The organism is Nostoc sp., assembly GCF_036919555.1.
Taxonomy (GTDB): domain Bacteria; phylum Cyanobacteriota; class Cyanobacteriia; order Cyanobacteriales; family Nostocaceae; genus Nostoc.
Genome location: NZ_JBALCS010000012.1, coordinates 115,344 through 172,756 on the forward strand (window position 1 = coordinate 115,344; position 57,413 = coordinate 172,756).

The window sequence follows — 57,413 nt, forward strand, 5'->3', positions numbered from 1 at the left end:
ACGCTATCTCCTCTAGACTTTTTTCTACCAGAAATCTGTGAGGAACTGAGGTTGCCCCTAATTGCCACTTTTCACACACCCTTTGCTGGCAAGGGGGCAAAGCTGATATCGGGAACACAACTTTTGGCTTATCAGCTCTACGCACCTTTTTTAGTTAACTACGATCGCGTGATTGTATTTTCCCAAATTCAGCGAGAATTATTGGCAGGGATGGGTGTGAGGAAAGAAAATATTGCCGTAATTCCCAACGGTGTTGATACCGCTAAGTATTCTCCAGGACTTTCTAAAATTAAAGCAGAATTTAAAGCCGAACGCTTGTTTGTCTATCAAGGTCGCATAGCTCCAGAGAAAAATGTTGAAGCTCTCCTCCGGGCTTGGAAGCAGTCTGCAATGGAACCTGGTACTAAGTTATTGATTGTTGGTGATGGCCCTTTGAAATCTTCTTTAGAGCCGTTTTTTGGTTCAGAATACGGCATTATCTGGTTGGGATTTGTCGCTGATGAAGACCGACGCATCGAAATTTTGCGGGGCGCAGATGTATTTGTTTTACCTTCATTGGTAGAGGGTTTGTCCTTATCTCTGTTAGAAGCAATGTCATGTGGGCTAGCTTGTTTGGCAACAGATGTGGGTGCAGATGGAGAAGTATTGGAAAAGGGCGCAGGTGTAGTTATTAATACCAAAACAGCGCGATCGCAATTAAGAACCCTCTTGCCAGTGTTCCAAGACCATCCAGAGTTAACAACCCTACTGGGGCAAAAAGCCAGACAGCGTGTATTAGACCGCTATACCCTTAGTAAAAATATTACTCTGCTCGAAGAACTTTATAAAGAAGTTTTAGCACAGCGACCTCTACCGCTAAGTCGTAGAGCGTAGCAAAAGAGAAGAAGTACAATGAAAATCGTATCCTTCAAATCCTTGAGGAAAATACTAGCTTCTCTCAAATCAACCCTGCTAAAGTGCTGTTCCCCAGCATCATATCTTTGGAATAACTCTTCACCATCCATAATTTAACTCTCGCATCAAGCAACACATAAAATATTATTTTACCAAGGAAAATATACCTCAGTTAGTAACTTTTGATTACCAACTTTTATTCGTATATCCTTGAGAAAATTGTTTCGGAAACCAATGAGAATAATTCTTTTTCTATCTGGGGTACACCTCCGTTATCATACCCTGATTCTGGCAATGGTAGATTGATAACCTGCCGTCAATAGCGGTATGCAGCCTGGCCATGAATGACGAAAAAATTTCATTAACATAAACAATATTAAAACCACTGGTTTCAAAACCTAAATCTAGGAATCCTGAACCAGCAAAAAAGGAGAAAATACAAAAGTGATCGCTCATTCAAGAACTACTATTGTCAAACAGTCTTAATTAATATCGCAAGACTTAGGGTTTTTACTTACGTACCAATCAGAAATGTACACTTGAAATACTGCTTAAATAGTCAAAAAAATTCACAGTTTATCTAAGTATTTAATATCAAAGTTTACTCAATCTTTAAGGAAAATACCTGACATAAAAACAGTCTGAAGCGACAATTAGATATAGGGGTTTCCAAGCTCCAAATAATGTTTAAGACAAATATTTGTCATTAAATAAAAACCGGGGTACTTCGGACTAATTTTTTATGCGAATTTTAATTTACTCCTACAACTACTATCCAGAGCCAATTGGTATTGCCCCACTGATGACTGAACTAGCAGAGGGACTAGTGAAGCGTGGGCATGAAGTGCGCGTAGTCACTGCTATGCCCAACTACCCTGAGCGTCAAATTTACCAGGAATATCGGGGCAAGTGGTATCTCAACGTATACAAAAATGGCGTTCAAATTCAACGCAGTTATGTTTGGATTCGTCCACAACCTAACCTATTAGATCGGGTATTACTTGATGCTAGTTTCGTTGTCACTAGTTTTTTGCCCGCCCTCATCGGTTGGCGTCCAGATGTGATTCTCTCAACATCGCCATCCTTACCAAGTTGTATACCAGTTGCTCTTTTAGGATGGTTACGTGCTTGTCCTGTGATCTTAAATCTACAAGATATATTACCAGAAGCAGCCGTGCATGTCGGTCTACTGAAAAATAAATTGCTGATCCAGTTGTTTACATTATTGGAAAAATTTGCCTACCATACTGCCAGCAAAATTAGCGTCATCGCCGATGGGTTTGTAGATAATTTGCGATCTAAGGGCGTAGAAGCTGACAAAATTGTGCAAATTCCCAACTGGGTTGACGTAAATTTTATCCGCCCTTTGCCTAAAGAAGATAACCCTTTTCGCGTAGCACATAATCTGAATGGGAAATTTGTAGTACTTTATTCTGGTAACATTGCTCTAACCCAAGGCTTAGAAAGCGTCGTTAAAGCTGCTTCTGTGTTGCGCCATATCCCAGATATTGTTTTCGTCATCGTTGGAGAGGCAAAAGGTTTACAGCGATTGCAACAGGAATGTCTAGACTGCGGCGCAGATAATGTTTTACTACTGCCATTTCAACCGCGCAAATCTTTGCCACAAATGTTGGCAGCTGCCGATGTTGGCTTGGTGGTGCAAAAGAAAAATATTGTATCCTTTAATATGCCGTCAAAAATTCAAGTGCTACTTGCCAGTGGTCGGGCTTTGGTTGCCTCTGTCCCTGACAATGGTACAGCAGCAAAAGCCATCAGACAAAGTGGCGGCGGAGTTATCGTTCCTCCAGAAGATCCTCAAGCTTTAGCAATGGCAATTTTAGATTTGTACCAAAACCCCGAAAAAGTCAAAACTCTAGGTTATAAAAGTCGTCAATATGCCGTTGAAAACTATGCTTTTGAGCAAGCTTTAAATCAGTATGAGTCGTTGTGTTACTCATTAACCGCAAATAGTGGAGCAATTCAGTCTGCAAGAGTTACAAAACAAGAGGTTTAATCTCCGGCAGTAGAGTTAGATTACATACCCCCGCCTTCAGTGTGATTATACTTATGAAAGTCGCAATTCTAGCCTCAGTATCTAAATAGCAACAGACTTTGAGGGTACTTAATTATACTTATAAATATACAGGAATAAATCAGCCTATGTTACATTACGTAACATAGGCTGATTTATTCTTGCCCACTGACTTACCTGCAAATTATTAGTACAGCATGGCGGAAATAACTATCCAGTTGAAAAAGGTAACAAAAACTTAATTTAAATGCCTTCTTTCCTTCTGCCTCATGCCTTCTTGCACTAGCTTTACAATATTAGGCTGTTTGATTAGTCTGCGATTATTTTTGCCAGAAATTCTTGCTGGAAAGCTATTGGTTGATTTATTGCTGGACAATAACCGTTCGCAACTGCTGATTGCTGATGTCGAAATCTAAACAGCCAATTATCAAACTAGCCACATAGACACCTGTTTTTTTGTTAGTATTCAAAAAAACCTATTGACACATTTTCAGATCAATTGTTTGTTGTTTGTCAGTAAATGTAAACAATTGTTTCAAAAGAAAGCACCTGAGGTTTAATGACTGATTATTTCCAAGGAAATTTCCCATTACAATCTGTCCCACTGACGAAGAGTGTGGTAAAGAGCCACGTCCAAACCGAAGAAGCTAGCGGAGTATTAGCTGCAACGATCGCTGCTGCGGCATCAGATCGCAAAGCAGGTGAGATTGTATTGCTCAAAGTAGTAGAGGTATCTTACCTGGCTGATTACTTTGTGATGATGACGGGCTATTCTAGGGTACAAGTAAGGGCGATCGCTCAAGCAATTGAAGGAAAAGTCGAAACTGAGTTGCAACGGCGTCCCTTAAGGACAGAAGGAAAAGCCGAGGGGAGTTGGGTACTACAAGACTACGGTGATGTGATCGTTCACATCATGACGCCCAAGGAACGGGAGTTTTATAATTTAGAAGCGTTCTGGATTCATGCAGAGCGTATTTCGCTTCCAGAATCTGATGAGGGTGAAGGTAAGCCAACATGATTAGGTCTTCGGTTTCAAATTGCCCAGTTCCTACAGACCAACAACCGCTCAATGAATACGAAGAGTTAAAAACTTCCTGGCTATTTCGTGATAGCACTCTAGATTGGCGCGAGTATATCACGAAAATTGTTTGGATTTGGGGTTTATCTTGGCTCTTAGCAGGGCCTATAGCTGCGGCAAGTTTTCCTCCTCACAAGTATATTGCACATTTTATCCTCTGTGGTGGAGCCGGAGCGAGTGTCGGGGTAGTACTAGCACTGGTAAGGTTATACTTAGGCTGGTTCTACGTGTGCGATCGCCTTTGCAGTCCCACAGTATTTTATGAAGAGTCAGGCTGGTATGACGGTCAAACTTGGACGAAGCCACAGGAACTCCTGAATCGCGATCGCTTAATTGTTGCATACGAAATCAAACCCATTCTGCGGCGGTTACAATTTACCTTTGCTGCCTTGGCGGGAATGTACGTTACTGGTACTATAGTTTGGCATTTGTTTTAAAGAGTCATTTGTCATTAGTCATTGGTCATTAGTCATTAGCTAAGGACTAATGACCAATGACTAATGACCAATTAATTAAAAAAGGTAATAAATATTAACCCATGACAATGGGAAAACGAACTCAAGCCACAGCACTGGAAGTCCGGCTGCTGCGGGAAGGTATTATTGAATCCAGGCATATAGTCCAAGCTGTTGTATGCGACGAACGAGGACGGGTTCTAACCGTTGCCGGAAATTCTGAAACTGCTGCTTTTATCCGTTCAGCCCTCAAACCATTTCAGGCACTCGCAGTCACCACCACAGGTACACTGGAACGCTATGACCTCAGCGATCGCGACTTAGCAATTATCACGAGTTCCCACAAAGGAACAATAGAGCAAGTCCGACAAGTATTTAACATCCTTTGGCGGGCTGATCTTGACCCAACTGTACTCCAATGTCCAATTCCTGAAGGCAAGCGGAGTCCTCTGGAATACAATTGCTCTGGAAAACATGCAGGGATGTTAGCCGTTTGTCAGCAACGTCATTGGCCCTTGAATAACTACTTGGAACGCAAGCACCCAATACAGCAATTAATTTTGGGCAAAGTAGCAGAGTTGCTGCGAATGCCAGCTGAGGAGTTTATCAGCGCTCATGATGATTGTGGCGCACCAACTTATCTGATGCAACTCGGTCATATGGCATCTTTGTATGCGCTGTTAGCCTCTAGCACCAACTTGGATCTGGAGCGCATTGTCCGTGCTATGACTCATCACCCCGCTATGGTAGCAGGAGATGGAGAATTTGATACCGAACTGATGCGTTTAGCTCCAGGAGAACTGGTGAGCAAAGCTGGTGCAGAAGGAGTGCAGTGTATCGGTAGACTCGGTGAAGGTATGGGATTGGCAATCAAAGTCATGGATGGGGCAAAACGGGCAAAACACGCCGTTGCTATTCACTTACTCCAGCAAATGGGTTGGATTAGTCCCAGTGCCGCACAAAGCCTCTCAGAAAAGTTTGTCACCTTGGGAAAATACAAGCGTTTAGAAGTAATTGGAGAATTATCATTTTTGTAGTTGCCAAACTTTTGACTATAGGTTATGCTATAAAAGTCAAGAGCGACGCGGGATAGAGCAGCCTGGTAGCTCGTCGGGCTCATAACCCGAAGGTCAGTGGTTCAAATCCACTTCCCGCCACCAAATGAAAGATAAAACAAAAACCCTACAATCAGTAAAGATTGAGGGTTTTGTTTTATTTTGATCTATTCTGGAAGAAATAGCCATCTAAAAGGCGCGGAGAATCATGGTTGTGAAGTTGCAGCGACCAATTTTAGTAGGAGGATTGGGACTGTCCTTTTCTCTGTGGATGTTGGACAGTTGGCACGATTCTATAGTGCAGGTGGGTGAGTTTGGTTTATTGAGTGCCTTAGCTGTAGGTGGAGGCTTGTGGTTATTCCAACAAAATCGCCCGAAAGACAGTTTAGAGCAGCTAGATGGTATGCTCGTGGATCGGGCGACTGTGGAAAGTGCGATCGCTAAAAGTGAAACTGTAATTAACCAACTGGCACAAGAAGCAGAAAACCATCCAGCATTAGAGACACTCAGAGAACAAGTTGCCCAATTGTTGTTGGAATTAGACAGGCAAAAAATTAAAGTGGCTGTGACTGGCGGAAAATCCGTGGGTAAAAGCACTTTAATTCAAGTATTAAAGCAAAATGTAGAGACACGAGATTTTGTGTCTTTAGAAGAGACAGCACCTTTGTTTAGAGAAGCGAGTCACAATTCAGATGCAGCTGTTTTAGCAGAAGTAGCAAAATCTGATTTTGTTCTATTCCTGACAAACGGTGATTTGACAGACTCAGAATTTCAAACCTTACAGCAGCTAAAAGCAGCAAATCAGCCCACAATGCTGGTTTTCAACAAACAAGACCAGTATTTAGCTGATGAAAGCGCCAGCATCTTGCTGTCATTAAAACAGCGAATGCAGGGAAATGTAGTTGCAACTGCTGCCTCTCCCATTGCCATCAAAGTCCGAAAGCATGAGGCTGATGGTTCTGTGCAAGAGTGGATGGAACAACCAGCACCGGATATCCAGCAGTTGACGCAGCAGTTGGATGAAGTTTTGGTACAGCAAGGACAACGGCTGGTTTGGGTAACTACCATGAGGAAAGCTGGGTTGTTGAAAGCTGAGGCGAAAAACTGGCTGAATGGAACTAGACGCGATCGCGCCACCCCAATTATTGAACAATATCAGTGGATAGCTGCTGCTGCTGCCTTTGCTAACCCAGTACCAGCCCTTGATATTCTGGCGACTGCGGCAATTAATGCTCAAATGGTAATGGATTTGGGTAATATCTATCAGCAGAAGTTTTCCCTGGAACAGGCACAAACCGTAGCTGGAACAATGGGAAGTTTGATGTTGAAATTGGGTTTAGTTGAACTTTCTACAAAGGCGATTAGTACTGTTCTGAAAAGTAATGCCGTTACCTTTGTTGCTGGTGGCGTAGTGCAGGGAGTAAGTGCAGCTTATCTAACTAGGGTGGCAGGGTTAAGTCTAGTTGAATATTTCCAACAGCAGGAAATAGCAATAGATTCTGGGACTAGTTTGAATTTAGAGAATTTGCGGCAAACGTTGCAAAAGGTGTTTGGGCAAAATCAGCAAATGGCTTTTCTGCAAGGGTTTGTTAAGCAAGGTATGAAGCGTTTGTTACCAGAGGTGCAGCAGGTTGAAGTTGTGGGATAGTTTCCTGCAAATTACCTAGCTCTGGCAATTAGAAATCGCAGCTATACACATGAACCCGATCTACAGAAGGGAGTTACAGAAATTCACTTTCTTTAAACCCTCGTAGGCTGGTTTTGTCTGTGTATCTGCGATTTCCAGTTGTTAGGTAGAATATACTATGGTTATAATGACTCTAAATGTTATTTTTCAGATAACTAGTTAGTATTACAATTAATAAGATTTACAAAAGAAAATATAAATGCTACCAAATTTTATTAAATTATTATCATGTCAATTATTAAAGTCTAAATTTTAGGATGAACAAAATAAATGTATATAACCCAATACGCTTGGGTTAGCGCCAAAACCTTAAACTGCGTAGGTTCGGTTGAGGAACGAAACCCAACATTTCCGGGGCTTTGTTGGGTTGCGCTTTGCTTAACCCAAGCGTATTGGTACATAACCTATCAAAATTTTGTAAATAATTTACCATCTATTACGCGGGGATTCACTTTTTGCTTTTTACTTGTTAAGCAGAAGATAACATTTGCGTGGTGCTACAGATAAAACTAAAATTTACCCAAGCCCATTTTAGGCTTGGGTGTATTTAAGAATTATCGTGAGAGTTGCGAGTTATCAAAAAATTGTGAATAAGGGTAGTTAGCTAAACAGCACCACTGTTTCTATTAAACACAATAGCTATAGTTTTGAAAATTAACTTTAAATCGTACACCAAACTCCAATTTTTTTGATACTGCAAATCCAGGCGAATTACATCTTCAAAACTACGGACTGTAGAACGCCCATTTACTTGCCATTCGCCAGTCATGCCGGGTTTTACATCGAAACGTTGCCACTCCGGTACTTCGTAGCGTTCCACTTCATCAGGTGTGGGTGGTCGAGTGCCTACTAAACTCATCTCTCCTTTGAGGACGTTCCAAAATTGGGGTAGTTCATCAAAACTCGTTCGCCGTAAAAAGCGCCCGATCTTAGTAATTCTGGGGTCATTCTCATTCTTGAAAAAAGCACCTTGCACTTGGTTTTTAACTTCGGATTTCTTCGCTTCCGCATCCACACACATCGAGCGGAATTTCCAAATCTTAAACCGCTTCCCCATCCAACCACAACGATTTTGACTAAAGAAAATTGGACCAGGATCATTAATTTGAATAGCGATCGCAATCGGAATAAACAAAACTCCTGTAATTAATAAACCAATTACTGACCCTACAATGTCTAATAACCGTTTCATCCAAGATGCCACAGAAGGGTGAGTAGTGGGTAACTGCTTTACTTTACGGGAAGTTGTCTTCCGATTATCTACTAAGTCTTCTTGTTCTATTAGCGACCCATCGTCCACAGACTCAAGGGGAAAAACTTGATTCAATCCGGTGAGTTTTAGGACTGCCATTACTTGAGGTGTTACATTCCGCAGTGTGAATATAATCTCTCTCGCCTGGGCGTATTTAAAATTACTGACCAGGGCACCTAAACCACTACTATCGATAAAAGTAGTTTGGTGAAAGTCAATGATGATTTGTTTAGGATGTGAATTCGGCTGGATTAAGCCTTGGCAGGTTTGCTTAAAGCCTAAAGCCTCCAGCACGCTTAACCGCGTCGGCATCTGCACTATAGCCGTGTCGTTTAGGGAATTAACTGGAAAATCGACCTCTGTCGGTTGGCTAGTCATGAAGCTCTGCACTTTCGTTGCCATGTATAATGTAATCTGCCAAACATTATTTTGTCCTAGAAAATTACTTAACCTAATATCGGAATCAGTAGTAATAAGGACTAATTGCTATTTACCGGGGCTGAGATTGGAGATCGCTAGCGACGATTCACAATAGAACAAGAAGCCAAAAAACATCCTTGCTGTTGTGCCGACGCAGCGCGATCGCCCTGCTCTGATCAAATGATTGCTAAAACTACGGTTACACCTACTGCACGCCTGATTGAGGTCTTTTCTGCCATTCAAGGAGAAGGACTGAATGTAGGGACACGTCAGATTTTTATTCGTTTTGCTTTGTGTGATTTGCGCTGTCACTTTTGTGATAGTGCCCAGACTTGGAATACACCTGCGACTTGTCGGATAGAGCGCTCGCCTGGATTGCGCGACTTTGAAATCCACTCTAACCCTGTCCCATTACCAATATTAATGGAATGGGTGGAACGACAAAATCTACCTTGTCTACACGATAGCATTAGCTTAACGGGAGGTGAACCACTTCTTCATGCCCCATTTTTAACGCAGTTTCTACCCCAAGTGAGAGCCATAACTGGTCTACCTATATACTTAGAAACTGGCGGACATCGCCCAGAACAACTAGCGATGATTCTCCCCTACTTAGACTCTGTTGGTATGGATTTCAAATTGCCCAGTGTTAGCGGGGAAAGTCATTGGGAAGAACATGCTAAATTTCTCCAATTATGTCATGACTCATATTTAAATGTTTTTGTCAAGATAATTGTGTCTCAAAACACAGATCCCGCCGAGTTAGAACGTTCAGCTTTGCTGGTGGCAGAGGTTAATCCAGATATCTCAGTATTTTTACAACCTGTTACGCCTTTGGCAGTATCTGAACAATTTTCCCCAATACCTGTGCTTGCGCCTTCGAGCGATCAAGTTTTGACATGGCAAGCTTTAATGAAGCGGTTTATCAAGCATGTGCGTGTGATCCCCCAGACGCATAAAATGCTGAACCAGCTGTAAAATTTGAGTTTTACAAAGATGTAGTCAAGAAAAAAGTAAGATTTTATGAAATCGTCATTAGGCTGCTGCTAATCTGGGAGGCAGCAGCCCCCTCAGTAGGCATTCCCAGTCGGAGACTGGGAACGAGGAAAAGGTTTCATGTCAAAGTCTGAAGGGATTTGTGCTACCAAAAAAAGTACCAGAATCAACGGCAAAGGCTGGACTAATTAATACTTTTTGGTTTGGGTATGTTCTAGTTAAAGCGGCGTTTCAAGTCTGTTTAAAACTAATTTAGGTATTTTGTGGGGTGGGCAATACCCACCCAACCTAATTTCTGGTTTTTACAGTGAGTCCTCATCTGTCGTTTTGGATTTAGCTTTTGCCTTATTGGCACTGCGTTTGAGGGCAGAGAGCCTTGCTTCGTATTTCGACCGTTGGCGCTTACTAGGAGTGTTGTCAATCAGGGTTTTCAAGGCGCTACCGAGACTCTTGTAGGCATTGGGGAGGCTATAACCAAAACGAGTTGCCAAAGCGATCGCTTTCTCATCAGCATTGAGCAATTCTTTTAGTTGCTTTTCCCCACTATTCTTTTGGTACAGTCGCCAGCCTGACACGCCACATAGCGACAAAGCTAACACCAGTAGCAATCCATCTTGTACCCACAATTCGCCTACAGCACCACCTAAACCGATGGCTAGTGCTGCCATTTCCCAACCATCTTTAGGAATTGTGTCATTTTGAACGCGGGCAACTTCATGCCAGAACAGCAGATTACGCTGGTCCATTGCGAGGGCGTCCCATTTCACCAAATCAATTTGAATTTCTACCTGGTCTTTACCAATTTCTTCGCAGCGAACTAGGGGTGGATTGACGTCAGTTGTGCCTTCAACCGTGACCCAGCTCTGTAATTCTGGCGGTAGTAAGCCTTTCAACCGCCGAAGTTCACTCATTTCCGCTTTGGCAGAGGAGGTTGCATAGGATGTCATAATATCCAGCCCCAGAAAATTTCAGTATATAGTGAGGGTATCACTTTGGAGTATAGCGATTTAAGTGATGATCCGTCTCACTCGCTCTTAAAACTTCCTCGCTTTTTTCGCGCTTCCATTGCTTTTTCCAGTAAATCTAGCAATCCTGGGGCTTCTTCTTGGATACTGAGTAACAATCTTTCCCCAAGCTCTATATTCCCTGGATCAATACCTGTTGCCATCACTTCTTTTAGACGAGGTATGGCTATGCCATCCACAATCTGAATTAACCCACTCAGACAACGGTGAAATTGCCTTTCTGTAAGAATCGAGTCTTCTAAGGGGAACTCAATAATGGCACGGATTTCGCCATCGGATGGGTCATACTCCCATTGCAACATTTTGGTTTCCCAGGAAATGGCAAGCATTGTCTGTAGGATAGCTCCCTTGTGGGGATGGTCTTGACTTATTGCCAGAACTTGAGGGGCAAATACCCGAAAAAATTTTCCCTCTTCATCCAGTTGGACAACTATTAGGAAATCTTCTAGGTTATCAGCCTCCACACCTGTTATTATTCGGTCTTCTTGATCATCAAAACGGTAGTCCCAACCAAGGTTGTCTAAATAGTTGGCAATCTGTTTGAGGTTAGCTCCGATAAAAGCCTCATAAGGAACGCGGAGCAGCTGTTACCAGCCTAGTTTAACCTGCTAATGACAGTTGTTTGGGTTGGTGTACATACTTCTCATGACATAGAAGTATGCAATTAGGGCATTGGGCATTGGAGATAGGAAAAATAGATGATCATCCGGCGTTGTGAATGATATTTTCTGAAAGACTCTTGCTCATTATAAAAGAAGCGCACTTCAGATTGTTGTTTCGCTAGGTTGTCAATGTATTATTGAAATGGAAATGTTTATCTGTGATGCGCCTTGACCAGTAACCTTGTAATTCATATTTTAATGGTTCTGGCTTCCCTATCCCTGCAAAAGGATCTCTTTGTATATCTCTAACCAGTTGCAATATTTTTTTAATTATTTTTTTTGTCTTCTGTTGCCCACTGACCTAATTCTTCAAAAGCTTCTGGTTCAAAGACAACTTTTTTCATACTCATCTAAATCGACATAAATAAAGTTTCCTTTTTGTACATTCTCCAAAGCTTTGAGCAGATGTTTTTTATTAGTATCTGATTTCAAAAGATAAGTAGTTTCATCTTCTTCATCTGATTGTTCAACTAGCACAATAACTTCTACGACTGTTCCTTCTGGTAGTTCTGTTGCTGACAGTTCAATCTTGCCATCTTTTCCAACAACAGCTTTTTGTTTAATTCCACTAAGCATAATTCCTATTTACTCCCATCTTTACCACCCTATTGTAACTGTGTTTGACTGAGATGAGATTTGAGCGATCGCTCATCTGCGGTTCGTTCAATCCTCTGGAGGATGCCAACCCGCAAGTACCCAATAACTGCGAACTTCCAGCGCATCTGCGTCATCACTCAAATGTAGAACTGCAACAGTTGCTCTACCAGTTGGTGTTTTACCAACAATCCGCAGACCATCTTCAGTCCAGCCAAAATGCTCAAGCCAGACTTGGGTACGAGGGTTAAATAGCTTTACAATTTCGCTTGTCTGTGGATCTAATCCTATAGTTTTATCACTTTTGTAGCGATTACACAGGGGACAAGCTAGCCACAAGTTTGATTCATCATTAGTACCATCTTTAGATATGGGAATAATATGTTCAATTTCCAAACGTGCCATCACTAAACGCTGAGGACTCAAGCAATAACCACAGCGGTTTCTAGCAGCAGTGCGGACACGACGTTCTATTTCAACAGAAATGTAAAAGCGAGCCATTGTTATTAATTGAGGGCGGGTTTCAAGCCGCGTTCAACAGCTACTTTCAAAGCTCTTGCTTTACTTACCAAGCCACGTCGGTAGACCTGCATGAGTTCATCTAGTTGACGAACTTCTACATCATTCAGCTGTCCCTCTTGGTGACGAGCTAACAATTCACTGAAAACTTCTTGTTGCTGACTTTCCATCTGTATATCGCACATAGCTAAAACCTGATCATCCGGTAAAGACTCCATAGGTAGTTCGGTAATAGCGCGGTCAATGCATTCTAGTAATACATCTTCAAGTCGCCGATGTGTGAAAGCAGCGATTTCCTTTGCTCTTTGTGCCAGGGTTTCAGGGAGTTGAAGGGTGATAATTTCAGCCATTTTCTACCAGCTTGCCTTTTATTAATGATTGTATCTGCGATCGCACTGCATCTTCTGGTTAAAAAGAGCGATCGCTATTAGAGAGAATAGAACTCAAATTGGGAATACTGAGTAGAGCGCAGGTATTTGCTGTGCAGAATCGAAGCGACTGGCTACCACACATCACACTGTTGAAATTTTAGCAACTAGGAGAAAATTATGAGTTTACCAGTGACAGCAACCTTTATGCTTGCTGATTGGATTGCCAAAGGAATTGCAGATGGAACTTTTGAACGAGTTGGGGGTGTAATTAGAGATGTAAACACAAAACAAATCGTTAGTTGGTTACGGGAGCAGGGAGCAAATAATTCTACTGGAAAACAGTTAGAGGAACTTGGGCGAAATCTGCAAGTCACTCAAGGAATTTTGCAGGTAACTAGTGCAGTCAGTATACTTAACCTGGGTGTCTCAGTTATAGGCTTTGTTGTAATAGCACAACGGCTTAAGGAATTAGAAAAACGCTTACAACAAGCACAAATACTGTTAAATAAGATTAACCGAAAAATCGACCTTAGTTTCTATGCCAATTTTCGTGCTGCAATCGAATTAGCAACTAATGCCTTTACGATGACCAAAACTGAAAATCGTAGAAGCAGCGCCCTACAAGCTATTAACCGCTTTTTAGAAGCAGAGCATATTTATACAGAATACACCGATATCGAAATTGAGCAAAAAAGCCAAATTGCTGATGAATATCTGCTGACTTTATCTTTAGCCTACCTAGCTGAAGCACGTTGTTATTTAGAATTAGAAGAACACGATACAGCACTTCGCCGCTTTCAAGAAGGGTCAATAGTTATTCGTTCTCGTATTCAGAGATATGTTAAGCTTCTGCTAACTTCTAACCCAGCAGCATACTTACATCCTCAGTTCAGAGGTCAGATTAATTTGCGTAGATTAACCAGAATTTACCAATGGCTCGACCCAACTTTGGATGAAAATGCAGTCTTCGATATGCAACGGATGAATCTATTCATGTTGGCTCAAGACCCTAATAATTGGATAGAATCGATACCAGCCGCAATTTGGGATTCCAAGATAGATTGGGTAGGAAAAGCAATTTGGGATGATCCTAAACCGCAGATTTACGCACGTCTTCCTAAAACTTTGGAAGTAGTGGAATCAATGATTGAAACCGATCGCCGCTTTGAATCTTACCAAACAGAAGTACAAGCAATATCCCAATTAGGAGTCAGCTTTCATGACTGGCTTAAATTAACTCCAACGACAGAAATTAAACCAGATGGCGCAGGATTGATATATATCATTCCATCTAAACCTTTAGATTTACAACTTTCCATCTGAATTAAGTTCTCTTGATTGGCGGTTCGTTAAAAAGAGTGATCGCTATTAGACACAATAGAACTCAAATTGGAAATACTAAGTAAAGCGGGAATATTTGTTGCCTAGATGTAAAGTTGCTTATCACCAAATATCCGGCGACGGAAGTTTTATTAACTAGGAGAAAATTATGAGTTTACCACTTCAAATTACCTTTGCACTTGCACCACATATCGCTAAAGGTTTAGCGAAGGGAATATATGTACTATGTGGCAGTGTAATCCGAGATACTGCAACAAATAATGTCCTTGGATTTTTAAGAGGAACAACCTCAACGCCTGCAAGTTCGCCTAATAACGTTCTAAACCTGATTATTTCTGGTGCAAATTTGCTAACTTCAGGAGCAAATATAGCTGTGTCAGCTAAGGGATTTAGCAATGTTAACCAGCGATTAGATAAGGGATTTGATGATGTTAACCAACAACTAGATAATATTGAAAATCAAATCCAAGCAATTGGAAAACCTATGCAAATCAGTTCACAACTTTTGCAGATAACTACTGCTGCTAGTATACTTAATCTTGGGGTATCTGTGATGGGTTTTGCTGTTATATCGCAGCGTCTCAATGAGATAGAAAACCAATTAAAACAAGTAGCAGAATTGTTAAATAAAATTAATCACAAAATTGACCTCAGTTTCTATGCTAACTTTCATGCTGGAATAGAATTAGCAATTAATGCCTTTACAATGACTAGAATTGAGAACCGGAGAAGCAGTGCCTTACAAGCCATCAGTCGCTTCTTAGAGGCAGAACATATTTACAAAGATTACACAATTAATGAACTTTCCCAAAAAAGCCCAATTATTGACAAATATATACTTACATTATCTCTAGCCTATATTGCAGAAGCACGTTGTCATTTAGAACTAGAAGAACATGAAACAGCACTTCGTCGTTTTCAAGAAGGGGCAAAATTTATCAGGTTGCTGCTTAATAAATATATTGAACTCATGCTTACTTCTAATCCAGCAGCATACTTACATCCTCAGTTTAAAGACCAGATTAATTTGCATAAACTAACCCAAATTTACCAATGGATTGACCCGAATTTTGATGAAAATAGAGTTTTTGAGATGCAACGCGAGAATATGTTTAAACTGTCTCAAAGTCATGATGAATGGCTGTCTTCTCTTCCATCTGCAATTGTAGATCGTAGTGAAATTGAATGGAGCATATTTGGACGAAATCCTACTCCATTCACAGGAAGATTTGAAAAAGAAGCTTACAAACGTCTTCCCCAAGTATTTGAAGTAATGCAATCTATGATTGAAACCAATCGTCGTTTTGAAGCATATCAAACAGAAGTACAAGCAATATCCCAATTAGGAATCAGCTTTCATGACTGGCTTAAATTAACTCCATCTACAGAAATTAAACCAGACGGCGCAGAATTGATGTACATCATTACATCCAAACCTTTGGATTTACAATTACCTAATTAAAAAAGAATATACTTCTTCTAAAGTGAATTTTCTCTGCATTCATCAGTGTTTCCCAGTGATTAATTATCAACCGGAATCATGCCACGATTCCTCTACACCTTGGCGAATTGCATTATCCATATCCTCAATAGTTTTAGGTTTTCCTGGATATTTTAAGCAACCTGCTACATCATCTAATTTAGTTACGGATAAAAAATTACTAGGCTTTAATAAATCACCTACTTCTGGAATTGCTTCTGTTTTAATTCCAATTTTTTTCATATTCCTCTAGATTTCTATATGTGGGAATAGATTGGTTAGTAACCACAGAATAAAGAACATCTGGGTCTAAATCTGCGCCATTATCCCAGTGGATTGTTCCCCATTCACTATTAATTTTAACAGTTTTAAAATAGTTGAAATCTTTTAAAAGTGCAAAAATTCCTGTAAATTCGATTAACTGGTTAACATCAACAATACCTTCTTTTCCGTCTTCAAACTTCAAATAGAGTTGATAGTTATCGTCAGGAATAACTTCTATAATGTCTTTAAGCATAATTCACTCTAATGGTTGAATTTTTTCTAAAGGATTATTTTCTTTTGTCATTTGCCAGTTTTCTCTAAGTTCTGATTTATGCATAGCTGCCCATTCAATTACTAAACCAAAGACAAAAAAGGCGAACTTTTTGGGTTCGCCTTTATCATATGCTGTTGCTCAATCCAAACCTAAATCTAAATCTTCGCTTCTTCTCTCACCAACTTATCCCAACCCAAATCTTTCAAATTATTATTCCGACGCAACGGACGAGTCACCAACTCTAACAAGTCACGCGCATTCGTAAAGCCGTGAATTTGAGCAAAAGTGAACTCCACAGACCATTTTGTATTAATACCGCGTGCTTCCAACGGGTTAGCGTGAGCCATACCAGTAATTACCAAATCTGGTTTCAACTCATAAATTCGCTGAAGTTGATTGTAATTATCCGGCTTCTCCACAATCCTTGGCAGGGGTGAATTCATTTCCTGGCAAGTTTTCTCCAACAGTGCCAACTCAGCAGCTTGATAGCGCTTATCCATGTAGGGAATGCCGATTTCGTGAACAGTCATCCCACAACGGATTAAAAATCGTGCTTGGGAAACTTCCAGCAAGTTATCACCCATGAAGAATACAGATTTACCGCGAATCAGTTTCACGTAATCTTCCAAGCCTGCCCAAATTTGAGCTTCCCGTTCATCCAAACCCTTGGGAGTAATACCGAACACCGAGCAGATTTTCTCAATCCAAGCGCGGGTGCCATCAGGGCCAATGGGGAAGGGTGCGCCAATTAGTTTACACTTGCGGCGGCGCATTAAGGTGGTAGCTGTGCGGCTGAGGAAGGGGTTGACACCAGCGACATAATACCCTTCTTCCAGTACTGGCAATTCTGTGAAGCGCTTCGCGGGTAGCCAGCCGGAAACTTTGATGCCTTGTTTCTTCAGTTCCAAGGTTAACTGAGTAACCACGGGGTCGGGAAGGGAGCCAAAGAGAACTAGTGGTGGATGAACTACGTACTCAGATTCATCTTGGGCGACATCTTCTTTCTTTTTACCAAAGTTTAGCAATTTAGCGATCGCATTACGTTCATTTTTTTCTGTTTCCGCCACAGGAGCCTTATCAGGACAACGGTTAGCCATAGCTGCTAATACGGTGTCTTCCCCTTGAGTGAAGGCGTAATCTAGACCATTTGCACGCGCTACAACGATGGGAATACCGATTTCGGATTCTAGTTTCGGTGCCAAACCTTCCAAATCTGTTTTGATAATTTCGGTGGTGCAAGTGCCAATCCAGACAATTACACTAGGATTGCGATCGCGTTTAATCTGCAAGCACAACCGCTTTAACTCTTCATAATCATTCAGCTGTGCCGAAATATCCCCCTCTTCCAACTCTGCCATTGCATAGCGGGGTTCAGCAAAAATCATCACCCCCATCGCGTTTTGCAGGAAGTAGCCACAAGTTTTTGTCCCAATCACCAAAAAGAAGCTATCTTCAATTTTTTGATATAACCACGCCACGCAGCTAATTGGGCAAAAGGTATGGTAATTCCCAGTTTCACATTCAAAGCTTAAAGCTTCCGGTTGTTGAGCGACAGTCATTTTGGTTTTTTCTCCCCTTGATATTTAATGGCAGGTCAACCAATTTTAGATTTTAGATTGACAATTTTGGATTGAAGACTGGGACAACAAAAGTATCCTATGTCTGACGACAATTTCCCTAATTCCTAATCCAAAACCCCAAATCTAAAACTTAAAATTGCGAGGAACGGCAATAATTAAGCGTTGGGGAAGAGACGGGCAATTTCTGATTCATCAAAAACGCCTGCTGGCAGTTCTTCCCCTAAAAAATCGTTACTTTCTTCAGCCTTTTGCAAAGCTGTTTGATCACCCCAGACATCTGATAGCACGTCTTTAAACGCATTCTCATCTAATGGACTATCCTCAAGCGCCTGGTCGTCATCCAGCTTTACATCGATTGCATCTGTTGCATCGAAGGCAATTTCCCCAAACTCATCTGCTTCTAGACTAGAGATTTGGAGAGACTCATCTTTTGACTGGTGTTCGTTGGCTAAGGAAATATCGCCAAAGGCATTTTCGGTTTCCTCCAACTCGCTAATCCTCAGGCTTTGATCATCAGAATCCACGATTGCGAACTCATCAACTACCGTCACCAACCCAAAGCCATTTGTATGAGAATGTGTCAATGTTTCATCTTCAGGCTTTTCGTCAATGACAACTGCTGAATCATCTCCGTATTTTTCCGGTTCTGGGTTGATGGCAAAGCGATTACCGAGAGCGAAATCTGGGTCAAAATGCAAATCCAGCACCTCAATCAGCGTATCGGCGTCAGGATTAAGTTTGGCAAAGGGCAACATTAACTGCGCTAGCTTTGGCTCTAGGGCATTAACTACTCCCAGGATGAGGTAAGAAGGTGGTCGCTTCCCGCCATCAGGGGTGTACACTGATTCCACTTGCATGTGCAGGGTAATCCAGTCCCGATTGTTCTGGAAAAATTGCAACCACTTTTGCTTTAATGAATCCGTAAAGCTGTGAAAGAAAGCCATGTTATTGTCCCCATCCTGAAAACTTGGTGATTTATACAATCATCAAGTCTAGTTCTTCTTCTGAATTAGGAACCTGGGGTTTACCCGGATTTAAATAAAAATCGGACAACAAAGAGAACAATTCCCGATCTGGTGTGTCGTTAGGGACAACACCTTCGGGACGCGCCAGAATTTGGTCAGCGATGTTGAGATAGTAGTCGCAAACGTAGTCTAGGGAAGGATCTTGCTCTGCCATTTCAAACAAAGTCTTACCTTTTACACGGGAAACACGGATATCTTCAATTAAAGGTAAAACTTCTAGAACTGGCATTGGCACTGCTTCTATATATTTTTCAATTAAGTCGCGCTTGGAGGTGCGATTGCCAATTAACCCAGCTAGACGAAGTGGGTGAGTTCGGGCTTTTTCGCGGACTGAAGCAGCAATGCGATTAGCCGCAAACAAAGCATCAAAGCCGTTGTCTGTAACAATCAGGCAGTAATCTGCATAGTTGAGTGGTGCAGCAAAACCACCGCAAACTACATCACCCAGAACATCGAAAAGAATTATATCGTATTCATCAAAGGCGTTGAGTTCTTTAAGTAATTTTACGGTTTCACCGACTACGTAGCCGCCGCATCCAGCACCCGCAGGTGGTCCACCAGCTTCTACGCAATCAACACCGCCATAGCCTTTGTAAATCACATCTTCCGGCCAGACATCTTCGTAGTGATAGTCCTTTTCTTGGAGGGTGTCGATAATTGTGGGAATCAAAAACCCAGTCAGGGTGAAGGTGCTGTCATGTTTGGGGTCGCAGCCAATTTGCAGCACTTTCTTGCCACGTTTAGCTAGGGCGACGGATATATTACAGCTAGTCGTGGATTTACCGATACCACCTTTTCCGTAGACTGCTAGTTTCACTGTTGTTTCCCTCTTATAGCTTCTTGTCAAACTTGTTGCTCAAACATTTGCCTTCACCTGTACTGAGATGGCGATGCGTGAGGTCTGTTGATGTCATTATTGGGCAAATTACATAGAAAAGAAAGTGGCTCTTAATCTGTAAAACGGTCTAATATCATGAATGAAAACTTAATTAGGTGTATTTGGGGTTTTACCAACGTTAAAGACTTTAATAACTCTAAAAACAGTAAATAAAAACTTTTTATTAATTATTTTTATAAAAATAGTTACAAAATAAAAAAAGCTATAATTAGCTTCTTTGAATGGTTTTTATAGAATTAGCTGATGTTCCTACAACCTGTTTTCAGGGTATTGCGGCGCAGGGTCAAGGGTAAAGAGAGGTATATGCAGCCGGATGCTGGAAATACTACTGCAATTTGCGATCGCAGATAAATTGCCAGTTTTCAGTCGGTAGCAAAGACCCTTTAATTGCTGCTTGAAAGTAAGTTAGTGTGGTTTTGTAAAATATTATTAATTTGCAAAATATAGCGCTTCTGGGTTGAGTTAAAGACAGACCTAACCCCCAACCCCTTCCTTACAAGGGAAGGGGAGTAAGATTCAAAGATACTGTTGACGAAAGTGTTACAAATCGATATACAAAAGTGTTACAAACAAAAGCCGCAACCACAGATTGAAGGTTTGAGCTTATATAATACTTAAAAATACAAAGTGTATTGCAATTCTCAGCAGTATCAGATAATACATTTTATACTGTAGCAGCTTTGCCTAAATGCTTGTATTTGGTCAGTTTAGATGATGTTGCAAATTGGAAGCATGGAGTAAAAATTGTAACTTATAGTACCAGTATTGTTCAGGTTTTGCCGGACTTGATAACGTGCAACCCAAGCACCCGATACAGCAAGCGATTACTTCGTTGTGCCTAATTACATAAATTATTTTTAAAAAATAAATATTCTTTACCAATATTTGCGGATGACGATGATGTTATAAGGCAAATAACATACAGTTTTAGATAATACTTTTACTGTCATAATAAATTTTTTTAAATGTAAAATATGAATAATTTTTTGAATAAAATTTTGGGCGTTTTCTTAATATCCTGGGGAATAGTAATGGCTACAGGCTCGTTTGCTTCTGCACAAGAAAGTCAATCCTGTACTTTTAAATTTGAGGGGGACACATATTATGGCACTATAAACGATGATTTCTGCGAACAACCTCCTTTAATGTGGCGTACTGCTTATAAACACGCTCCTGATGGTTATTTTAAGTATGTCTTCATAGCTAGAGATGCGGGTATGAAGCAAGATTGGGATACAGCTATCATTAATGCAAAAATAGCTTTGGATTTGATTCCAAATGATAGCAACGCAAAAACAATATTAATCGCAGCTATTAATTCTAAAAAAATCCAACAGGGTCAAGCTAAATTCACCTTTAATAATAAAAATATCAGCCTAGTAAAATTATGGAATATACTCACAGGTTTTCACCTTTCTTGTGTAGAAGGTTGTGAAAGCCAAAAAGATTAAACTTATAAAAATGTAAAATAATGTATGTTATTTTATTGAAAAATAACGGTATAAGTATTAGTTTGTTATCTCTTTTTCAGAGCTTGCCAGCATTTGTCCAATTTCATATAAACATCTTATAGTCTTCAATTTTACTTGCCAACCGTACAGCTAAAAACGGATTTGCATCCGTCAAAGTGTAATATACTCTCTCCCTTCTTTTTCCGAACTTAAATAGGAGTTAATATTGTTACCGCTTTTATTTGTATTCATATAATTTTTATTTGGTAAAAATTTATTTACTCTCTAGCGAACCTACATGTAACGGTAGTCAAGCAACAATTACAGTCAAGGTGACTGAAGATAGAAAATTATTTGATAAAAAGGGAAATGTTATTCCTAGCTAAACAGATTTTAAAACTAGAATAGTACGTTACAATTTCCAATTTGTATAGAATAAATGGAAGATAGAATCCAGTCAAAATTTTACTGATTAAATTTATTTATTATGCAAAAAATTAAAAACAAATCTTACCTCCTCCGTTTGATGGGAATTGCTTTTGAACCTTGGCATTGGCGTTATATAGGTTCAGCAAATGCAGCAACGGTATTTGCTAATGCCAGAAATAGATGACTTTCCGTCTTAGGTTCTGTTCTGGGGCCACTTAATGGTTTAAAAACAGCCACTTTATCCTTTAAGGGGTAAAAGTGAGCTTCTATCCTAAAAGAGAGAGGAATGGAAGTGAGGTTAAAATCTTTTGGCTGTGGGGTTTAAGGCAATCAGGACACCTCAGTTTCAAGTTCCTGGATTTCTTGTAATGTTTGCCAGCCAGCTTGCCACTGAGAGTTATCTTGTAATAATTTGGCATTTATCCAGAAACGGACTTTCGGATCACAAGCCGCAACCATTTCGGCGTAAACCCATTTAGCCTGATTTTTTCGGTTGACGACTTGGAAGTGGCGCCAGCCATCAACTTTTTGCTGTGCCGTCCACTTAGAACCTACTAGGTAAGGAAATTTTTGTTTTTTTGTCATTACTCAATTGTCTCTCCTCTGCTTCCCCAGTCCCCAGCTAAGATGTCACCAAATCACCATTACGGGTAAACTTCTGACAATGCAACTCACTATCTTGCTGGACACATAGCGAAAACCATCTGATATGGCTCCAGCAGGTGTTGATGTTGTTGGTAATTTTGCGCTTCTTCTTGGAAAGCCGTTGTCTTACAACTTCATTAGGGCAAAGAATTTCTAACGTGCCGGTACCATCTTCGTAATTGACGATGCGAAATAGACAGTCTTGCAACATAGCACGGCTGCTGCTGTCGAAGAACCGCTTAAAGCGATGTAGCTTTTCCCCTTCAGTCATTTGGCTGATGGGTTTTATTTTCAAGAAATCCTCATCCTCAAAGTCAAAGTCATCATCTTCAAAGTCATAGGGGTCAATCATTTTCAGCATCAACTAGGCGACCTGGAATTATGGTAACTCTGTGTGGGGGCAGGAGAAGAATGGTGGAGGCAAGGTTGAAGAATTTTAATAGGTGATGCTTGGTGTATGCATTTAGATTTATACTTATGAAGGATTAATTTTGTTTATTACCATGTCTATATAAATATTGTTAATACAGTTACCCATACATTCTAAGAAAAAAAATAGTAAGCTTTAGCTTTCGGGGGTAAGCTGTTTTCAATGCGATTAAGTGTAGTTGACCTTATAAAATATCTACTTGACCATTTCACATCTTTTAAATATAACTTTACCTGTTCCAAATCTCTTTCTTGGGAATAATTTTGTTTAATAAGCGTCTCTAAAATGTCATCAATATTAATCGAAAAAGCTTTGAGCGTTTCTTTGATGGCTGCTTGTGAATTCATTGTACTTATCTTATTTTTTTCATCTGCTTTCTATAAAAAACTTATCAATTGTCAGTTAGCGAGAGCATACAGCTTTCAAAATATTCTCACCAATAGTGCCAGGAACAAATTGATCGAGAGGCCCATTATCTCCATCGTTTCTACTAAAAATGACTTGGCCATTGCTGTTATAAGAAATTAATTGTCTCATGCGATAAGTATGATTACGGCAGTCTGTAGACTCAAAGATTATTCTGCGAGTAACTCCGGTTTCATCAGGTTGTACTCTTTCTATCATTTTCCAATACCACGCTATGGTTCCTCGTTTTTCATAGGACTCGTTATCAATAAAAATGCGATTACCCGACGATGATTCACTAACTAAAACCCAATCAGCAGCCAATACAGTCGAAGGAAATGCTATTAAAGAAGCAATTGCTAATCCTAGAATTCGTTTCATAAAACTGATATCTTAATTAAAATTTGTGCATGGTTCAAATCTGATTTTTGCATGCAAGAGTATAACTACTTTTTAGCAGTTTTATCAGATACCATATTTTATTTGTCTATTACCTATAACTGGTTCAGTAATTCTGCTCAAACTTAATCTGGTAACACCCTTTAAGTAAAAACTAATTTATAAAGCAAGTATGAATTTCCTATAATCGCTTTTTACAATTTTCAATCGCTTGCTCAGGGGTTGTTCGCGTAGAGCTATAATTTGAGGCAAAGGATTCCAAACTGGAAGCATGACAACAGTAGCAATATTGCCAATCTTTGATGCTGATGGTGAAAAAACTTATCGCGCCATTGCAGGGGATAAGCACTCTGTTGGCAAAACTGCGGGGCAAGCCCTAGATGCGTTAACTACTCAGTTGGGTGAAACGGAGTTCAGCGCACTGCTTGTCATTCAAAATTTTAGCCCTGACCCGTTTTTTAGCGCTAAACAACAAAAACGGTTATCGGAATTGATGAGTTTATGGCGGTTGGCACGAGATCAGGGGCAAGCATTACCACCAGCGCAACAAGCAGAGTTAGATACTTTGGTTGAGACTGAATTAAGAGCAGCAGCAGCCCGAACAGCTGCATTGATACAGCAAAAGAGTTTGTGAATCGGTATTACGCTGCGATCGCACAACGAGCCAACCATCGTTGTGAGTACTGCCAAGCCCCTGAACTAATCTTTAATTTTCCATTTGAGGTTGAGCATATCATCCCGCTCTCTCGGCAAGGTGAAAATCAGGAAGCAAATTTAGCCCTTGCGTGTCGCTCGTGTAATCTCCGTAAAGGAACTCGTATTAGTGGCATTATGCCTGCTTCCAACACTGAAGTTACTTTTTTTCATCCCAGACAGGATAAGTGGAGTGAGCATTTTCAGGTTGATACTCAATCTGGCAAGATTATAGGCATTACTTCCTCTGGAAAAGTCACTATCGAATATTTGGAGATAACAGTACTTCTCAAGTGGCAGCCCGACAATTATGGATTCGCTTGAGTTTGTTTCCGTAGTCGTACAGCACAACAATAAATAGGAAAATCGGAACTAGGGGAAAATACCACTTTTACAAGATGTGAACACCGATCTAGGCGATCGCTCTCCTCTTCTTACAATATCTATTGAGAACAGAAAGAAATTTTATTTACTTGATGTCTTGGTGGTAGCCCGTCTTCAAAAGTTCAGATAGGTCCGAACCGCCGCTTCGACAAGCTACTAAGCCTCTACGTTCCTCAAAAATCCTATGCAACCTACTAATCCTGACCAATTTACAGAAAAAGCCTGGGAAGCGATCGCCCATACCCCTGATATTGTTAAACAATATCAACAACAGCAGATAGAAAGTGAACATCTGATGAAAGCACTGCTAGAACAAGATGGTCTAGCAACTGGGATTCTCACAAAGGCGGGTATTAATCTTCAAAAACTGCGCGATCGCACTGAACAATTTTTCCAACGTCAGCCAAAAGTATCCGGTACCAGCAGTTCTGTCTACTTGGGACGCAGCTTGGATACACTTCTAGATCGAGCAGACGGATATCGCAAAGAGTTTCAAGATGAATATATTTCAATTGAACACTTATTGCTGGCTTACGCTAAAGATGACCGCTTTGGCAAAGGTTTATTTCAAGAATTCGGTTTAGACGAAAGCAAACTAAAAGATATTATTAAACAAATTCGGGGGAGCCAAAAAGTGACCGACCAAAATCCAGAAGGCAAATACGAAGCACTGGAAAAATACGGGCGTGACCTCACAGAAGCCGCCCATAAAGGTCAACTCGATCCAGTGATTGGGCGAGATGATGAGATTCGTCGCACCATCCAAATTTTATCACGCCGCACCAAGAATAACCCCGTGTTAATTGGTGAACCAGGTGTTGGTAAAACTGCGATCGCCGAAGGATTAGCACAGCGCATTATTGCAGGTGATGTACCTCAATCCCTCAAAGACCGCAAGCTAATCGCTTTAGATATGGGTGCTTTGATTGCAGGGGCAAAATTTCGGGGTGAATTTGAAGAACGTCTGAAAGCAGTATTAAAAGAAGTTACCGAATCTGGCGGTAAGATTGTTTTATTTATTGATGAAATTCACACCGTTGTCGGTGCCGGTGCAACCCAAGGCGCGATGGATGCGGGTAACTTGTTAAAACCGATGTTGGCGCGGGGCGAATTGCGCTGTATTGGGGCGACAACGTTGGATGAATACCGCAAATATATCGAAAAAGATGCGGCACTGGAAAGACGTTTCCAGCAAGTTTATGTAGATCAGCCTAGTGTGGAAGATAGTATTTCGATTTTGCGCGGGTTGAGAGAACGTTATGAAAACCACCACGGGGTAAAGATTTCTGATAGTGCTTTAGTTGCAGCAGCGATATTATCGAGTCGATATATTAGCGATCGCTTCTTACCAGATAAAGCAATTGACTTGGTAGACGAAGCGGCCGCTAGACTGAAAATGGAGATTACCTCCAAACCTGAAGAACTCGACGAAATTGATCGCAAGATTCTGCAATTGGAAATGGAGAAGCTTTCGCTGCAAAAAGAGAGTGATGCAGCTTCTCGTGAACGTCTAGAAAGACTGGAAAAAGAAATTGCCGATCTCAAGGAAGAACAAAGAACACTCAATACTCAATGGCAATCTGAAAAAGATATTATTGACAAAATTCAGTCCGTTAAAAAAGAGATTGAACAGGCTAACTTAGAGATTCAGCAAGCAGAACGCGACTACGATCTTAATCGCGCCGCGGAGTTGAAATACGGCACTTTAACCAGTTTGCATCGTCAATTGGAAGCAGTAGAAGCTGAATTGGCAAGCACTCAAAGAAGTGGTAAATCACTATTACGGGAAGAAGTCACAGAAGGTGATATTGCTGAAATTATTTCTAAATGGACAGGGATTCCGATTAGCAAGTTGGTGGAATCTGAGAAAGAGAAACTGCTGCATTTAGAAGATGAACTGCACCACCGCGTGATTGGACAAGAAGAAGCAGTCACAGCGGTAGCCGATGCAATTCAGCGATCGCGCGCTGGATTGGCTGATCCTAATCGTCCTATCGCTAGCTTTATTTTCCTTGGGCCGACGGGTGTGGGTAAAACTGAATTGGCGAAAGCACTGGCGGCTTATATGTTCGATAGCGAAGATGCGCTGGTGCGAATCGATATGTCTGAGTATATGGAGAAACACGCCGTCTCCAGGCTGATTGGTGCGCCTCCAGGATACGTGGGTTACGAAGAAGGCGGACAACTTACAGAAGCGATTCGTCGCCGTCCTTACTCAGTGATTCTCTTCGACGAAATCGAGAAAGCACACCCCGATGTATTCAATATATTCCTGCAAATTCTTGATGATGGCCGCGTCACTGATGCCCAAGGTCATAAGGTGGACTTCAAAAACGCTATTATCATCATGACCAGCAACATCGGTTCACAGTATATTCTCGATGTCGCCGGAGATAACGCCCACTACGACGAAATGCGCCGTCGAGTCATGGAGGCGATGCGAAATAGCTTCCGTCCAGAGTTCCTGAACCGAGTTGACGAAATCATCATCTTCCACGGTTTAGATAAGAAGGAATTGCGGCAAATTGTGCTGTTGCAAGTTGAGAGATTGCGGAAAAGACTTAGCGATCGCAAAATATCTCTCAAACTCTCGGATATTGCACTTGACTTTTTAGCAGAAGTAGGGTATGACCCAGTATATGGGGCGCGTCCACTGAAACGGGCGATTCAGCGAGAGTTAGAAACTCAAATTGCTAAATACATCTTGCGCGGCGAATTCAACGACGGCGACACTATTTTTGTAGATGTGCAAAATGAAAGGTTATCGTTTAGCCGTTTACCAGTCGAGGTGTTTGGGACTTCCAAGAAATAAATTATCCATCTTGTGGGGTGGGCAGCGTTCGACTGAGCGCTCACGCCGAAGTCCTGCCCGCCCTGGATATGGGACGGGTGAGGACACCCATCCCACAATAAAATTTGGGATGTTTTTTTATTTGTCAGTCCCTTTAAGTAAGTGGGCAAGAATAAATTTAACCATGTTACGCAATTTAAATCTAATTAAATTGGTTCCTAGTAGGGGCTTGGTCCTTACTACAAACCTTTAATTATTCACGTCCACTTACTTACCAGCTAATTAAAGATCAATACGCTTGATTCTTACACATAACTTGTCGCATTTTACGCATATTCGTAGGTAATTCAAAGTTCATGGCTTGTTGAATAAAAATTGAAGGTATGGGGATATTAGGCGTAGCTTGCACACTGTAAGCTAGTAGAGTACCATTACCACAATCTTCTAGCTCCAACTTGGCTGTAAAGTCCAGAAAAGTTCCTTTCTCCATACGGAATTGGATTTGTTGACCTAGTACTTCCACGACGTTGAGATAAATTTCAACTTGAGCCGTGAAAAAGACAAAGGCTTTTTGTGCTACTTGATACAGATGTTTGGTATCGCCTTTATGCAAAACTTCGCTTTTGATGATGTCAGGAAAATATTGTACCCAACAAGGGTAATCAGTTAGTTGCTGCCAGACTTGCGATCGCACCATCGGCAAATACATCCAGGCTGTCACAGCGCCACCCCACGTCTTGTGCGATCGCGTTTCTACCAAAATTTCACCCTCTACGAGCAACCTTTGCTTGTCTTGATTCCAAGCCATATCTGATCCTGCAATAATTGAGTCTGATATATAAGACGCAGACATAATGATTTAAGTTACTCCTCAACTCATCCACCTAAATGAAGCTGAAACTACAAGTCATAAAACTTGATTTAGATCCAACCCACTAAATTTTAGTTCCAGTCTAATACTTATTTTGGAAAGGTGGCTTTTTGGTAATTATTTCAGACAGTTTACGATCAAACCTGTATTTCTTAACACAATTAACACAATCAATACTTAAGTGAGTTTTCTCAAAGCAATATTTGTAGATGAAAAACTGCGTTGTTAACAGCTAGAATTGCACAAACACTACCTAATATCAAGCACCTTAGCCCAACGTTTGGATATCATTTCTCGATTTTTATGTGTTATTTATGATGAAACTGTAACTTCATCGTAACTTCATATTTTATTGTCAATATCAAATGTAATGTCTGTTGAGTTGAGAGGAAAAGTAGGTGAGTCAATCTTCTTTAAATCGTAGATTAATCCAGATTTTTGGTATCCTTCTCGGCATTAGCGTCGCCGTCTGGGTACTGAGAGGCTTTGGTATTCTCACTTTTATTCCAGGTGGAATTATTTGCGTATTGCTACTTGGGGCGATCGCAATAGCCATTATCAGTTATGTCCAAAGGAGATGGTGGCGTTTTTAATCTGATTTATTTTGAGGATAGCTGGGACAATCTCGGAAATTTCCCCCAAAGGACGCGCCTTTATTTGATGATTTTCGTGCCGTAGTCTCTTTTAAGAATTGTAGCGTGCCTATTTTGACTCACTACTAAAAGTATTTAATAGTGAAGCAATGCTAACAATTTACTAGAGGAAACGAGCATGGCAAAGTATGTATGTACTGTTTGCGCCTATGAATATGACCCAGAAGTAGGCGATCCAGATAATGACATAGAACCGGGAACAGCTTTTGAAGATATACCAGATGATTGGTCATGTCCAGTTTGTGGTGCCACAAAAGACCAATTTGAACTAGTTGAAGAGTGAAGATAACGGCTAGCCTAGTAAAGTACGTGCTATTGAGAAATTTTAGAACTTGCTACCGTTACAAATCGTAGTTATTGGGGGTGGGGCAGCAGGATTTTTTGGCGCTCTTGCTTGTGCTAAAGCCAATCCTCAAGCCCAAGTTACTTTACTCGAAGCCAGTCGCCAACCCCTAGCGAAAGTGCTAATTTCTGGTGGCGGACGCTGCAACGTTACTCATGCTTGCTTTGACTCTGAGGAGTTAGTACAAAATTACCCCAGAGGTGCAAAAGCTTTGCGGGGTGCTTTGACTCGCTTTGGGCCTCAAGATACAGTAGCTTGGTTTGCTGCTGGTGGAGTCTATCTCAAAACTGAAGCTGATGGCCGGATGTTTCCTGTCACCAACACTTCAGAAACCATTGTGGAATGTCTAATTAAAGCAGTGGCGACATCTGGAGTAAAACTCCGTATCGGTACACACGTAACTTCAGTGAAACGAACCGCAGCAGATGGGGGGTTTGAAATTCTTCTGAAGTCGGGAGAGACGATTAAATGCGATCGCCTACTTCTGGCAACCGGCAGCAGCCCTGTGGGTTATAAAATTGTTCGAGAGTTAGGTCATCAAATTGAACCGCCAGTACCCTCGTTATTTACCTTCAATATTCTCGATCAAAAGCTGAGGGAATTAGCTGGAGTTAGCGTTAACCCTGCTCAATTGCGGTTATCTGCGGGCGGAAAATCCCCATTACAACAAACTGGCCCATTGCTAATTACCCATTGGGGTTTGAGTGGCCCCGCCGTTTTAAAGCTTTCTGCTTGGGGTGCGAGAGTTCTGCACGAAAGCCGCTATCAAAGCAAATTGTTAATTAATTGGCTGCCCCTTATGCACCAAGAACAAGTGCGAGAAAAAGTTTTAGCAGTTAAGGATGAATGGGGAAAGAAAGCGATCGCATTGCATCGCGGCGTTGACCTACCCCATCGTCTCTGGCAATATATCATTGCCCGTGCAGGCATTACCATAGAAGACCGTTGGGCAGAAATATCTAGTAAAACCTTAAATCAATTGGTGCAAGAACTCACTCAAGGACAATATTTAATCAACGGTAAAGGAGCCTTCAAAGAAGAATTTGTTACCTGTGGCGGCGTCAACCTCAAAGAAGTCAACTTCAAGACAATGGAAAGTAGATTAGTTCCTGGTCTTTATTTTGCCGGGGAAATCTTAGATATTGATGGCGTTACCGGTGGATTTAACTTCCAAAGTGCTTGGACAACCGGCTATTTAGCAGGGATAGCAATGGCGACTAGCGACTAGTATCACCACAGGGATTATGACAGTTTAAGAGAGTTCGTAGTCAGGACTAATATCAAGTTCGGGTGATTACTTGTAATAAAATCTATCAATGTAGGTTGGGTTGAACGGCAGTGAAACCCAACATGAACAAGGAGCAAATGTTGGGTTTCGTTCCTCAACCCAACAAAGTAGATATTATAAGTGTTTAACCGAACCTGATATAAAATCTTGACTACGAACTTATCAAAATTAATGTAGCAGACTACTATAACAGTTCTCGTTAAAATTTATTATCAAAAAGATGCTCTCTTAATTCTTGGATATTATTAATCATTTAAAAACCTCAAATTTTCTGGACTATGAATAATCGCTATCTTAATTACTAATAATTATCTGGCTAGTACAAAGCGGCAAAAATAAAGCTACCATCCTTTGTAGATCAATTTTGAACATACCCAACAATGAAATTCAGCGAAATCCTCCGCCAATTTGGTGACGGCGCCACCAATCATAGCCTGACTAGCAACCCAGACCATGACCCAGAAATTACCGGGATAGCAGCTATTGATGAAGCTACCATCGGTACTCTCAGCTACGTAGAAGGTGCAAAATTTGGGTCTTTTATCGGCAAGACCAATGCTAGTGCTTTAATTTTGCCCCAGGACGAAAAATTACAGGTGCTTGCACACCAAAGCGGTATTGTCTGGCTAGCGACCTCAGATCCGCGACTGTTGTTTGCCAAAGCGATTGCACTTTTTTACCAAGCATATCGCCCCATCCCAGAAATTCATCCCACTGCTGTGATTCACTCCACCGCAAAAGTTGGTAGTGATGTTTATATTGGCCCCCATACTGTGATTCAACAAGGGGTAGAAATTGGCAATGGCGCAATCATTCATCCGAATGTGGTGATTTATCCAGATGTCAAAATAGGCGATCGCACCACCTTACACGCCAACTGTACCATCCACGAACGTACCCACATTGGTGCAGATTGCGTCATTCACAGTGGTGCTGTCATCGGTGCAGAAGGCTTTGGTTTTGTTCCTACCCGGACTGGTTGGTTCAAAATGCAACAATCTGGCTATACAGTCTTAGAAGATAGTGTAGAAGTAGGCTGCAATAGCGCCATTGACCGCCCAGCCGTCGGAGAAACCCGGATCGGTCGCAATACAGTAATTGATAACTTAGTGCAAATAGGTCATGGTTGCCAAATCGGTTCAGGCTGTGCGATCGCCGGTCAGGCTGGGATGGCGGGCGCTGTACAACTTGGGAATCGGGTAATCTTAGCTGGGCAAGTAGGAATTGCCAATCAAGCGAAAATTGGTGATGGGGCGATCGCTTCGGCTCGAACTGGCATTTTACACGATGTTGCAGCAGGAGAAATTGTCTCTGGAACTCCAGCCATTCCTCATAAACTATATCTCAAGGTATGTGCTGTTTATAGTCGCCTACCAGATATGTATCAATCGCTAAAACAATTACAACGTAAATTGAACAATAGCAATGATTAACTTCATCTAAACCTCCATTCCTCACATCACCGAATTTTAGATTTTAAATTTTGGATTTTGGATTGAAGATTCAAAATCCAAAATTTAAATAGGTCTGAAGGCGAGAGCATTTCCAAGAATTGCCCCCGTTTTCTTTGCGAGAATAAATCTAAAATTACTTGACTTGCCCGTGACTTGATTGCTCTTTTCAATCTAAAATCTAAAATCCAAAATTTATTTCGGTGTGGCAAATACAATCCCAAAGGCATAGATACCATAACCAGGAAAATTTGCGATCGCAAATGTCGTGTAGGATCTCTGATTACTGAAAGCCTTAGATAATAAATATAATCTCAGAAGTGAGCGCAGTCAAACTGACATCCTCAGTCACAGCAATAACGTCGCCGAAAACGGGCGCTCCGAAGAAGATAACCGGATCTAAGTATAGATGAGTCATTGGTAAAAGTACCAAAAGCAACGCACTGGCTCGTCTACAAAACGGGATTTTGAGTGATTAGAGCATTTTCAAATCATGTTTCAGCGAATGTTTGAATAGCGTATAGGTTGTATAGTTTGTGCGAAGAAATTTAATTTTTAACAATGGCTCACAAATATATTAACTAAAATTATCCTTGAAGTATTACAATATTCTTATTAAAGTTAGAAATAAAAATATTTATTTTTCCTAAAAAAAGTCTGGATAATAAATAGCTAATACATCTACTTTGAGAAATATATTTGTTGAATTTATTTCTTTCTGAAGAGGAAACTGAACGATCGCATATGCCGGAGGATAGATATGTACGTACAAATGATGTAAACAAACTTGTCTGATTTTTACAGCAAGCTTGACGATAAAAAAACAATAAGAAATAAGAGGAAAAAATGCCCAGGCTCGTAGGACAGCGCTCTAACACTGGAGCAAACATCACCGTTCTCATCACCCTTGTTGCCATCTTTGGGGTACTCCTAGAATACTTTGGCGTTATTGACATAGTTCCGGGTTTTGGCAGAGAGGGACGATACTTTCAGCTAAAAATTCAGCCAACCAACGAACAAGTGACTGGACAACCCAATCAATAAAAACTGCGAGGGATAGATAAATGCGTAAAGGTAGTGATGTTATCGATAAAGTAGTTGTTACCTATGACAATGGTAAGAAAATTGAGCGAATTATAGATTTAATTTTTGATCAAAAACACAATCAACTTTTGGGTTTCCTCGTTGAAGAGAAGGGACTATTTCGGGGTGCAAAAGTCATTCCCCTAGAAGAGGTGCAAGCGATCGGGTTAGATGCGATCGTCGTTAACTCGAAAGAATCTGTTGTTAAGGTACATCGTGTCCCTGCAATTAAAGAGATTCTCCACCAGAATATCGTCCTAAAAGGAACGAGAATTCTGACCACTGAGGGACTCGACCTTGGTGCACTAGTTGATTTGTTCTTCGATGAGCATAGTGGACTGGTGGAAGGATACGAAGTTTCTGGCGGTGTATTTGCCGATGCTTACTCGGGGCGATCGTTCGTTCCCGCTCCCGAAACGCTGACAATTGGTTACGATGTTACCTTTGTGCCTCCAGAAACTGCTCAGATGATGCAAGAACAGGTCGGTGGTATCCGGGGAGCCGTCCAAGCAACTGAAGACAGGTTGCAAGAATCGGCCCAAACGGCTAACCGCAGACTACAAAAAGCCAGCCAGTCGGCAGGTGAGCAACTGCAAAGCTCAGTAGAGAATGTGAACCGCAGGCTACAGTCAGCAAGCGATAATGCAGGTGAGCAACTGCAAGCCGCAACTGATGCTACTAGCAGCAAACTGCAAGACCTCAATCGAGATGCATCTGCCTCTCTGACAAACAATCTGGTTGACCCTGCGGAGCAAAAAATATATGTGATTGGCAAGCATGTTGAGCGGGATGTGCTGACTCCAGACGGTAGTGTACTCCTACTACAGGGGCAGGAAGTCACGCTAGTCGATGCAGAAGCAGCCACTCGTATGAGCATCCTCGATGAACTCTATCGAGCTACGGGTGGCAGTCTGACTGCAAACATCAGCCGCAATTTGAAAGCAGCAACAGAATCTACTAGCAATCAAATTCAGAGCGCAACTCAGAAAGGTGCTGCTAACCTACGTCACTCGGTTGATGGGCTGGCAGAATATGTGGCGATCCAGCAGGCAAGAGGGCGCAGAGTCCTGCAAACAGTGCGTGCTAACGATGGCTTAATTATTGCAGCATCTGGGCAGATTGTAACTGAATCCGTCCTTGAACGCGCCCAAATTTACGGCAAAGAAGTAGAATTACTGAACGCTGCTGGTCTGGCTCTGGCAAGTGCAGTTAGTTCTACCGCAAGTGACACATGGTTAGAAACCAAAGTTCAATTGCGCGATCAAGCAAGCGTTGCCCAAAAGAACCTCAACACTTTCTGGCAAGCTTTGAAAGATCAGGCAGAAAAGTTACAAGGACGCAGCACACGGGCGATGAAGAAGCAACGAATTGAACAAGCACTGGGTCGTCCAGTTACCCGCGTCATTCTTGATCCAGAAGACAACGTGATTCTAAATGTGGGTGAATTGATTACTCATCGCGCTGTCCGTCAGGCTGAAGAAAGTGGAGTCCTGAATATCTTAGTGAGTTCGGTCTATATTAAGGAGCCAGAAATATCTGATCAAGAGCTGCGTGCCCAAGAACATGGAATGGCATCTCTGGCGCATCATGGTAATGGGCGATCGCAACTTGAAGTCAAATCAATCTCATTGACATAACCCTCGCCCTACAAGGGCAAGGATTCTAAGCTCAAGCGGTAATTGCAGTCGGAGACTGTCTGACGTTACCTAACTTAACGAACCTATCCCACTAATAAAATCCGTTGAATCCACATATGGATAGTTGCAAGGTCAATGAAGGAATCAAAATATACTGTTTGACGTTCCCATCGGACGACTAAACGACGATATTTACGTTGATACCAGGCAAAACAACGTTCCTGCTGAAACCTGGGAACAGAAATTTTGATTGGTCTACCTCTGTTTTTCTTCGTTTTCCAAACTCGTTTGGGAATTTGAGGTCTAATTCCTCGCTTGCGTAAAGCAGCGCGTTTATACGAGTGAATCGTAACCTTTATCAGTCGCTAAGACCTTGGCTCTCTTACGCGGTCTACCAGGCTTTAAAGTTTTAAGTTTGACTTTATCTAGCAGTGGTAATACCTGCTCTCTTTCATTTCCGTTGGCTGGAGTTGTACAGTTAGCTAAAGGCATTCCATTTCCCTGCGTAAGTGTATGAATTAACACTCCTTTTCCCTTACCGCCATAAACAACCTCTTTACCTCCTCCCTTTCCAGGGGGAAAAAGAGCCATCAACAGCCCCAAAGTCCCAATTTATCAAACCTTTCTCATCAGCGACCGCAAGAACACGCGCCTGTATATATTCAAACGTTCCATCCTCACGCCATTGCTTTAACCATCGGTGCGAAGCGCTTTTTGAAGCCCATATATCTCCCTTTGGGATGTCACACCATCGACATCCAGTAATCAAAATGTATAAAAGACTATTTAGCAGATAGCGGTACGGTGCATGAGGCATTCCCTTACCACATTTTTCTGGTTCTGTAGGAAATATATCTTCAAACAATTTCCATTCCAGATTGCTTAACCCCTCGAAACGTCCTGCCATCGTTTGATACACCCTTCTCAATTCAGAAATAGGCTATCATATTTGGGGATTAGTGGGATAGGTTCAAGTAAGTGAGAGACAAGAGGATATCCGGGAATGGACTTGTCCTAATTGCAATACTCTTCATGATCGTGATGGCAATGCAGCCGCAAATATTAGAGCCGAGGGCATCAGAATACTAAAGGCGGAATCTTTTCTGCCGTCTCTGCTGTAGGAGGGGAGATAAGTCCTACTCTTGGGCGAAAGTCTAAGTTTAGGCACTCCCCTGTGATTACAGAAGCTCCTAGTTCAGCCGTAGGCAACTAGGAGTAGTTCACCGCACCACCTTTGCCAGATGACATTGCACTTTCCAAACTAAAATCCTAATTTCTCCAATACTGGCTTTGTGGAAACAATGTGGCGTTCTAAACCTAGTTCTTTTGGACTAACCCCAAGTGCCAAAGCAATTAACTGAGGTAAATGCAACACTGGTAAACCTAGCTTCTGTTCAATCACCTTTTCCACTTCTGGCTGACGCGAATCTAAATTTAAGTGGCACAAAGGACAAGGCGTAACTATACAGTCAGCACCAGATGCCAAAGCGTCCTGAATATGCATCCCCGCCATTTTGAAAGATTGGGTAGTGGCATAACTAGAAAGCGGCCAACCACAACATTGTGTCCGCCCTCGGTAATAAATTGGTGTTGCACCCACAGCCCGAAACATATTTTCCATCGCTTCCGGTTGGAAGGGGTCATCATAGGGGATAGATTTTTGGGCGCGGAGGAGATAACAGCCATAAAAAGCCGCACATTTTAATCCAGTTAACTTCCGGGTGACACGTTTGGTAATTTCCTCTAAACCGTAATCTGTTACCAAAGCGTAGAGGAGATGTTTAACCTCAGTACTGCCGCGATAAGGCGAACAGCCTTCTTTATGCAGCAAGCCATTAACCTGTTCAATGTAGGCAGGGTTAGAAGTCTTGCATTCTTTCAGGTGTTCGTTGACGTGACCGATAACACCTTGACAAGTGCTGCAATGAGTAAGTAAAGGCAGATTTAATTCTTCTGCTAAAGCAATATTTCTGGCGTTGACTGTATCTTCTAGCAGTTGGGAATCTTCTTTAAATGTGCCAGAACCGCAGCAAGCAGCTTTTTTAAGTTCAACCAATTCAATGCCCAGTGCTTGCGTAAGCGCTTGAGTTGACTGGTAAAGTTCCCGACAAGCCCCTTGGGCAACACAACCGGGGAAGTAAGCGTATTTCAGGGTGTGAGATAGCATAGAAGTATGTTTGGGTTAGAGCGATCGCTCTAAACAATAACTGTTTTATCATTCCTTGTTAGCACCGAAGTTCTGATGTTTGACGTTGGGCGACCCTTTAACCGTCTAGGTTCAAAGCCGCCGCGTCTACCTACATATTCTCATTGCTAGCAAGGCTGTAAATACTGATCGAGACATTGTAAAAAATTTTAGCAATAATTGGAAAGCCGAAACATTTACACGGTATCGGCGATGGTGTAGCATCCTCCATTGCCCAAGTGTTAAGAGAAAACTTACTTCATTCTTTTTAGAAGAAAGGTTTTCTCACAGAAAAACCCTTGGCAGTAGGCGATCGCGCTTGACCGAAAAAATGAGATACAGAGCTACGCACTTCTAGGGCGGCTTTTTGATAAACTGCGAATGGAGTTAAAAATCCCCCTCTAGGCTCAAGACACGTTGAAACAGTTACGGTGAGAGCAGGCGTAGACAAAAGCAACTGGGCAATTGTCTAAAATCTATCCCAGAAGCTCAAAGCAAGTCATTTTTTGCTTGTGTTCGTTAGTCGCGGCAGGGCATTCCGAGACTTAAAACGGACGTGGAGAGCGTGTAAGACCTCGGTAGAGGCTGTGCTTGTTGAAGCGTCAACCCCATTCAGCGACTACTTCCCGTTGGGGTGGTAGCGTGGTGAGGAATCATCGCTCATTTAGGACGGTGAGGATGTCAAGATAAGATGTATATGCTCAAAACAATGTCTCCTCTAAATGAGCAGATTCTCGCAACTGGTTAAGGACTTTTATTATTTATGAGCCAAACGGAACTTTTTGAAAAGGTCAAGAAAATCGTCGCCGAACAACTGAGTGTTGAGGATGATACCAAAATCACACCCCAGTCGAAGTTTATGGACGATCTAGGAGCAGATTCCTTGGATACCGTTGAACTGGTGATGGCCTTGGAAGAAGAATTTGATATCGAAATCCCCGACGAAGCTGCCGAGCAGATTATATCGGTTCAAGACGCAGTAGATTACATCAATAACAAAGTTACCGCATCAGCTTAACTGGGGATTGGGGATTGGGGATTGGAGAGATTTTTATTCAGCACTTAGTCACACGAAGGGTGACGTTAGGAACGTCGCTAACACTGACACTAACGCCAGTCTCTCATAAAGGAAATCTTTAAGACCCTTCGGGTGACGCTCCTACTGCGCTGGCTCACCATTACCTAGTCGCTAGGCTCGAATTTTTTGCCATGCAGCTTTTTCGCCATTTTTAACTGAATCATGACAGATCATACACGTAAACGCGTTGTTGTAACTGGTGTTGGCGCGATTACACCTATAGGTAACACAGCAACAGAATATTGGAATGGATTATTGAGTGGACGCAATGGTATAGACTACATCACATTATTTGATGCATCTCACCATGATTGCCGCATTGCTGGTGAAGTGAAAAACTTCGATCCACATGATTACTTGGAGCGCAAAGAGGCCAAGCGCATGGATCGGTTTGCCCAATTTGGGGTTGCGACAGCAAAACAGGCTTTATCTAACGCGCAGTTAGTGATCAATGACCTGAATGCAGAACAGGTAGGTGTCATGATCGGTTCTGGCGTTGGTGGCATCAAGGTATTAGAAGACCAGCAAACTATCTACCTCAATCGTGGCCCCGATCGCTGTAGTCCATTCATGATCCCGATGATGATTGCCAATATGGCCGCAGGATTAACAGCAATTCACACTGGTGCTAAAGGGCCAAACTCCTGTCCTGTAACTGCCTGCGCTGCTGGCTCCAACGCCATCGGAGATGCTTTTCGCTTAATTCAAGGAGGATACGCCCAGGCGATGATTTGCGGGGGAACAGAGTCAGCTGTCACACCATTGTCAATAGCTGGGTTTGCCGCCTGCAAGGCACTCTCTTTTCGCAATGATGACCCGTATACAGCTTGCCGTCCCTTTGACCGCGATCGCAACGGATTTGTCTTGGGTGAAGGTTCAGGAATTTTAATTCTAGAAGAACTGCAACACGCAATCAGTCGCGGCGCTCACATTTATGCCGAAATGATCGGCTATGGGATGACCTGTGACGCCTACCATATCACCTCCCCCGTACCTGGTGGACTTGGAGCAGCGAGAGCCATAGAACTAGCGCTCAAAGATGCCAGTATAACTCCCGAACAGATTAGCTACATTAATGCCCACGGCACTAGCACCCCAGCTAATGATTCAACTGAAACCTCAGCCATCAAAAAAGCCCTGGGAGAACATGCCTATAAGGTGGCAATTAGCTCCACCAAATCGATGACAGGTCATTTATTGGGCGGTTCTGGAGGTATTGAAGCAGTGGCAACAGTACTGGCGATCACTAATGACCAAATTCCACCGACAATCAATCTGGAAAATCCAGATCCAGAGTGTGACTTAGATTACGTGCCTAACTCTAGCCGCGCTCAAAAAGTCGAGGTGGCAATATCCAATTCTTTTGGGTTTGGCGGCCATAATGTCACACTGGCCTTTAAGAAATACGTCTAAAAGAATTCAGGAGTCAGAATTCAGAATTTAGAATTCAGAAGTTTTATCCTCCTCTGCCCAATGCCCAATGCCCAATGCCCAACGAAAGTATCAGAAATAGCATTCCGATATAATTTAAGCGTTCAGCATGACCCAATTATCAGCTTGATTTATCACCAGAAACTCAGGAGATCCCGCTTGTCCATCGACAAGCGGGAGTGGGATGATGAGGATACTGTGGGGAATCTAAAATAACCCCAACAAGAGAAGCTACCAAGAGTGCTAACCCGTCGTTAAAAACAAGAGATTATGACTGTTGCAACCCAATCCCCCAAACAAGTTTCCCTCGAAGAACTTTGTATTAACTCGATCCGCTTCTTGGCTGTTGATGCCGTAGAAAAGGCCAAATCTGGACACCCAGGACTGCCGATGGGCGCGGCTCCGATGGCTTTTGTCCTCTGGGATCGCTTTTTAAAGTTTAATCCCAAGAATCCCAAATGGTTTAATCGCGATCGCTTTGTCTTGTCTGCCGGTCATGGCTCGATGTTGCAGTACGCCCTGCTCTATCTCACAGGCTACGACAGTGTAAGCATTGAAGATATCAAGCAATTCCGTCAATGGGAGTCCAAAACCCCTGGACACCCCGAAAACTTCATGACCCCAGGCGTGGAAGTCACCACCGGCCCACTAGGCCAAGGAATTGCCAATGCAGTCGGTTTAGCGATCGCCGAAGCGCATCTTGCCGCTAAATTTAATAAACCCGATACCAAGATTGTTGACCATTACACCTACGTAATTGTGGGTGACGGTTGCAACATGGAAGGTATTTCCGGTGAAGCTGCTTCTTTTGCAGGACACTTGGGATTAGGTAAACTCATTGCTCTGTACGACGACAACCACATTTCCATCGACGGTTCCACAGATATAGCATTCACCGAAGATGTTTCCAAGCGGTTTGAAGCATACGGTTGGCACGTTCTGCACATCAAAGATGGCAATACTGATTTAGCGGCAATTGAGAAAGCGATCGCCGAAGCTAAAGCTGTAACTGATAAGCCGTCCATGATTAAGGTGACAACCACCATTGGTTACGGTTCCCCCAATAAAGCAAACACTGCTGGTGTTCACGGTGCTGCGCTTGGTGGAGACGAAGTAGCATTGACTCGGAAAAATTTGGGTTGGGAATATGAGCCTTTCGTAGTACCCGAAGACGCCCTCAAGCACACACGTAAAGCAGTTGAGCGCGGCGCAGGTTACGAAACCGAATGGAACAAGACCTTTGCGGACTACAAAGCTAAGTATGCCCAAGAAGCGGCTGAATTTGAACGCTACATAAGCGGCAAACTACCCGATGGTTGGGATAAGGTACTACCCACCTACACCCCCGAAGACAAAGGACTGCCCACCCGCAAACACTCAGAAAACTGCCTCAACAAATTAGCGGCGGTTTTACCTGAATTGATTGGTGGTTCGGCTGACTTAACCCACTCCAACCTTACCGAAGTCAAGGGCAAGGGCGACTTCCAAAAAGGGCAATACGAAAACCCCAACATCCACTTTGGTGTACGGGAACATGGTATGGGCGCAATCTGTAATGGTATCGCGTTGCACAGTTCGGGATTAATTCCCTACGGCGCTACCTTCTTGATCTTCACAGATTATATGCGTGCTGCCATCCGCTTATCCGCTCTTTCCCAAGCTGGCGTAATTTGGGTGATGACTCACGATTCCATTGGACAAGGTGAAGATGGCCCCACACACCAACCCATTGAAACTCTGGCTTCCTTACGAGCCATTCCTAATTTAACCGTGTTTCGTCCCGCAGACGGTAACGAAACCTCTGGCGCTTATAAAATAGCGATCAAAAAGTCGAAGCAAAACGCTCCATCTCTATTGGCGTTCACCCGTCAAAACGTTCCCAACTTGGCAGGTACATCAATTGAAAAGGTGGCGAAAGGTGGATACACCGTGGTGGATAGCGAAGGTACACCTGATATCATTTTGATTGGCACTGGTTCAGAACTGAGCCTCGCCGTCGGCGCAGCCGAAAAACTCACAGCCGAAGGTAAGAAAGCCCGTGTTGTCTCGCTACCTTCATGGGAACTGTTTGAAGCACAGGATGCGGCTTATAGAGAGTCTGTTCTGCCAAAAGCTGTCACCAAGCGTTTGTCTGTAGAAGCTGCTAGCAGTTTCGGTTGGCACAAGTACGTAGGTAGTGAAGGCGATTGCGTTAGTATTGATCGTTTTGGTGCTTCGGCTCCAGGCAATGTTTGTCTAGAGAAGTTTGGCTTTAGCGTTGATAATGTTTTAGCTAAGGCTAAACAATTGTTAGGTTAATAACAACAGAATATTCTCAAAATTTTGTGGGGTGGGCATCTTGTCCACCTTTTTTTTACGCAGAGGGGTGCTGAGAGGATGTTTAAAAGTCTAATTTATTAATAGCCCTAGCGAATAGAATTCGCGGCTATACAGACAAAACCCACCTCCGTGGGTTAAAAACCTTTGATTTTGTATTGTCCACGGAGGTGACTTCCCTACGGGACGCTACGCGTAGCTTTTTATAGTAAATATGAAGTTTTATTTCTAGATGATATAGAAATTCTTGAAAAAGCCTGCGAAATTCATCTGGATTTAAAACGCAGAAGTCTAACTATCCAAGAGGAAGATATATTTATAGCAGCAACTGCGATCGCACGCGGTTTAATTATGGTTTCTAACGATTCTGATTTGCTGCGACTGGAAGGACTAAGCTTAGAGAATTGGCCATCAACACATTCTTAGAAATAAGAGCTTCGTCTCTACTTAAATTTACATTTTTCCTTGTAACACTCGTGTTTAGAAACCGGGTTTTTCAGAAAAACCCGGTTTCTAGTCCTAAATTCCTACTAACTTATCTAAAATAGCCCTGGCGCGAGAATCCTCTAGTCCTCCTGCTGTCCGATAAAAAACCTCCCATTCATCAGAAGTAATTTGTAAATATGATTTGTATTTATCTGCTGATGCTCTCAAGCTTTGTTTGTAATCTGGATAGGAATAGATTTTAAGGTAGCGTCCGCGATTACCTGTGCGGCGAACCTTTACTTTCCACTCACGATTATAGCTGTCACATAAAACTGTTTCTTCCAAATCATGTTTAACGCTATGCCGTGTGTGGTCGAATAATTTATTGGCATCTTGGGCGATTTCTTTACCAAGCCTATATAAATCTAATATCATTACTTTTCCCTCCAAAACTATTTCAAAACAGAAGTTTTAAATTTATTCTTTTAATTCCCCTGATTGTGAAATTTAAGCTTATTTAATTTTTCGAGGGAATGCTACCAAAGAAATACGTAATTAAAAAATGGATAGTTCCCATGACCTCAGCACAAACACCTTTAGGCGTTGAATCAACCCTACCAGACCACACGCAGCTACCAGAATCTGACGCGACATTTGTAAAAAATCTGCAAGAACATCCTCAAAGCTTATTGCTGACAGATTCTATTGAGCCAATCTTGCAGAAGCTGCATCTCAATGGACAATATTGCATAGGTCAAGATAGAGGTATTTATTGGCGTATGACTGAACCACCAGAAAGAGGAGCAGAAGCCCCAGATTGGTTTTATGTACCAAATGTACCGCCAACTTTAAATGGTCAAGTCCGCCGTTCTTATATACTTTGGCAAGAATATGTTGCACCTCTGATTGTGTTGGAATTTGTTTCAGGAGATGGTTCCCAAGAAGAGACAAAACACCAATTACAGGTAAGTTTTGGGTTTATGAGCAAGCAATTAGAATTCCCTTCTATGGCATTTATGAAGTGAAAAAAGCTAGTGTCCAAGTGTATCAATTGCTCAGGGGTGAATATCAGCTAATACCTGCCAATGAACGCGGACATCATCCTATTGAACCTATGGGTGTAGAATTGGGAATTTGGCAAGGGCGCTATCAAAATCTAGAATTACCCTGGTGGGATAATCAGGGTAATTTGCTACAGACAGGATGGGAGCGATGTCTACGACGGGCTACGCCTACGCAGCGCTTGGCTGCTAAACTAACAGAATTAAATATTAACCCCGACGAGTTAGTTTAATTATTTTGGCAACTATCTTTAGATAGATAGGGTAAACACTACGCGATTTATCGTTAGTAATACCTTGCTAGTAATGAAAAAATACAACTTTCCATCTGAATATTATATTTAATTGATTTTGTCAATAGGTAATCTCCAGTATTGCCTAAGAAATCAGCAAGGGATTCTCAGGACTGAATCTATATTCATGCTTTATGTAGATGCAGTTATGACTTTTCAAATGCGATGATATATATTCGAGAACAATAATTAGTTGCTGTTGTTCAGATAAAAAAATCAGATTTTATCCGACTCCACTAAGTTTGGTTTTTAGCCAATTGTTTGATGTTTTGAGAAGGTAACACAATGAATAATATCCTAAAGCGCACACTTCTACCCAGCCTCATGGCTGCAAGTCTAGCTGGTGTCACCTTAGTTCCCGCGAAACCGGCTGCTGCTGACGACCAAGTACTAAGAGATGCAGGTATTGGGGCTGTTACGAATGTAGTCACCGGAGCTGTTAGGGGACATGGTAATGTATTAAAAAATGGTATTAGGGGTGCTGTGACTGGCGCAGTTGTCAATGGTGCAAATGGTCTGAGAAAGCATCCTTATCACCGGAGCGCTGTTCAAGATGTCGGAGTCGGTGCAGGGGCTAGCGCATTGACTGGCGTAATTACTGGCGATCGCAAAGATACCCTTGGCAATGCTGTTGATGGTGCAGCTGTAGGTGGAGTAATTCATCTATTAACCAAGTAAATTCATCAGCTGAAATACTTCCAACGGTTAACGAACTTATCCTTCCCTAATTCCTCTCCTTTCTAAAAGGAGCAAACCCAACCTTCCCCACTAGGGAAGGGAGGTTGGGGGGTTAGATTAATATTCAGATATATGCCACCGTCAGAATCGGATGACGTTAAACTTGACAGTAAACTCTAGCCCTTCAACGCTTTTCTAAAGTTTCGACGATAGGATTGATTTGTAATAAATAAAGCTGGCCATAGCAAAGATAAACCAATGCGATTGGTCAAAGTTGGATTAAAATTAGTCCGCCCAAAGCCATTCCAAAACTTCCAAACGCCGCCTCCGTAAACCACTATCAAGACAAAAATAATAAAGTTACCCATTCCCATCAACTCCATTAGTAACTGAGAGAATTTAAGTTAAGTTTTACCGATCGCTGTCAAAAACCCATATATAGACTTTTCACTTTAAATGTTGCTACAAATGGGCAGCAGAGACATTTATTCTACTTATCATAACTTTCTGGCATACCCACTGGTGATAAACCCGCGATCGCTCGTAAGTTTTGGCAACGAATCAACTTAGTAAAATTTAAACTGGAATGTCCTTCAATTTTAGCTACCGCTTCAATTGCAGATAACAGGTATTGTGCTGCTTCTGTTTCTGAATAACCGCGTCGCTGTGCTATTTTAATGGCTGCTGTATCAGCATTTAACTCTGACTCTTGAGATTTATTAGTGCGCCAGATCCTCCAAGCAGCGATCGCACTTAATCCCCCAGCTACGGCTACACCTACCACATCTGATTGTACTGCTTCCAATGATCCGCCTAACAGCCCAGCCACCACTACACCTTGATAAATGTCGGGTTTAAACCACTTCACCCCCGTCAACCAGCTAACCATCTGCAACAGCAGCAAATCTCGTTGCGGCTTTGTCAAGCGATGCCACAAATCAAAATTAATATATATCGGTCGTGCCTGATTCCAGGGTTGGGGAAAGGAGGCATCAATCACTTTTGCTTGCTGAGGCTTACTAACAAGTTTTGTCGTCATCCGAGCAGAAGCAGGCATCACATCTAACAAACGGCGAATTTCAACATTTTGCTCCATAAATTTAATTATTAGCCATAATGTGCATGGTAACTATTTTAGTTATCAATCGTGTTAATCTTTGATTTGTGATTTGATAATGTGGCGGGATTTTATTGTATCCGTTTGCGCCCAAATTCAAAACCTCAAAGTTCTCGATCACCATTGAGACTGCACTTTTAACGACATGGACGCTTTTGTTTCGATCCCGCCTGAATGGACAAATGAGGCAACACACGCTTACGAGTTTTGCTGTCCTAGCTGCCGCTCTAGTAGCTTGGAAGCTGAAAAAGTTTGGCTAAATCGGCGATCGCCTGTACTTACAGAAGATCATCGTCGCAAATGGCAGGAGTTCTACTATTGCCACTGTGGTTCTGTGTGGTGGGCTTGGAGTAGCGATCGCCCCTCAAAAGATATATCGAATCAGCAAGATTATAATCCTACATAGCCAATTTTTTCAGATGAATGGGAATTTATGAATCTGCGACCATCCGTAATGCCAATTCTGAATAAGCCGATAAATATTTATACTGGAAGTGCTTATCTATCGTAAATTAAAAGGTTTAAATCCCCAACTGAAACTACTAACTGCTGAATAAACTCAGAAACAAATTGTGCGTTAGGCAAAGCCATAACGCACCCTACTGTTCTACTGTTGAATGGTAGTTATTATCTCAACTCAATTGTTCATACTTAAATTTACCTTTAATAAACTTGTTAAAATATTGACCTTTAGACGGTGTATTGTCTAAGTCTTCTTTGACACTAGGAGGTACTTTGAAATACTCGTAAACACTTCCACTATCAAATTCAATAGTCAGTGTTTGAGTTTTTGGATCATAGCTAAATTGCTTAATAACGCTGCCTTCAGGCTTGAGTAGAGGGAAGGCGATTACATCCCGAATGCTGGCAGAATCTGTTAATAACATTACCAACCGATCAATCCCAATCCCTAAACCACCTGTAGGCGGCATACCGTATTCAAGGGCTGTCAAAAAGTCTTCATCTACACCTTGGGCTTCCAAGTCGCCAGCAGCTTTTCTTTCAGCTTGGGCTTCTAGACGTTCTCTTTGCTCGATGGGATCGGTAAGTTCTGAGAAGCTGTTGCCAGTTTCTCGCCCGACGATAAATAACTCAAATCTTTCCACCAAAGCAGGTTGAGAACGATGCGGTTTTGCTAAGGGCGAAATTTCTACAGGATAATCAATTACAAAGGTAGGTTGAATTAAATTAGCTTCTACCTTTTCTTCAAAAGCTAAATTCAGTAACTTACCAATTGATTTGGCTTCATCTACACCAGGAATCCCAGCATTTTTACTTGCTGTTTTTGCTTCTTCCAAAGTTTGGAAAGAATTAAAATCCAACCCCGTAAATTCTTTAACTACATCGTTCATTGTCACCCGTCGCCAAGGTGGTGTTAAATCGATAGGTTCCCCTTGGTAGGTGATTTGCAATGTGCCGAGTACCTCTTGGGCGACAGTGGTAATAATCCCTTCTGTCAGCGCCATCATATCGTTGTAGTCGGCGTAGGCTTGGTAAAGTTCAATTGTCGTAAATTCGGGATTGTGGCGAGTCGAAATTCCCTCATTGCGGAAAACTCGCCCCAATTCAAACACCTTTTCAAAACCACCCACAATCAACCGCTTGAGATGGAGTTCTGTGGCAATTCGCAGATACAATTCCATTTCTAAAGTGTTGTGGTAAGTGATAAATGGACGTGCATCTGCACCCCCAGTTTCACTTTGCAAAACTGGCGTTTCAATTTCCAAAAAATCCCGTTCTTCCAAATAGCGACGAATACCCGCAGTAATTTGGGCGCGACGGCGGAAAGTTTGCCGCACTTCCGGGTTAACAATCAAGTCAACATAGCGCTGACGGTAGCGCTTGGCAACATCCGTTAATCCATGCCACTTGTCGGGTAGGGGCAATAGGGATTTAGTGAGAATAGTATATTGTTTAACGTAGACAGATAACTCGCCCTTTTCAGTCCGTTTAATAGTACCTTTGGCTCCCAGAATGTCACCTGCATCTGTGAGTTGCTTCAGGTGATTGAAGGCATCGGCATCAATATCTGCCATGCTTTCTTGGATGCGATTTTTGTCTAGATAAAGCTGAATTGTGCCGGTTTCGTCTTGCAAAGTGAAGAAAGCTAATTTACCGAAAACGCGACGTGCCATAATGCGTCCAGCGATCGCAACTTCTAAATCAACTTCTTCACCACTGGATAAATCGGCAAAATTTTCTTGCAACTGGGCTGCATGATGGGTAGATTCCCAACGATAGGCATAGGGATTAGTCCCTAGCTGCTTGAGTTGTTCTACTTTCTCCAGCCTTGCGGCCCGGATATCTTCTTCCGACATGGTAACGAACTAAATAGGGCAAGATTAATTATAGATGCTGCAAAAGTTAAGAGTAAGAGATACAGTAGATTGCAACAAGCGCCTCTGTACAGATTATTGTAAGGGCACAACATTGTTGTGCCCCTACCTGTGTACCTCATTTACTTGAAAAACGCTGTATTTGCACTTTGCAGATGATGATCAGCTCATGTAGTTTTAATTTGCATAACCAGGGCGGGCAAGACTTCGGCATGAGCGCTCAGTCCTTCCCTGCGGGACGCTACGCGTAGCAATATCCCCGTAGGGAGGGGTAGGACAAGGCTCAGGAACCATCGAACGCTGCCCACTCCATAAGAGTTTTACTTCTAGGTAATATGCACGTAAAAACACCCCCCTGTAGTCCCCCAATGCCTTGGGGGACTAGGGTGGATTAAAAATTATCCCACAAATGAAGTGGAAGTTGATGGCGATCGCTTGCAGAGTGCATACCGTCAACTCGCTCCCTTGCAAACAAGCCGAGAAAATTTCTTTTGTATTTAGTAAGCTAAAGTTTCTAAAGTTTCCCTTAAATACCCTTGTACTTGCTGTTCCAGGCGAATTCCTTGTAATTGAGCATCGCGTTCTAGTTGCCAGCGTTGAAAACCGGAACTCGTGGAGATCGCACATTTGAGACTATACCAAATTTCAGTATCAGCAGAAAATTGGCGATCGCTAGAAGCTGGAATTTGAGCCATAGTTCCTCATTCCTTTGTTTTAACTTCAACGGTAACTGGGTATTGGGTATGGAGCATTGGGCATGGGTCAATAATTAATAGTTATTTTTCCGCTCTGCTCTCTGCTCCCTGCTGCTTATTTCTAGCCCTTTAAAGTGAAATAATATACTTTCGGGGCTGCTATGAATCTGTATTAATCCTAAACAGGGATTGCAACAATTGGGGCACGATTTGATTAACCCGCACCCCTAAAATTGTGAAATCCTGCTTAATCTTTTCTAAAGATAATGGCTCTATGCCAGCGAATTCTGTCTCCTTAGTCACCAAAACTCGCATTACACTCACAGGTATTTGTAAAAAAAGATTGCTGCCCAAAAAGGCTAACCCCGCAAGCACTAATGCAACACTGCGCCATTGTGGGAGAAATTTAGCGGAATTTGCTACTAATGGGGCAATTTGGTAGAGATGCCACAGCACCCAAACCGACAATACTGCTGCCACTAGAGCTAGGATACGATTTAACTTTGTATTAATTAAACAGAGAATTTTTCGCTGCCGTTCAGTCAGATTTTCTGGCTTCAGGGCTATTCCTAAAAGAGCAAATATATAAAAAGGGCGGCGCAACTGCATCCATAGCAGAGGGAGAACACCAATGGCGGCAACTAAGAATAACTCCATCCAGACTGGCAAAAATGGCTCGCCTACAGATAGGAACAATAAGCAGAGGACTAAAAAAACTGGCAACGTCGCCAATCCAGCGACGTGAATCCACAAAATAGGTTCAGAGCGAAATGAATGCATATTATAAAATAATTGTGAGTTAAGAGTTAGGAGTTAGGAATTAGCAGCCTTTAACTCCTAACTCCTAATTTATCACTCCTAACTTCTAACCATTTTACCCTCAACACTATCTCGTTAAGGTGAGAGTGCGGCGCTTCGTAACCATTTGATAGGATTCGATGATGTCACCTTCAACCCAATCATTGAATTTATCCATGCCGACACCGCATTCATAACCGGCGTTGACCTCACGGGCATCTTCTTTCATCCGTTTTAGGGAGTCAAGGACGCCTTCAAAGATCACCTTACCGTTGCGTCGCACCCTGACTTTGCAGTTGCGAACTAGCTTGCCAGATTGAACGTAGCAACCGGCAACAGCACCGCGACCGACTGGGAAGACGGCACGTACTTCGGTTTGACCCAAGGGTTCTTCCACCAACTCTGGTTCCAAAAGACCTTCCAAGGCATCTTGAATATCTTCCAGGAGTTTGTAGATCACGTTGTATTCTCGGACATCTACACCCGCTTCATCGGCGGCTTGTCTGGCGCCACTGGCGAAGGTAGTGTTGAAGCCAATAATCACAGCGTTACTGGCAGCTGCTAAGTCGATATCTGTCTCGGTAATTTCCCCAGCAGTAGCCAATAGCATCCGAATTTGGACTTCGTTTTGGGGGATTTGCTTGAGCGCTCCCACAATGGCTTCCACGGAACCTTGTACGTCTCCTTTCAAGATCAAGTTGAGTTCTTTCAACTCGCCTTCTTGTGCTTGAGCCGACAGGGTTGTAAGGGTAACACGTCCTTGTAACAGGCGGGATAGGCGTTGTCTATCGGCGCGATCGCTAGCGAGCGCTCTGGCTTCTTTTTCATTCTGGAAGACCTCGAACTCGTCGCCTGCTGCTGGCACATCACTTAAACCTAGCACCTCGACAGCAAAGGAAGGAGAAGCAATGTCTACTCTCTTGCTTCTGTCATCCACCATCGCCCGGACTTTACCGAAGGCCGAGCCAGCTACTAAGATATCTCCCACATGCAGGGTGCCATTCTGAATTAACAGGGTAGCAACTGCTCCCTTGGCTTTATCCAGATGTGCTTCAATTACAGTTCCTTTGGCGGCACGATCTGGGTTGGCAGATAGTTCTCCAACTTCTGCTACCAAAAGAATCATCTCTAAGAGCGTATCCAGATTTTCACCTCTGATGGCGCTCACCGGAACCATGATTGTCTCACCACCCCAGTCTTCTGCGGTCAGACCATACTGGGTTAGCTCTTGTTTCACCCGCTCTGGTTGTGCCCCTTCTTTGTCAATTTTGTTGATTGCAACGACAATTGGCACTCCTGCGGCTTGAGCGTGGCTAATGGCTTCAATCGTTTGGGGACGGACACCATCATCAGCAGCCACTACCAACACGGCAATGTCTGTTACCCGCGCTCCTCGTGCCCGCATAGCTGTAAAGGCTTCGTGACCGGGGGTATCCAGGAAGACTATCTGCTGCGGTTTGCCCTCATGTACGACATCCACATGGTACGCACCGATGTGTTGAGTAATACCACCAGCTTCGCCAGCAGCCACTTTCGTTTTGCGGATTGAGTCGAGCAGGGTTGTTTTCCCGTGGTCTACGTGACCCATAATTGTCACGACTGGCGGACGGCGGTGGAGATATTCTCGGTCTTCTGCGCCGACCATTTCCGTAATTTTCCGAGCTTCTGCTTCTCGCTCGGCGGTTTCGACTTCTATTTCTAGTTCTTTTCCTACCAGGGTAATTGTGGGAATATCCAGATTTTGGGTGATACTCACCGCCATGCCTTTGAGGAACAGGATTTTGACAATCTCTGTATCGGCAACGGCTAAAACGTCAGCCAATTCTTGCACAGTCAACGGCCCTGTTACCACCACTTTTTCGGGACGGTCACGTTTTGTATCGGCTTCTTGTTGGCGACGGTTCTGGTGATGATCGCGGCCCGAACCAGACTTGGAACCAGATTTGGAACTAGACTTTCTCCCTCTTGCAGTTGGGGCACTAGCAAGGATTGCGCCTGGCATCTGTACAGGTCGAGTCGCTTTGGGTTTCGGAGGACGGGCGATGGAAAGACTGACTTGGACGGTGGCTGGTGAGTCGGGATCGTCATCATCCAGCAAATCTTCTTCAAACTCATCATCAAGTATCGGCTTGATCCGCTTGCCTTTGACGCCAGCTTTAGCCTTCTCTTTAACTTCGTCAATGATTTCCTCTTCTACCCACTTTTTGCCACCTTTGGTTGGGCGAGGCGGACTTGGGCGTTTCAAATCGAGGAGATCAGGTGCGACTACATCATCACCTAATCCTTCAGATTTGCCCGCTATTCCTGACATCTGTCTGGGTGGAGTAGCGATCGGCATTGCGGCTGCTGATTCACCTGGACGTGCTGGCCTGGGTCGCTGCCCCTCTCCTAGTTGTGATGGAGCAGATGGTCTATTGCCTCTCTGCTCTGGTCTGCTGGGTGAAGGGGTAGGACGACTTGTTCTTTGTGGTGCAGCTTGTGGAGACTGGTCAGTTGGCAGTTTAGCGACTTTTGGCTTAATTTGATCGCGATCGCCTTCCACGGGTCGTAGCCGTTGGTCGCGTTTGAGGATCGGCTTGTCTGCCTGAGATACCGGCTCGTCTACCACCTGGGCAACTTCTTCCGCAGGTCTGGCTGGAGGAGCAACTAATTGTGGTTTGATCGGTTTTTCCGATTTCGGTCTGGGTGGAACTATTTTTTCCGGTTTTTGCCCTGCTATTTTTTCCGATGCTTGATCTTGATTTGGCGTTTGTTCCAAGTCTATGACAGGAGGTTGCTCTTGGGTCTCAGATTGATTCCGGGGTACAGGTCGAGTTGGTGCCGTCGGCTTCATGGGTGAGACTGGTGTAGCAAAAGGCCGTGGAGGAGAGGGAGGATTAGCTTCAGACAAGGCAGCTTGGGTATTGTTATCAAGTGACGCCTCTGGGGCGTTGGAGGTAGTATTTCTCAATATTTTGGGTTTGCGTATTTCCAAAATTTGCTGTTTGTGGGGTGCAGCAGGTCGGTTACGTCCGCCGTTCGGTGGTGAATTTGGCTTATGGCTGGTTGTACCTAGTTCCTTTTTGGCCGACACATTCGTAGCTGGCAGTTTTTCTGCTGCCGCCCGGATGTTTTCTGCCTCGGATTCTGAAATCGTGCTGCTATGGCTTTTGACCGAGATGCTGAGCTGCTCGCAAATTGCTAATAGCTCTTTGTTATCCAAATTCAATTCCTTTGATAATTCATAGATTCTAACTTTGCCGTTGTTCATCCACTCTTCCCCTTTAAATTACAGTTTTAGCGGATGGTTGCCTGGCTTGCGACATCTCCATCCTTGGATTACTGTTTTTAGGTTGCCGTTCAGTTTTTGCCGGTGCCTCCAATCAGGAAAGAGAGATGTTTCGGTTTAATAATGGCATCCCCACCAGGAATGATGGTTGAGGGGCACCCATAAAAATTCCTTAAATAAAAGATTTCTACGGGAACCCTTGACGCCGAACTGCGCCTGAGCGCTACCAGGAAGCCATTTTGTAGTTTCTTGTTTTGTTGATTCTGAGTCTTCCACAACACAATCGATTACATCTTGTTCTGGGAATGTTGCCTCGCCCCTCATTAATTAAAGAGCCGAAATGCTTTTTACACCCATTTACTATTTTGGCACTAACCTTAACGATCAACAGAAGGTGTGATGAAAGCGCGACTTCGGCTTTCGACACAATTCTTCTGGTGATTACGCCACAAAGTTGTTCCAATTAAATTTGGTTTTGGGTATTGCTGCGGGCTAGACGTTGCGACAAGCTTTGGTACAGTGTTTCTGGCACTGATGCCTGTAGCGATCGCCCTAGTCGATTTTTTTTTTGAGCTGCTTGTAAGCAACCCGTTTCTGGACAAATATAGGCAGAACGCCCCATGCCCTGATCTAATTGTACCTTTCCCGATGGAAAGACGCGGACAATCCGCCAAAACTGATCTTTTGAGCCTACTTTCCGGCAACTAATACAGCGCCGATAATTTGGTTTCATCGATTCTCTGTGATTTCACTCCAGCATTCTGGGTGTAAAAAGAAGTTTATTATTACTATTTTTTACTTATACCAAGTAGCTTTTGAGAAAATAATCCTTGAGGCTGAGATTACAATCAACAGTATCAAAACTTTACAAAATTAATCAATTATTCATCATTGTTATTGTCAAAACTATCCTCCTCTTCTAATTCGTCCTGATTCTCATCCTCTAATTCTTCCTCAAAGTCAAGCTCATCTTCTTCTGGTTGATATTTTGCTCTAACAGCTGTAAATTTGGCATCCTCTCCTGCATAGTCATATTTAGCTTTGTCTTTGATGTCAATTTTCCAACCAGTCAGACGGGCTGCCAAACGGACATTTTGTCCTTCTTTCCCAATGGCCAAACTCAGTTGATCTTCAGCCACAAGTACGTGAGTTTGCCGGGTTTCTGGGTCCATGAGGCGCACTTCATCCACCCGTGCTGGACTTAAGGCATTGGCAATATATGTGGCTGGGTCTGGCGACCAGCGAATTACATCTATTTTTTCACCGCGTAATTCGTTGACTACCACTTGAATTCGCGATCCCCTGGCTCCAATACAAGCGCCTACAGGGTCTACATCGCGATCAAGAGTATCTACTGCTATTTTAGTCCGGGGACCGACATAACGGGAAGGGGGGTTTGCCTCCCTAGCTACGGCAACAATCCGTACTACTTCATCTTCGATTTCTGGGACTTCGTTGGCGAAAAGATAAACCACCAAACCAGCATCAGCACGAGACACAAGCAACTGTGGCCCTCGTTGCTGACCTTGGGAGACTTTTTTGAGATATACCTTGAAGGTGGCATTTGCTCGATAATTATCATTGGGCAGCTGTTCCCGCTTCGGTAACTCGGCTTCTACTTCTGGCTGGCCAAAGCCACTGCTAACTGCCAGAACTACCGATTGCCGCTCAAACCGCAGGACTCTTGCTTGTAGCACAGTTCCTTCTAAATCTTGGAACTCTTCTTGCACCATTTGGCGCTGTTGATCCCGTAATTTTTGCGCCAATACCTGCTTGGTTTGCATCGCCGCCATCCGACCAAATTCTCCTTGATCGGGCGTAACATCCAGCACCACAGAGTCCCCTAACTGCGCTTCGGGAGCGACTTGTTGAACTTCGTCTAGGGAAATCTGATGGTCTGTGTTATTGACTTCTTCGACAATGGTTTTGGTGGAAAGAACGCGAAATCCTTCTCCTTCAATATCGAGTTCTACTTCAAAATTCTCAAAATAATCTTCGTCAAACTGTTTGCGCTCCAAATTTTGGGCGCGACGATAACGCTCGTAGCCTTTGAGTAGTGCTTCTCTAATCGCTGATTGAACTGCAAGCCGGGGTAAATTGCGATCGCGACTTATACTTTCAATTAATTCTTTTAATCCAGGTAAAGTAACCATTGACATAAGCAATCTCCTTTAAAAATTAGGGAGTGGGAGAGACGCGATTAATCGCGTCTGTACGGGAGTGGGGAGTGAAAACTACGCATTAGATAGAGCCAGGGATTAGAAAATAGCTTTACACTAGCCCCTAATCTCTAGCCCTTAGTGCCTAAACTCTAGGCTCTAAACTCTAGCCTTGAGCCAAGCTGCTCTAGTCTCTAACTCCTAAGCCCTAGCCCTTTGTTTATCGGCGCTCGTCTAGCTGCACCTTAGTAATTAGGGAGCGGGGAATTTCGACTACACGACCTTTTTGGTTTAAGTAAAGTGCTGTCTCATCCCGGCGAATCAACTGGCCAGTCCACTCTTGTTGTCCCTCGTAGGGTGGCGAAGTGGAGATAATGACAGGAAATCCTTTAAAGGAAATAAACTCCCTGTCTGTTACCAGTTGCCGCGAAATACCAGGACTAGACACTTCCAAGACGTAGGCATCTGGAACGATTTGGGCAGTATCTAAGGAGGCTTCTAAAGCACGGCTCATCCTCTCACAATCATTCAACCCAGTGTCTTGCTGAGGATTGCGAATGTCTACCCGCAACACTGGTGGACTTTGGTTAGTGTGAAAAACCACGCCAACCACTTCCAATCCCAGTTCTTCTGCCACTGGTGTCGCCAAATCAATAATTTGTGGAATTAAAGGATGAGCCATGAGAGATTTCAATAAAAAAAGTGGGCATCGACCCACTTCCTGCGATAGGTATATCTTCCAAGAAGTCTTGTGACGAACCAATGATGATTCGCCTAATTCGAGTTTAGCGCATTTCTTTTATAGTCGTGCGTTGGGCATTGGGCACTTGTACTGAGCGAACGCAAGAGCGTCTCGTAGAGAAGCCGAAGTATAGGGCATTATTATTCTCCCCCTGCCTCCCCTACCTCCCCTGCCTCCCCTGCTCTCTACCCTTCCCGTATTTCTGGCAGAGTAGCGCCTTTATTAACTACTGCTGGAACTGACACTTGTGTTCGTAGCTGCCTGGTTTGCTCAATAATTTGGTCTATGTCTTCTTGGGACAAACGCTGGACGTAGTTGAGCTTGATTTCCTCTAAGAAGTCAAAAAGTAAACTCTGAATTTCTGAAAGTACGTGTTTTTCCTTTATTTCCGCTCCCAAGGCGTCGCTGAAGCTTTGTACGAGTTGACTGGTAAGTTTTGCGCCAACAGGGTCTTCAACAGCGCTAACTAAAGTTTTGTAAAGATTAGTTGTGATTTGAGTCGCCAATTGTTCACTTAACTGGGTTTGGGCTTGTCCTAAGCCGGGGAGGTTCTGGAGGTTGCGGTAGACGGGGATTTGATCAAAGACGGTTTCAATATTGTGGCGCAAAATGGCAACGATCGCAGGTTGAATATCGGGTAGCACTTCGTAGACGATTGTTTTTATCAAAAGACCTGCGATCGCTTCCACTTCATTCACATTATTAATATCTATGTAGGGACGTAAATTTTCCTGTTGCGAGAGCCAGCTAGTTAACTCACCCCGCTTAATTGAACCCTGAACCTGATTAATTACCCTCACCACAACAATTTCTGTAAGTTCTTCGGCAAAATTGGCGACAATTCCTTGATTAAGTTGCTTTCGCACTGGATGCAGATTCAATAACCGTGCTTGATCAAGGCGAATTAATACAGGTATGATTCGCAACCCCCGCCAAAATGGCAGTAGTAAAAATAAATCGTACCAACGCCACAATACTGCTTCCAACCAACTAAAACCAGGATGTTGGCGTCTGAGCAAGAAGGTACGCCCCAGCAATTCTACACCAAATAAAATCACAAAGGGTAAGTCAATAATCCAGAAATCATCAACAAATTCGCCACTTTCCCCGATTTTGCGGTAGTAGTTAGAGGCAATCAAAGGGCGGATGCTCTGGTTGAAAAAATTAATTTCTTGAAACCAGCCATGTTGTGATAAGTAGGGCTGACTCCAAAAAATGGCAAAGGACTGTTTTGCAGATTCCTTACCGATGCGATCGCGCATCCGATTTTTAATTTTTTCCAGAGTCCCACTCTTATTCACTCCCGCAAACGGGTTACTGTCAATCATCTCGTTGCTCAGGCGCCTTATTTCCTCTAGCCTGCTATTTACTTGAGGCGACTGTAACCCGGTCTGGCTGACTTGTTCTTCTAATGCCTTTACTATTTCTAAATAATTTTTCGTCTCTCGATGGCGTTCAATACCTTTTATTGGGTCATAAATCTCAATAATTTGGGGAAGTTTTCGCAAGTAGAAATCTCGCCAGGGTACGTAACTTAAATCAAACAAAACTAAACTTAAATTTACTGTGGCAGTAATTGCCATAAATCTTTCAAACCAAAGATTACGCTGCTTAGAAGATTTTATGTCTTTCATGTTTTGTTATATATTATACATTTTCTGAATATTTGGAATATAAGCTCTTTCATTTATTAATTTTCGGCTCTTTCCAAGAAATTACAGCAATTTGCGGTTGAGTAGACCCCAGGCGCATATCTGTCATGGGTGTCAACTTAACGTTAAAAGGGCGTGTTGGCGAATTTATAGGGAATCTAACCCATCAGCCTCAATCCATCTTAATTTCTTTAATTTCAGTGCGTTTCAAGGCACTTTAGCTACTAGGCCGTAATTTATTGCAGGGCGGGAAACCAACCCAAAACCAATGTTTTAGGGATAGGGGGTTTAACAAGAGAGTGAATTGACCAATAGCGTCATAA

The 57,413-nt window shown here is 42.7% G+C and carries 58 protein-coding genes, 1 tRNA gene and 4 pseudogenes (1 of these 63 only partly in view); 30 read left to right on the plus strand and 33 right to left on the minus strand.

Annotation, left to right across the window (positions count from 1 at the left end):
* On the plus strand, positions 1–873 hold the 3' portion of the coding sequence (locus tag V7K36_RS04880; protein ID WP_335092751.1) for a glycosyltransferase family 4 protein. The gene continues 276 nt to the left of window position 1, outside the view; the window shows 873 of its 1,149 coding nt (coding positions 277–1,149); its start codon lies off the left edge, out of view; its stop codon occupies positions 871–873.
* 268 nt (positions 874–1,141) lie between these two features.
* Here the strand turns inward: V7K36_RS04880 and V7K36_RS04885 are convergent.
* Positions 1,142–1,350 (minus strand): annotated as a pseudogene (locus V7K36_RS04885) (modification methylase NmeDIP); the annotation flags it as partial.
* Positions 1,351–1,636: 286 nt separating this feature from the next.
* Between V7K36_RS04885 and V7K36_RS04890 the strand changes: the two are divergent.
* The 7 genes from V7K36_RS04890 to V7K36_RS04920 all read left to right on the plus strand — a co-directional run bounded on the left by V7K36_RS04890 (position 1,637) and on the right by V7K36_RS04920 (position 7,162).
* Positions 1,637–2,908, plus strand: a complete 1,272-nt coding sequence (locus tag V7K36_RS04890) for a glycosyltransferase family 4 protein (RefSeq protein ID WP_335113652.1) — start codon at positions 1,637–1,639, stop codon at positions 2,906–2,908.
* Between the two features lie 287 nt (positions 2,909–3,195).
* Positions 3,196–3,342, plus strand: a complete 147-nt coding sequence (locus V7K36_RS04895) for a hypothetical protein (RefSeq protein ID WP_335113654.1) — start codon at positions 3,196–3,198, stop codon at positions 3,340–3,342.
* A gap of 143 nt (positions 3,343–3,485) precedes the next feature.
* Positions 3,486–3,944: a ribosome silencing factor gene (gene rsfS / locus V7K36_RS04900; protein ID WP_335113656.1), complete on the plus strand. Its 459-nt coding sequence runs from the start codon at positions 3,486–3,488 to the stop codon at positions 3,942–3,944.
* Positions 3,941–4,441, plus strand: a complete 501-nt coding sequence (locus V7K36_RS04905) for a CGLD27 family protein (RefSeq protein WP_335113658.1) — start codon at positions 3,941–3,943, stop codon at positions 4,439–4,441. The genes rsfS and V7K36_RS04905 overlap by 4 nt, the downstream gene beginning before the upstream one ends.
* A 101-nt stretch (positions 4,442–4,542) precedes the next feature.
* On the plus strand, positions 4,543–5,496 hold the full coding sequence (locus V7K36_RS04910; RefSeq protein ID WP_334942906.1) for an asparaginase: 954 nt from the start codon (positions 4,543–4,545) through the stop codon (positions 5,494–5,496).
* A gap of 46 nt (positions 5,497–5,542) precedes the next feature.
* Positions 5,543–5,619, plus strand: a tRNA-Met gene (locus V7K36_RS04915).
* Positions 5,620–5,722: 103 nt separating this feature from the next.
* The gene (locus V7K36_RS04920; protein ID WP_335113660.1) at positions 5,723–7,162 is read left to right on the plus strand and encodes a YcjF family protein; all 1,440 of its coding nucleotides are present in this window, start codon (positions 5,723–5,725) and stop codon (positions 7,160–7,162) included.
* Positions 7,163–7,805: 643 nt separating this feature from the next.
* On the opposite strand, the gene V7K36_RS04925 is transcribed toward V7K36_RS04920, so the two are convergent.
* Entirely contained in the window at positions 7,806–8,855 is a 1,050-nt protein-coding gene (locus V7K36_RS04925; RefSeq protein WP_335113662.1) for a sugar transferase, read from the minus strand.
* Between the two features lie 198 nt (positions 8,856–9,053).
* Between V7K36_RS04925 and V7K36_RS04930 the strand changes: the two genes are divergently transcribed.
* Positions 9,054–9,851 carry a 7-carboxy-7-deazaguanine synthase QueE gene (locus V7K36_RS04930; protein ID WP_334942903.1) on the plus strand — a complete coding sequence of 266 codons (798 nt, stop codon included), beginning with the start codon at positions 9,054–9,056 and terminating at the stop codon, positions 9,849–9,851.
* A 320-nt stretch (positions 9,852–10,171) separates the two neighbouring features.
* Here V7K36_RS04930 and V7K36_RS04935 read toward each other — a convergent pair whose 3' ends face one another.
* From V7K36_RS04935 to V7K36_RS04960, 6 genes are all read right to left on the minus strand, one after another.
* The gene (locus V7K36_RS04935) at positions 10,172–10,816 is read right to left on the minus strand and encodes a DUF3318 domain-containing protein (protein WP_334825458.1); all 645 of its coding nucleotides are present in this window, start codon (positions 10,814–10,816) and stop codon (positions 10,172–10,174) included.
* Between the two features lie 77 nt (positions 10,817–10,893).
* Positions 10,894–11,451, minus strand: coding sequence for a hypothetical protein (locus V7K36_RS04940; RefSeq protein WP_335113812.1), 558 nt, complete (start codon positions 11,449–11,451; stop codon positions 10,894–10,896).
* 223 nt (positions 11,452–11,674) lie between these two features.
* Positions 11,675–11,815 (minus strand): Txe/YoeB family addiction module toxin, encoded by a 141-nt coding sequence (locus V7K36_RS04945; protein ID WP_335113664.1) that lies wholly within the window; start codon positions 11,813–11,815, stop codon positions 11,675–11,677.
* Between the two features lie 65 nt (positions 11,816–11,880).
* Complete coding sequence (locus V7K36_RS04950; RefSeq protein WP_335113666.1) at positions 11,881–12,132, minus strand: hypothetical protein; 252 nt, start codon at positions 12,130–12,132, stop codon at positions 11,881–11,883.
* Positions 12,133–12,219: 87 nt separating this feature from the next.
* Positions 12,220–12,651 (minus strand): HNH endonuclease, encoded by a 432-nt coding sequence (locus V7K36_RS04955; protein ID WP_335113668.1) that lies wholly within the window; start codon positions 12,649–12,651, stop codon positions 12,220–12,222.
* A 5-nt stretch (positions 12,652–12,656) separates the two neighbouring features.
* Positions 12,657–13,019, minus strand: a complete 363-nt coding sequence (locus V7K36_RS04960) for a hypothetical protein (protein ID WP_335113670.1) — start codon at positions 13,017–13,019, stop codon at positions 12,657–12,659.
* Between the two features lie 198 nt (positions 13,020–13,217).
* On the opposite strand from V7K36_RS04960, the gene V7K36_RS04965 reads away from it, so the two are divergent.
* Both V7K36_RS04965 and V7K36_RS04970 read left to right on the plus strand, forming a co-directional pair.
* Complete coding sequence (locus tag V7K36_RS04965) at positions 13,218–14,363, plus strand: hypothetical protein (RefSeq protein WP_335113672.1); 1,146 nt, start codon at positions 13,218–13,220, stop codon at positions 14,361–14,363.
* 166 nt (positions 14,364–14,529) lie between these two features.
* Positions 14,530–15,843: a hypothetical protein gene (locus V7K36_RS04970; RefSeq protein WP_335113674.1), complete on the plus strand. Its 1,314-nt coding sequence runs from the start codon at positions 14,530–14,532 to the stop codon at positions 15,841–15,843.
* A gap of 66 nt (positions 15,844–15,909) precedes the next feature.
* On the opposite strand, the gene V7K36_RS04975 is transcribed toward V7K36_RS04970, so the two are convergent.
* The 5 genes from V7K36_RS04975 to bchL form a co-directional block, all read right to left on the minus strand.
* Entirely contained in the window at positions 15,910–16,104 is a 195-nt protein-coding gene (locus V7K36_RS04975) for a hypothetical protein (protein WP_335113676.1), read from the minus strand.
* The gene (locus V7K36_RS04980) at positions 16,085–16,378 is read right to left on the minus strand and encodes a DUF2442 domain-containing protein (protein ID WP_335113678.1); all 294 of its coding nucleotides are present in this window, start codon (positions 16,376–16,378) and stop codon (positions 16,085–16,087) included. The genes V7K36_RS04975 and V7K36_RS04980 overlap by 20 nt, the downstream gene beginning before the upstream one ends.
* Before the next feature lie 176 nt (positions 16,379–16,554).
* Positions 16,555–17,958, minus strand: a complete 1,404-nt coding sequence (locus V7K36_RS04985) for a ferredoxin:protochlorophyllide reductase (ATP-dependent) subunit N (RefSeq protein WP_335113680.1) — start codon at positions 17,956–17,958, stop codon at positions 16,555–16,557.
* Positions 17,959–18,134: 176 nt separating this feature from the next.
* Positions 18,135–18,923 (minus strand): DUF5331 domain-containing protein, encoded by a 789-nt coding sequence (locus V7K36_RS04990; protein ID WP_335113682.1) that lies wholly within the window; start codon positions 18,921–18,923, stop codon positions 18,135–18,137.
* Between the two features lie 31 nt (positions 18,924–18,954).
* On the minus strand, positions 18,955–19,821 hold the full coding sequence (bchL, locus tag V7K36_RS04995; protein ID WP_196528135.1) for a ferredoxin:protochlorophyllide reductase (ATP-dependent) iron-sulfur ATP-binding protein: 867 nt from the start codon (positions 19,819–19,821) through the stop codon (positions 18,955–18,957).
* Positions 19,822–20,876: 1,055 nt separating this feature from the next.
* Between bchL and V7K36_RS05000 the strand changes: the two genes are divergently transcribed.
* Complete coding sequence (locus V7K36_RS05000; protein ID WP_335113684.1) at positions 20,877–21,353, plus strand: hypothetical protein; 477 nt, start codon at positions 20,877–20,879, stop codon at positions 21,351–21,353.
* Positions 21,354–21,840: 487 nt separating this feature from the next.
* Positions 21,841–21,966 (plus strand): hypothetical protein, encoded by a 126-nt coding sequence (locus V7K36_RS05005; RefSeq protein ID WP_335113686.1) that lies wholly within the window; start codon positions 21,841–21,843, stop codon positions 21,964–21,966.
* A gap of 146 nt (positions 21,967–22,112) precedes the next feature.
* Here the strand turns inward: V7K36_RS05005 and V7K36_RS05010 are convergent, their stop codons facing one another.
* The 4 genes from V7K36_RS05010 to V7K36_RS05025 all read right to left on the minus strand — a co-directional run bounded on the left by V7K36_RS05010 (position 22,113) and on the right by V7K36_RS05025 (position 23,643).
* Positions 22,113–22,367, minus strand: coding sequence for a TIGR02450 family Trp-rich protein (locus tag V7K36_RS05010; protein ID WP_292759785.1), 255 nt, complete (start codon positions 22,365–22,367; stop codon positions 22,113–22,115).
* 37 nt (positions 22,368–22,404) lie between these two features.
* Positions 22,405–22,788, minus strand: coding sequence for a hypothetical protein (locus V7K36_RS05015; protein ID WP_335113688.1), 384 nt, complete (start codon positions 22,786–22,788; stop codon positions 22,405–22,407).
* A gap of 182 nt (positions 22,789–22,970) precedes the next feature.
* Entirely contained in the window at positions 22,971–23,204 is a 234-nt protein-coding gene (locus tag V7K36_RS05020) for a hypothetical protein (protein ID WP_335113690.1), read from the minus strand.
* Positions 23,205–23,259: 55 nt separating this feature from the next.
* Positions 23,260–23,643, minus strand: a complete 384-nt coding sequence (locus V7K36_RS05025; RefSeq protein ID WP_335113692.1) for a surface-adhesin E family protein — start codon at positions 23,641–23,643, stop codon at positions 23,260–23,262.
* Positions 23,644–23,932: 289 nt separating this feature from the next.
* Between V7K36_RS05025 and V7K36_RS05030 the strand changes: the two genes are divergently transcribed.
* The 3 genes from V7K36_RS05030 to clpB all read left to right on the plus strand — a co-directional run bounded on the left by V7K36_RS05030 (position 23,933) and on the right by clpB (position 27,550).
* Positions 23,933–24,295: a hypothetical protein gene (locus V7K36_RS05030; RefSeq protein ID WP_335113694.1), complete on the plus strand. Its 363-nt coding sequence runs from the start codon at positions 23,933–23,935 to the stop codon at positions 24,293–24,295.
* A complete protein-coding gene (locus V7K36_RS05035; protein WP_335113696.1) occupies positions 24,292–24,678 on the plus strand; it encodes an HNH endonuclease in 387 nt (128 codons plus the stop codon). Before V7K36_RS05030 ends, V7K36_RS05035 begins: the two co-directional genes overlap by 4 nt.
* Positions 24,679–24,922: 244 nt before the next feature.
* The gene (gene clpB / locus V7K36_RS05040) at positions 24,923–27,550 is read left to right on the plus strand and encodes an ATP-dependent chaperone ClpB (protein ID WP_335113698.1); all 2,628 of its coding nucleotides are present in this window, start codon (positions 24,923–24,925) and stop codon (positions 27,548–27,550) included.
* Between the two features lie 268 nt (positions 27,551–27,818).
* Here the strand turns inward: clpB and V7K36_RS05045 are convergent, their stop codons facing one another.
* The gene (locus tag V7K36_RS05045) at positions 27,819–28,382 is read right to left on the minus strand and encodes an SRPBCC family protein (protein ID WP_335113700.1); all 564 of its coding nucleotides are present in this window, start codon (positions 28,380–28,382) and stop codon (positions 27,819–27,821) included.
* Between the two features lie 416 nt (positions 28,383–28,798).
* Between V7K36_RS05045 and V7K36_RS05050 the strand changes: the two genes are divergently transcribed.
* The 6 genes from V7K36_RS05050 (at position 28,799) to V7K36_RS05075 (ending at position 34,855) form a co-directional block, all read left to right on the plus strand.
* Positions 28,799–28,993: a hypothetical protein gene (locus V7K36_RS05050; protein ID WP_335113702.1), complete on the plus strand. Its 195-nt coding sequence runs from the start codon at positions 28,799–28,801 to the stop codon at positions 28,991–28,993.
* Positions 28,994–29,171: 178 nt separating this feature from the next.
* Positions 29,172–29,336 (plus strand): rubredoxin, encoded by a 165-nt coding sequence (gene rd, locus V7K36_RS05055; protein WP_335113704.1) that lies wholly within the window; start codon positions 29,172–29,174, stop codon positions 29,334–29,336.
* 49 nt (positions 29,337–29,385) lie between these two features.
* The gene (locus V7K36_RS05060; protein WP_335113706.1) at positions 29,386–30,624 is read left to right on the plus strand and encodes an NAD(P)/FAD-dependent oxidoreductase; all 1,239 of its coding nucleotides are present in this window, start codon (positions 29,386–29,388) and stop codon (positions 30,622–30,624) included.
* Between the two features lie 440 nt (positions 30,625–31,064).
* Positions 31,065–32,117, plus strand: a complete 1,053-nt coding sequence (lpxD, locus tag V7K36_RS05065; protein ID WP_335113707.1) for a UDP-3-O-(3-hydroxymyristoyl)glucosamine N-acyltransferase — start codon at positions 31,065–31,067, stop codon at positions 32,115–32,117.
* Positions 32,118–32,981: 864 nt separating this feature from the next.
* Positions 32,982–33,179 carry a hypothetical protein gene (locus V7K36_RS05070; protein ID WP_335092785.1) on the plus strand — a complete coding sequence of 66 codons (198 nt, stop codon included), beginning with the start codon at positions 32,982–32,984 and terminating at the stop codon, positions 33,177–33,179.
* Positions 33,180–33,199: 20 nt separating this feature from the next.
* Positions 33,200–34,855 carry a PRC-barrel domain-containing protein gene (locus V7K36_RS05075; RefSeq protein ID WP_335113709.1) on the plus strand — a complete coding sequence of 552 codons (1,656 nt, stop codon included), beginning with the start codon at positions 33,200–33,202 and terminating at the stop codon, positions 34,853–34,855.
* 333 nt (positions 34,856–35,188) lie between these two features.
* On the opposite strand, the gene V7K36_RS05080 is transcribed toward V7K36_RS05075, so the two are convergent.
* Both V7K36_RS05080 and V7K36_RS05085 read right to left on the minus strand, forming a co-directional pair.
* Positions 35,189–35,446, minus strand: a complete 258-nt coding sequence (locus V7K36_RS05080; protein ID WP_335113711.1) for a transposase — start codon at positions 35,444–35,446, stop codon at positions 35,189–35,191.
* Positions 35,412–35,762, minus strand: a complete 351-nt coding sequence (locus V7K36_RS05085; protein WP_335113713.1) for a transposase — start codon at positions 35,760–35,762, stop codon at positions 35,412–35,414. The genes V7K36_RS05080 and V7K36_RS05085 overlap by 35 nt, the downstream gene beginning before the upstream one ends.
* Before the next feature lie 64 nt (positions 35,763–35,826).
* On the opposite strand from V7K36_RS05085, the pseudogene V7K36_RS05090 reads away from it, so the two are divergent.
* Positions 35,827–36,068, plus strand: a pseudogene (locus V7K36_RS05090) (zinc ribbon domain-containing protein); the annotation flags it as partial.
* A 48-nt stretch (positions 36,069–36,116) separates the two neighbouring features.
* Here the strand turns inward: V7K36_RS05090 and V7K36_RS05095 are convergent.
* Together V7K36_RS05095 and V7K36_RS05100 are read right to left on the minus strand one after the other, a co-directional pair.
* A complete protein-coding gene (locus V7K36_RS05095; protein ID WP_335113715.1) occupies positions 36,117–37,022 on the minus strand; it encodes a CoB--CoM heterodisulfide reductase iron-sulfur subunit B family protein in 906 nt (301 codons plus the stop codon).
* 286 nt (positions 37,023–37,308) lie between these two features.
* Positions 37,309–37,491 carry a hypothetical protein gene (locus tag V7K36_RS05100; RefSeq protein ID WP_335113716.1) on the minus strand — a complete coding sequence of 61 codons (183 nt, stop codon included), beginning with the start codon at positions 37,489–37,491 and terminating at the stop codon, positions 37,309–37,311.
* Between the two features lie 312 nt (positions 37,492–37,803).
* On the opposite strand from V7K36_RS05100, the gene acpP reads away from it, so the two are divergent.
* The 4 genes and pseudogenes from acpP to V7K36_RS05120 form a co-directional block, all read left to right on the plus strand.
* Positions 37,804–38,058, plus strand: coding sequence for an acyl carrier protein (gene acpP, locus V7K36_RS05105; protein ID WP_335113718.1), 255 nt, complete (start codon positions 37,804–37,806; stop codon positions 38,056–38,058).
* Between the two features lie 222 nt (positions 38,059–38,280).
* Positions 38,281–39,531, plus strand: coding sequence for a beta-ketoacyl-ACP synthase II (gene fabF, locus V7K36_RS05110; protein WP_335113720.1), 1,251 nt, complete (start codon positions 38,281–38,283; stop codon positions 39,529–39,531).
* 288 nt (positions 39,532–39,819) lie between these two features.
* Positions 39,820–41,847, plus strand: coding sequence for a transketolase (gene tkt, locus V7K36_RS05115; protein ID WP_335113722.1), 2,028 nt, complete (start codon positions 39,820–39,822; stop codon positions 41,845–41,847).
* Positions 41,848–42,066: 219 nt separating this feature from the next.
* Positions 42,067–42,291: pseudogene (locus V7K36_RS05120) on the plus strand (PIN domain-containing protein); the annotation flags it as partial.
* A 93-nt stretch (positions 42,292–42,384) separates the two neighbouring features.
* Here the strand turns inward: V7K36_RS05120 and V7K36_RS05125 are convergent.
* A complete protein-coding gene (locus tag V7K36_RS05125) occupies positions 42,385–42,726 on the minus strand; it encodes a hypothetical protein (RefSeq protein WP_335113724.1) in 342 nt (113 codons plus the stop codon).
* Between the two features lie 140 nt (positions 42,727–42,866).
* On the opposite strand from V7K36_RS05125, the pseudogene V7K36_RS05130 reads away from it, so the two are divergent.
* Both V7K36_RS05130 and V7K36_RS05135 read left to right on the plus strand, forming a co-directional pair.
* A pseudogene (locus tag V7K36_RS05130) lies at positions 42,867–43,585 on the plus strand (Uma2 family endonuclease).
* A 345-nt stretch (positions 43,586–43,930) separates the two neighbouring features.
* Positions 43,931–44,323: a hypothetical protein gene (locus V7K36_RS05135; RefSeq protein WP_335113726.1), complete on the plus strand. Its 393-nt coding sequence runs from the start codon at positions 43,931–43,933 to the stop codon at positions 44,321–44,323.
* 176 nt (positions 44,324–44,499) lie between these two features.
* Here the strand turns inward: V7K36_RS05135 and V7K36_RS05140 are convergent, their stop codons facing one another.
* Both V7K36_RS05140 and V7K36_RS05145 read right to left on the minus strand, forming a co-directional pair.
* Positions 44,500–44,691: a hypothetical protein gene (locus V7K36_RS05140; RefSeq protein WP_334831549.1), complete on the minus strand. Its 192-nt coding sequence runs from the start codon at positions 44,689–44,691 to the stop codon at positions 44,500–44,502.
* Between the two features lie 122 nt (positions 44,692–44,813).
* The gene (locus tag V7K36_RS05145) at positions 44,814–45,419 is read right to left on the minus strand and encodes a DUF3318 domain-containing protein (protein WP_335113727.1); all 606 of its coding nucleotides are present in this window, start codon (positions 45,417–45,419) and stop codon (positions 44,814–44,816) included.
* 166 nt (positions 45,420–45,585) lie between these two features.
* Here V7K36_RS05145 and V7K36_RS05150 point away from each other — a divergent pair, with 166 nt between their 5' ends.
* Positions 45,586–45,846, plus strand: coding sequence for a hypothetical protein (locus V7K36_RS05150; protein WP_335113729.1), 261 nt, complete (start codon positions 45,586–45,588; stop codon positions 45,844–45,846).
* Positions 45,847–46,072: 226 nt separating this feature from the next.
* Here V7K36_RS05150 and lysS read toward each other — a convergent pair whose 3' ends face one another.
* The 8 genes from lysS to V7K36_RS05190 form a co-directional block, all read right to left on the minus strand.
* Positions 46,073–47,758, minus strand: coding sequence for a lysine--tRNA ligase (lysS, locus tag V7K36_RS05155; protein WP_335113731.1), 1,686 nt, complete (start codon positions 47,756–47,758; stop codon positions 46,073–46,075).
* Positions 47,759–48,273: 515 nt separating this feature from the next.
* Entirely contained in the window at positions 48,274–48,471 is a 198-nt protein-coding gene (locus tag V7K36_RS05160; RefSeq protein ID WP_334942869.1) for a hypothetical protein, read from the minus strand.
* A gap of 159 nt (positions 48,472–48,630) precedes the next feature.
* Complete coding sequence (locus V7K36_RS05165) at positions 48,631–49,251, minus strand: low-complexity tail membrane protein (RefSeq protein WP_335113733.1); 621 nt, start codon at positions 49,249–49,251, stop codon at positions 48,631–48,633.
* A 106-nt stretch (positions 49,252–49,357) separates the two neighbouring features.
* The gene (gene infB / locus V7K36_RS05170; RefSeq protein ID WP_335113736.1) at positions 49,358–52,519 is read right to left on the minus strand and encodes a translation initiation factor IF-2; all 3,162 of its coding nucleotides are present in this window, start codon (positions 52,517–52,519) and stop codon (positions 49,358–49,360) included.
* A 481-nt stretch (positions 52,520–53,000) separates the two neighbouring features.
* Positions 53,001–53,270: a YlxR family protein gene (locus tag V7K36_RS05175; protein WP_335113738.1), complete on the minus strand. Its 270-nt coding sequence runs from the start codon at positions 53,268–53,270 to the stop codon at positions 53,001–53,003.
* Between the two features lie 148 nt (positions 53,271–53,418).
* The gene (gene nusA / locus V7K36_RS05180) at positions 53,419–54,696 is read right to left on the minus strand and encodes a transcription termination factor NusA (RefSeq protein WP_335113740.1); all 1,278 of its coding nucleotides are present in this window, start codon (positions 54,694–54,696) and stop codon (positions 53,419–53,421) included.
* A gap of 220 nt (positions 54,697–54,916) precedes the next feature.
* Entirely contained in the window at positions 54,917–55,378 is a 462-nt protein-coding gene (gene rimP, locus V7K36_RS05185) for a ribosome maturation factor RimP (RefSeq protein ID WP_334831566.1), read from the minus strand.
* A gap of 245 nt (positions 55,379–55,623) precedes the next feature.
* Positions 55,624–57,072, minus strand: coding sequence for a hypothetical protein (locus V7K36_RS05190; protein WP_335113742.1), 1,449 nt, complete (start codon positions 57,070–57,072; stop codon positions 55,624–55,626).
* Between the last annotated feature and the right edge of the window lie 341 nt (positions 57,073–57,413).

Bases quoted from the DNA above. Each gene is read 5' to 3' on its own strand.
- V7K36_RS05190 (WP_335113742.1), bottom strand. From the start codon at position 57,072: ATGAAAGACATAAAATCTTCTAAGCAGCGTAATCTTTGGTTTGAAAGA.
- nusA (WP_335113740.1), bottom strand. From the start codon at position 54,696: ATGTCAATGGTTACTTTACCTGGATTAAAAGAATTAATTGAAAGTATA.
- V7K36_RS04955 (WP_335113668.1), bottom strand. From the start codon at position 12,651: ATGGCTCGCTTTTACATTTCTGTTGAAATAGAACGTCGTGTCCGCACT.
- V7K36_RS04985 (WP_335113680.1), bottom strand. From the start codon at position 17,958: ATGACTGTCGCTCAACAACCGGAAGCTTTAAGCTTTGAATGTGAAACT.
- lysS (WP_335113731.1), bottom strand. From the start codon at position 47,758: ATGTCGGAAGAAGATATCCGGGCCGCAAGGCTGGAGAAAGTAGAACAA.
- V7K36_RS05140 (WP_334831549.1), bottom strand. From the start codon at position 44,691: ATGGGTAACTTTATTATTTTTGTCTTGATAGTGGTTTACGGAGGCGGC.
- V7K36_RS05160 (WP_334942869.1), bottom strand. From the start codon at position 48,471: ATGGCTCAAATTCCAGCTTCTAGCGATCGCCAATTTTCTGCTGATACT.
- V7K36_RS05075 (WP_335113709.1), top strand. From the start codon at position 33,200: ATGCGTAAAGGTAGTGATGTTATCGATAAAGTAGTTGTTACCTATGAC.
- V7K36_RS04975 (WP_335113676.1), bottom strand. From the start codon at position 16,104: ATGAAAAAAATTGGAATTAAAACAGAAGCAATTCCAGAAGTAGGTGAT.
- V7K36_RS05025 (WP_335113692.1), bottom strand. From the start codon at position 23,643: ATGAAACGAATTCTAGGATTAGCAATTGCTTCTTTAATAGCATTTCCT.
- V7K36_RS04905 (WP_335113658.1), top strand. From the start codon at position 3,941: ATGATTAGGTCTTCGGTTTCAAATTGCCCAGTTCCTACAGACCAACAA.
- V7K36_RS05175 (WP_335113738.1), bottom strand. From the start codon at position 53,270: ATGAAACCAAATTATCGGCGCTGTATTAGTTGCCGGAAAGTAGGCTCA.
- V7K36_RS05165 (WP_335113733.1), bottom strand. From the start codon at position 49,251: ATGCATTCATTTCGCTCTGAACCTATTTTGTGGATTCACGTCGCTGGA.
- acpP (WP_335113718.1), top strand. From the start codon at position 37,804: ATGAGCCAAACGGAACTTTTTGAAAAGGTCAAGAAAATCGTCGCCGAA.
- V7K36_RS05005 (WP_335113686.1), top strand. From the start codon at position 21,841: ATGCAAAAAATTAAAAACAAATCTTACCTCCTCCGTTTGATGGGAATT.
- V7K36_RS04895 (WP_335113654.1), top strand. From the start codon at position 3,196: ATGCCTTCTTGCACTAGCTTTACAATATTAGGCTGTTTGATTAGTCTG.
- rd (WP_335113704.1), top strand. From the start codon at position 29,172: ATGGCAAAGTATGTATGTACTGTTTGCGCCTATGAATATGACCCAGAA.
- V7K36_RS04925 (WP_335113662.1), bottom strand. From the start codon at position 8,855: ATGGCAACGAAAGTGCAGAGCTTCATGACTAGCCAACCGACAGAGGTC.
- V7K36_RS05000 (WP_335113684.1), top strand. From the start codon at position 20,877: ATGAATAATTTTTTGAATAAAATTTTGGGCGTTTTCTTAATATCCTGG.
- clpB (WP_335113698.1), top strand. From the start codon at position 24,923: ATGCAACCTACTAATCCTGACCAATTTACAGAAAAAGCCTGGGAAGCG.
- V7K36_RS04920 (WP_335113660.1), top strand. From the start codon at position 5,723: ATGGTTGTGAAGTTGCAGCGACCAATTTTAGTAGGAGGATTGGGACTG.
- V7K36_RS05045 (WP_335113700.1), bottom strand. From the start codon at position 28,382: ATGTCTGCGTCTTATATATCAGACTCAATTATTGCAGGATCAGATATG.
- V7K36_RS04970 (WP_335113674.1), top strand. From the start codon at position 14,530: ATGAGTTTACCACTTCAAATTACCTTTGCACTTGCACCACATATCGCT.
- V7K36_RS04930 (WP_334942903.1), top strand. From the start codon at position 9,054: ATGATTGCTAAAACTACGGTTACACCTACTGCACGCCTGATTGAGGTC.
- V7K36_RS04890 (WP_335113652.1), top strand. From the start codon at position 1,637: ATGCGAATTTTAATTTACTCCTACAACTACTATCCAGAGCCAATTGGT.
- V7K36_RS05070 (WP_335092785.1), top strand. From the start codon at position 32,982: ATGCCCAGGCTCGTAGGACAGCGCTCTAACACTGGAGCAAACATCACC.
- V7K36_RS05080 (WP_335113711.1), bottom strand. From the start codon at position 35,446: ATGGCTCTTTTTCCCCCTGGAAAGGGAGGAGGTAAAGAGGTTGTTTAT.
- V7K36_RS05015 (WP_335113688.1), bottom strand. From the start codon at position 22,788: ATGCTGAAAATGATTGACCCCTATGACTTTGAAGATGATGACTTTGAC.
- infB (WP_335113736.1), bottom strand. From the start codon at position 52,519: ATGAACAACGGCAAAGTTAGAATCTATGAATTATCAAAGGAATTGAAT.
- V7K36_RS04965 (WP_335113672.1), top strand. From the start codon at position 13,218: ATGAGTTTACCAGTGACAGCAACCTTTATGCTTGCTGATTGGATTGCC.
- V7K36_RS05030 (WP_335113694.1), top strand. From the start codon at position 23,933: ATGACAACAGTAGCAATATTGCCAATCTTTGATGCTGATGGTGAAAAA.
- V7K36_RS05125 (WP_335113724.1), bottom strand. From the start codon at position 42,726: ATGATATTAGATTTATATAGGCTTGGTAAAGAAATCGCCCAAGATGCC.
- V7K36_RS05150 (WP_335113729.1), top strand. From the start codon at position 45,586: ATGGACGCTTTTGTTTCGATCCCGCCTGAATGGACAAATGAGGCAACA.
- V7K36_RS04960 (WP_335113670.1), bottom strand. From the start codon at position 13,019: ATGGCTGAAATTATCACCCTTCAACTCCCTGAAACCCTGGCACAAAGA.
- V7K36_RS04910 (WP_334942906.1), top strand. From the start codon at position 4,543: ATGACAATGGGAAAACGAACTCAAGCCACAGCACTGGAAGTCCGGCTG.
- V7K36_RS05095 (WP_335113715.1), bottom strand. From the start codon at position 37,022: ATGCTATCTCACACCCTGAAATACGCTTACTTCCCCGGTTGTGTTGCC.
- rsfS (WP_335113656.1), top strand. From the start codon at position 3,486: ATGACTGATTATTTCCAAGGAAATTTCCCATTACAATCTGTCCCACTG.
- V7K36_RS04950 (WP_335113666.1), bottom strand. From the start codon at position 12,132: ATGCTTAGTGGAATTAAACAAAAAGCTGTTGTTGGAAAAGATGGCAAG.
- tkt (WP_335113722.1), top strand. From the start codon at position 39,820: ATGACTGTTGCAACCCAATCCCCCAAACAAGTTTCCCTCGAAGAACTT.
- V7K36_RS05145 (WP_335113727.1), bottom strand. From the start codon at position 45,419: ATGGAGCAAAATGTTGAAATTCGCCGTTTGTTAGATGTGATGCCTGCT.
- V7K36_RS04935 (WP_334825458.1), bottom strand. From the start codon at position 10,816: ATGACATCCTATGCAACCTCCTCTGCCAAAGCGGAAATGAGTGAACTT.
- V7K36_RS04980 (WP_335113678.1), bottom strand. From the start codon at position 16,378: ATGCTTAAAGACATTATAGAAGTTATTCCTGACGATAACTATCAACTC.
- lpxD (WP_335113707.1), top strand. From the start codon at position 31,065: ATGAAATTCAGCGAAATCCTCCGCCAATTTGGTGACGGCGCCACCAAT.
- V7K36_RS05085 (WP_335113713.1), bottom strand. From the start codon at position 35,762: ATGGCAGGACGTTTCGAGGGGTTAAGCAATCTGGAATGGAAATTGTTT.
- V7K36_RS04990 (WP_335113682.1), bottom strand. From the start codon at position 18,923: ATGGCTTTCTTTCACAGCTTTACGGATTCATTAAAGCAAAAGTGGTTG.
- V7K36_RS05010 (WP_292759785.1), bottom strand. From the start codon at position 22,367: ATGACAAAAAAACAAAAATTTCCTTACCTAGTAGGTTCTAAGTGGACG.
- rimP (WP_334831566.1), bottom strand. From the start codon at position 55,378: ATGGCTCATCCTTTAATTCCACAAATTATTGATTTGGCGACACCAGTG.
- V7K36_RS05020 (WP_335113690.1), bottom strand. From the start codon at position 23,204: ATGAATTCACAAGCAGCCATCAAAGAAACGCTCAAAGCTTTTTCGATT.
- V7K36_RS05135 (WP_335113726.1), top strand. From the start codon at position 43,931: ATGAATAATATCCTAAAGCGCACACTTCTACCCAGCCTCATGGCTGCA.
- fabF (WP_335113720.1), top strand. From the start codon at position 38,281: ATGACAGATCATACACGTAAACGCGTTGTTGTAACTGGTGTTGGCGCG.